The organism is Pseudomonas sp. 20-5 (assembly GCF_056782835.1).
This window is the reverse complement of the sequence record NZ_CM165584.1, coordinates 5,452,162-5,508,991: the sequence shown is the minus strand read 5'-3', so window position 1 is coordinate 5,508,991 and position 56,830 is coordinate 5,452,162. Positions and strand designations below refer to the sequence as shown.

At 68.0% G+C, this 56,830-nt stretch carries 48 protein-coding genes (2 of these 48 running past the window's edge); 21 read left to right on the top strand and 27 right to left on the bottom strand.

Translation table 11 applies throughout. From position 1 onward, the window contains the following. The 17 genes from urtB to gcbA all read right to left on the bottom strand — a co-directional run. Nucleotides 1–1,386, bottom strand: the 5' portion of a protein-coding gene (gene urtB / locus AC1RB9_RS25435) for an urea ABC transporter permease subunit UrtB (RefSeq protein WP_003105141.1). Its footprint begins 204 nt before the window's first position; 1,386 of the gene's 1,590 nt are visible here — the first part of the coding sequence; its start codon is at nt 1,384–1,386; its stop codon lies off the left edge, out of view. A gap of 146 nt (nt 1,387–1,532) precedes the next feature. Continuing rightward, nucleotides 1,533–2,798: an urea ABC transporter substrate-binding protein gene (gene urtA / locus AC1RB9_RS25430; RefSeq protein WP_003105144.1), complete on the bottom strand. Its 1,266-nt coding sequence runs from the start codon at nt 2,796–2,798 to the stop codon at nt 1,533–1,535. A 424-nt stretch (nt 2,799–3,222) separates the two neighbouring features. Next, entirely contained in the window at nt 3,223–3,816 is a 594-nt protein-coding gene (locus AC1RB9_RS25425) for a MarC family protein (protein WP_003095417.1), read from the bottom strand. A 243-nt stretch (nt 3,817–4,059) separates the two neighbouring features. Then, complete coding sequence (gene retS, locus AC1RB9_RS25420) at nt 4,060–6,888, bottom strand: hybrid sensor histidine kinase/response regulator RetS (protein ID WP_003095412.1); 2,829 nt, start codon at nt 6,886–6,888, stop codon at nt 4,060–4,062. Nucleotides 6,889–6,991: 103 nt separating this feature from the next. Continuing rightward, nucleotides 6,992–8,281: a phosphoribosylamine--glycine ligase gene (gene purD / locus AC1RB9_RS25415; RefSeq protein WP_003457374.1), complete on the bottom strand. Its 1,290-nt coding sequence runs from the start codon at nt 8,279–8,281 to the stop codon at nt 6,992–6,994. A 103-nt stretch (nt 8,282–8,384) separates the two neighbouring features. Beyond that, entirely contained in the window at nt 8,385–9,992 is a 1,608-nt protein-coding gene (gene purH, locus AC1RB9_RS25410) for a bifunctional phosphoribosylaminoimidazolecarboxamide formyltransferase/IMP cyclohydrolase (protein ID WP_003105151.1), read from the bottom strand. A 79-nt stretch (nt 9,993–10,071) separates the two neighbouring features. Beyond that, the gene (fis, locus tag AC1RB9_RS25405; RefSeq protein WP_003121116.1) at nt 10,072–10,395 is read right to left on the bottom strand and encodes a DNA-binding transcriptional regulator Fis; all 324 of its coding nucleotides are present in this window, start codon (nt 10,393–10,395) and stop codon (nt 10,072–10,074) included. Next, a complete protein-coding gene (dusB, locus tag AC1RB9_RS25400; RefSeq protein WP_003457370.1) occupies nt 10,392–11,390 on the bottom strand; it encodes a tRNA dihydrouridine synthase DusB in 999 nt (332 codons plus the stop codon). The genes fis and dusB overlap by 4 nt, the downstream gene beginning before the upstream one ends. Nucleotides 11,391–11,593: 203 nt before the next feature. Next, complete coding sequence (locus tag AC1RB9_RS25395) at nt 11,594–12,871, bottom strand: DUF3426 domain-containing protein (RefSeq protein WP_003135342.1); 1,278 nt, start codon at nt 12,869–12,871, stop codon at nt 11,594–11,596. Nucleotides 12,872–12,966: 95 nt separating this feature from the next. Beyond that, on the bottom strand, nt 12,967–13,851 hold the full coding sequence (gene prmA / locus AC1RB9_RS25390; RefSeq protein ID WP_003107506.1) for a 50S ribosomal protein L11 methyltransferase: 885 nt from the start codon (nt 13,849–13,851) through the stop codon (nt 12,967–12,969). Between the two features lie 80 nt (nt 13,852–13,931). Next, nucleotides 13,932–14,798, bottom strand: coding sequence for an EI24 domain-containing protein (locus AC1RB9_RS25385; RefSeq protein ID WP_003112326.1), 867 nt, complete (start codon nt 14,796–14,798; stop codon nt 13,932–13,934). Between the two features lie 110 nt (nt 14,799–14,908). Further along, nucleotides 14,909–16,258 (bottom strand): acetyl-CoA carboxylase biotin carboxylase subunit, encoded by a 1,350-nt coding sequence (gene accC / locus AC1RB9_RS25380; protein ID WP_003095391.1) that lies wholly within the window; start codon nt 16,256–16,258, stop codon nt 14,909–14,911. Nucleotides 16,259–16,275: 17 nt separating this feature from the next. Then, nucleotides 16,276–16,752, bottom strand: coding sequence for an acetyl-CoA carboxylase biotin carboxyl carrier protein (gene accB, locus AC1RB9_RS25375; protein ID WP_003457266.1), 477 nt, complete (start codon nt 16,750–16,752; stop codon nt 16,276–16,278). 23 nt (nt 16,753–16,775) lie between these two features. Further along, nucleotides 16,776–17,219, bottom strand: a complete 444-nt coding sequence (aroQ, locus tag AC1RB9_RS25370) for a type II 3-dehydroquinate dehydratase (RefSeq protein WP_003095385.1) — start codon at nt 17,217–17,219, stop codon at nt 16,776–16,778. Between the two features lie 143 nt (nt 17,220–17,362). Beyond that, nucleotides 17,363–19,138, bottom strand: coding sequence for a protein-disulfide reductase DsbD (locus AC1RB9_RS25365; RefSeq protein WP_003457262.1), 1,776 nt, complete (start codon nt 19,136–19,138; stop codon nt 17,363–17,365). A gap of 159 nt (nt 19,139–19,297) precedes the next feature. Beyond that, entirely contained in the window at nt 19,298–21,271 is a 1,974-nt protein-coding gene (gene ctpL / locus AC1RB9_RS25360) for a methyl-accepting chemotaxis protein CtpL (RefSeq protein WP_003457259.1), read from the bottom strand. A gap of 77 nt (nt 21,272–21,348) precedes the next feature. Next, nucleotides 21,349–22,977 carry a diguanylate cyclase GcbA gene (gene gcbA, locus AC1RB9_RS25355; RefSeq protein ID WP_003106227.1) on the bottom strand — a complete coding sequence of 543 codons (1,629 nt, stop codon included), beginning with the start codon at nt 22,975–22,977 and terminating at the stop codon, nt 21,349–21,351. Nucleotides 22,978–23,329: 352 nt separating this feature from the next. On the opposite strand from gcbA, the gene AC1RB9_RS25350 reads away from it, so the two are divergent. From AC1RB9_RS25350 to speA, 4 genes are all read left to right on the top strand, one after another. Continuing rightward, nucleotides 23,330–24,400 carry a DUF2333 family protein gene (locus AC1RB9_RS25350; RefSeq protein ID WP_003095371.1) on the top strand — a complete coding sequence of 357 codons (1,071 nt, stop codon included), beginning with the start codon at nt 23,330–23,332 and terminating at the stop codon, nt 24,398–24,400. Nucleotides 24,401–24,403: 3 nt separating this feature from the next. Then, nucleotides 24,404–24,940, top strand: a complete 537-nt coding sequence (locus tag AC1RB9_RS25345; RefSeq protein WP_003095369.1) for an NUDIX hydrolase — start codon at nt 24,404–24,406, stop codon at nt 24,938–24,940. 203 nt (nt 24,941–25,143) lie between these two features. Next, complete coding sequence (locus AC1RB9_RS25340; RefSeq protein WP_003106225.1) at nt 25,144–25,515, top strand: translation initiation factor Sui1; 372 nt, start codon at nt 25,144–25,146, stop codon at nt 25,513–25,515. Between the two features lie 250 nt (nt 25,516–25,765). Then, nucleotides 25,766–27,676: an arginine decarboxylase gene (gene speA, locus AC1RB9_RS25335; RefSeq protein WP_003095365.1), complete on the top strand. Its 1,911-nt coding sequence runs from the start codon at nt 25,766–25,768 to the stop codon at nt 27,674–27,676. 242 nt (nt 27,677–27,918) lie between these two features. Here the strand turns inward: speA and AC1RB9_RS25330 are convergent, their stop codons facing one another. Then, on the bottom strand, nt 27,919–29,073 hold the full coding sequence (locus tag AC1RB9_RS25330; RefSeq protein ID WP_003457255.1) for an acetyltransferase domain-containing protein: 1,155 nt from the start codon (nt 29,071–29,073) through the stop codon (nt 27,919–27,921). A gap of 141 nt (nt 29,074–29,214) precedes the next feature. Between AC1RB9_RS25330 and cntO the strand changes: the two genes are divergently transcribed. Genes cntO through cntI form a run of 4 tightly spaced genes read left to right on the top strand, consistent with a single transcriptional unit; the run spans nt 29,215 to nt 34,296 of the window. Further along, nucleotides 29,215–31,341 carry a pseudopaline transport outer membrane protein CntO gene (gene cntO / locus AC1RB9_RS25325; RefSeq protein WP_023084607.1) on the top strand — a complete coding sequence of 709 codons (2,127 nt, stop codon included), beginning with the start codon at nt 29,215–29,217 and terminating at the stop codon, nt 31,339–31,341. Between the two features lie 29 nt (nt 31,342–31,370). Next, entirely contained in the window at nt 31,371–32,162 is a 792-nt protein-coding gene (cntL, locus tag AC1RB9_RS25320) for a pseudopaline biosynthesis protein CntL (protein WP_003457249.1), read from the top strand. Next, entirely contained in the window at nt 32,159–33,460 is a 1,302-nt protein-coding gene (cntM, locus tag AC1RB9_RS25315) for a pseudopaline biosynthesis dehydrogenase CntM (protein WP_003457246.1), read from the top strand. The genes cntL and cntM overlap by 4 nt, the downstream gene beginning before the upstream one ends. After that, nucleotides 33,442–34,296 carry a pseudopaline transport inner membrane protein CntI gene (cntI, locus tag AC1RB9_RS25310; protein WP_003104336.1) on the top strand — a complete coding sequence of 285 codons (855 nt, stop codon included), beginning with the start codon at nt 33,442–33,444 and terminating at the stop codon, nt 34,294–34,296. Before cntM ends, cntI begins: the two co-directional genes overlap by 19 nt. A 44-nt stretch (nt 34,297–34,340) precedes the next feature. Here cntI and trhA read toward each other — a convergent pair whose 3' ends face one another. Beyond that, entirely contained in the window at nt 34,341–34,958 is a 618-nt protein-coding gene (gene trhA, locus AC1RB9_RS25305; RefSeq protein ID WP_003095352.1) for a PAQR family membrane homeostasis protein TrhA, read from the bottom strand. Nucleotides 34,959–35,188: 230 nt separating this feature from the next. On the opposite strand from trhA, the gene AC1RB9_RS25300 reads away from it, so the two are divergent. Then, nucleotides 35,189–35,986, top strand: coding sequence for an SDR family NAD(P)-dependent oxidoreductase (locus tag AC1RB9_RS25300; RefSeq protein WP_003457242.1), 798 nt, complete (start codon nt 35,189–35,191; stop codon nt 35,984–35,986). Nucleotides 35,987–35,990: 4 nt separating this feature from the next. Here the strand turns inward: AC1RB9_RS25300 and AC1RB9_RS25295 are convergent, their stop codons facing one another. Next, nucleotides 35,991–36,551, bottom strand: a complete 561-nt coding sequence (locus tag AC1RB9_RS25295; protein WP_003112334.1) for a TetR/AcrR family transcriptional regulator — start codon at nt 36,549–36,551, stop codon at nt 35,991–35,993. A 54-nt stretch (nt 36,552–36,605) separates the two neighbouring features. Further along, nucleotides 36,606–37,145, bottom strand: coding sequence for a PaaI family thioesterase (locus AC1RB9_RS25290; RefSeq protein ID WP_003095346.1), 540 nt, complete (start codon nt 37,143–37,145; stop codon nt 36,606–36,608). Nucleotides 37,146–37,317: 172 nt separating this feature from the next. Here AC1RB9_RS25290 and lpdA point away from each other — a divergent pair, with 172 nt between their 5' ends. After that, a complete protein-coding gene (gene lpdA, locus AC1RB9_RS25285) occupies nt 37,318–38,721 on the top strand; it encodes a dihydrolipoyl dehydrogenase (RefSeq protein ID WP_003095344.1) in 1,404 nt (467 codons plus the stop codon). A 4-nt stretch (nt 38,722–38,725) separates the two neighbouring features. Here the strand turns inward: lpdA and AC1RB9_RS25280 are convergent, their stop codons facing one another. Further along, nucleotides 38,726–39,181 carry a DUF2214 family protein gene (locus AC1RB9_RS25280; protein ID WP_003104329.1) on the bottom strand — a complete coding sequence of 152 codons (456 nt, stop codon included), beginning with the start codon at nt 39,179–39,181 and terminating at the stop codon, nt 38,726–38,728. A gap of 124 nt (nt 39,182–39,305) precedes the next feature. Between AC1RB9_RS25280 and AC1RB9_RS25275 the strand changes: the two genes are divergently transcribed. The 7 genes from AC1RB9_RS25275 to AC1RB9_RS25245 all read left to right on the top strand — a co-directional run bounded on the left by AC1RB9_RS25275 (nt 39,306) and on the right by AC1RB9_RS25245 (nt 46,831). Continuing rightward, the gene (locus tag AC1RB9_RS25275; RefSeq protein ID WP_003095340.1) at nt 39,306–40,145 is read left to right on the top strand and encodes an arylamine N-acetyltransferase family protein; all 840 of its coding nucleotides are present in this window, start codon (nt 39,306–39,308) and stop codon (nt 40,143–40,145) included. A 329-nt stretch (nt 40,146–40,474) separates the two neighbouring features. Beyond that, nucleotides 40,475–40,693 carry a hypothetical protein gene (locus AC1RB9_RS25270; protein ID WP_003095337.1) on the top strand — a complete coding sequence of 73 codons (219 nt, stop codon included), beginning with the start codon at nt 40,475–40,477 and terminating at the stop codon, nt 40,691–40,693. Between the two features lie 226 nt (nt 40,694–40,919). Continuing rightward, a complete protein-coding gene (gene mgtA, locus AC1RB9_RS25265; protein WP_003095335.1) occupies nt 40,920–43,631 on the top strand; it encodes a magnesium-translocating P-type ATPase in 2,712 nt (903 codons plus the stop codon). 97 nt (nt 43,632–43,728) lie between these two features. Next, on the top strand, nt 43,729–44,505 hold the full coding sequence (locus AC1RB9_RS25260) for a hypothetical protein (RefSeq protein WP_003457236.1): 777 nt from the start codon (nt 43,729–43,731) through the stop codon (nt 44,503–44,505). Between the two features lie 50 nt (nt 44,506–44,555). Beyond that, complete coding sequence (locus AC1RB9_RS25255) at nt 44,556–44,765, top strand: hypothetical protein (protein ID WP_003104324.1); 210 nt, start codon at nt 44,556–44,558, stop codon at nt 44,763–44,765. 42 nt (nt 44,766–44,807) lie between these two features. Next, complete coding sequence (locus tag AC1RB9_RS25250; protein ID WP_003104322.1) at nt 44,808–46,475, top strand: Na/Pi cotransporter family protein; 1,668 nt, start codon at nt 44,808–44,810, stop codon at nt 46,473–46,475. Further along, on the top strand, nt 46,463–46,831 hold the full coding sequence (locus AC1RB9_RS25245) for an SLOG family protein (RefSeq protein WP_003457233.1): 369 nt from the start codon (nt 46,463–46,465) through the stop codon (nt 46,829–46,831). Before AC1RB9_RS25250 ends, AC1RB9_RS25245 begins: the two co-directional genes overlap by 13 nt. Here AC1RB9_RS25245 and AC1RB9_RS25240 read toward each other — a convergent pair. Next, nucleotides 46,807–48,168: an MATE family efflux transporter gene (locus AC1RB9_RS25240; protein WP_003111808.1), complete on the bottom strand. Its 1,362-nt coding sequence runs from the start codon at nt 48,166–48,168 to the stop codon at nt 46,807–46,809. The genes AC1RB9_RS25245 and AC1RB9_RS25240 overlap by 25 nt on opposite strands. A gap of 236 nt (nt 48,169–48,404) precedes the next feature. Here AC1RB9_RS25240 and AC1RB9_RS25235 point away from each other — a divergent pair, with 236 nt between their 5' ends. Genes AC1RB9_RS25235 through AC1RB9_RS25225 form a run of 3 tightly spaced genes read left to right on the top strand, consistent with a single transcriptional unit; the run spans nt 48,405 to nt 51,171 of the window. Then, nucleotides 48,405–48,767, top strand: a complete 363-nt coding sequence (locus AC1RB9_RS25235) for a GtrA family protein (protein WP_003116095.1) — start codon at nt 48,405–48,407, stop codon at nt 48,765–48,767. Beyond that, nucleotides 48,764–49,738: a glycosyltransferase family 2 protein gene (locus tag AC1RB9_RS25230; protein WP_003116094.1), complete on the top strand. Its 975-nt coding sequence runs from the start codon at nt 48,764–48,766 to the stop codon at nt 49,736–49,738. Before AC1RB9_RS25235 ends, AC1RB9_RS25230 begins: the two co-directional genes overlap by 4 nt. Continuing rightward, nucleotides 49,735–51,171 carry an ArnT family glycosyltransferase gene (locus AC1RB9_RS25225; protein WP_003162670.1) on the top strand — a complete coding sequence of 479 codons (1,437 nt, stop codon included), beginning with the start codon at nt 49,735–49,737 and terminating at the stop codon, nt 51,169–51,171. The genes AC1RB9_RS25230 and AC1RB9_RS25225 overlap by 4 nt, the downstream gene beginning before the upstream one ends. A gap of 2 nt (nt 51,172–51,173) precedes the next feature. Here AC1RB9_RS25225 and AC1RB9_RS25220 read toward each other — a convergent pair whose 3' ends face one another. From AC1RB9_RS25220 to AC1RB9_RS25205, 4 genes are all read right to left on the bottom strand, one after another. After that, nucleotides 51,174–51,668, bottom strand: coding sequence for a YkgJ family cysteine cluster protein (locus AC1RB9_RS25220; protein ID WP_016852173.1), 495 nt, complete (start codon nt 51,666–51,668; stop codon nt 51,174–51,176). Continuing rightward, nucleotides 51,644–52,879, bottom strand: a complete 1,236-nt coding sequence (locus AC1RB9_RS25215) for a DUF1835 domain-containing protein (protein ID WP_003123520.1) — start codon at nt 52,877–52,879, stop codon at nt 51,644–51,646. Before AC1RB9_RS25215 ends, AC1RB9_RS25220 begins: the two co-directional genes overlap by 25 nt. Nucleotides 52,880–53,035: 156 nt before the next feature. Next, nucleotides 53,036–53,485 (bottom strand): DMT family transporter, encoded by a 450-nt coding sequence (locus AC1RB9_RS25210; RefSeq protein WP_003095321.1) that lies wholly within the window; start codon nt 53,483–53,485, stop codon nt 53,036–53,038. 208 nt (nt 53,486–53,693) lie between these two features. Then, entirely contained in the window at nt 53,694–55,739 is a 2,046-nt protein-coding gene (locus tag AC1RB9_RS25205; protein WP_003116092.1) for an NADPH-dependent 2,4-dienoyl-CoA reductase, read from the bottom strand. Nucleotides 55,740–56,098: 359 nt separating this feature from the next. Between AC1RB9_RS25205 and lipC the strand changes: the two genes are divergently transcribed. Then, a protein-coding gene (gene lipC, locus AC1RB9_RS25200; protein ID WP_003112346.1) for a lipase LipC crosses the window boundary here: on the top strand, nt 56,099–56,830 show its 5' portion. 198 nt of this gene lie beyond the right edge of the window; the window shows 732 of its 930 coding nt (coding positions 1–732); its start codon is at nt 56,099–56,101; its stop codon lies off the right edge, out of view.

The window sequence follows — 56,830 nt, the reverse complement described above, 5'->3', positions numbered from 1 at the left end:
GTCGATGATGTAGCCCTGGCCGAGGTCCGGGCCGACGTTGCCGACCTGCGACAGGGCTACCCCGCCGAGCCCGGCGATGCCCGAGCCGAGACCGAAGGCGAGCATGTCCACGCGCCCTGTGGGCACCCCGCAGCAGGCCGCCATGTTGCGGTTCTGGGTCACCGCGCGGACGTTCAGGCCGAGCCGCGTGCGGTTCAGCAGCAGCCAGGTGAGGAGCAGCACGAACAGGGCGAAGCCGATGATGACGATGCGGTTCCACGGCAGCACCAGGTTCGGCAGCACCTGGATGCCGCCGGACAGCCAGGCCGGGTTGGCTACCTCGACGTTCTGCGCGCCGAACAGCATCCGCACCAGTTGGATCAGCACCAGGCTGATGCCCCAGGTGGCGAGCAGGGTTTCCAGCGGCCGGCCGTAGAGATGGCGGATCACCGTGCGCTCCAGGGCCATGCCGATGGCGGCGCTGACGCAGAACGCCACCGGTAGCGCCAGCAACGGGTAGAGCGCCAGCCATTCCGGCGCCAGGCGCTGGAACAGCAGTTGCACCACGTAGGTGGAATAGGCGCCGAGCATGAGCATTTCGCCGTGGGCCATGTTGATCACCCCGAGCAGGCCGTAGGTGATCGCCAGGCCGAGCGCCGCGAGCAGCAGGATCGAGCCCAGCGACAGGCCACTGAAGGCCTGGCCGAGCAGGTCGCCGACCAGCAGCCGGCGCTTGACCTGGGCCAGGCTGGTGGCGGCGGCGATGCGCACGCCTTCCTCCGGTTCCACCGCCGGGTCGAGCAGGTTCTCCAGGCGGGTTCGCGCCAGCGGATCGCCGGACTCGCCGAGCAGGCGCACGGCGGAAAGGCGTAGCGCCGGGTCGGGATCGCCGAGTTGCAGGTTGGCCAGGGCCAGGCCGAGGGCTTCCTTCACGCCAGCGTCGCTCTCGATCCGCAGGCGCGCTTCGAGCAGCGGCCGTTGCGCGGCCTTGGCGGTTTTCTGCAACTGCTGCGCGGCGGCCTGCCGCAGCGGCACTTCGTTGGCCACCAACTGGTGGCTGGCCAGGGCGGTGTTGAGCAGGCCGCGCAGGCGATTGTTCAGGCGCAGCGGCTTCGGCTCGCCGTCCGGCAGGGCGTCGCCTTCGGCGGCCTGGAAACGCTGGTCGGCGCCGAGGATGAATGGCTGCTGGCGGCTGTCCAGCGCAATGCGGTTGTGGCGCAGCGCTTCGAGAAAGGCCAGGCGATCGGCGTCGGGCGTCGCCGCCCAGTGTTCGAGCAGGTGGGCGCGACCGCCGTTGTCGGCAGCGGCGAAGTCCTGCGCCGGTCCGGCGTAGGCCGTCACCGCGAGAAGGGCGGCCAGGACCAGGACACAGGCATGGAGCGGGCGGGTGAGGAGGGCAAGGGGCATGCTGGGGTTCCTGGGCGACGTGCGGTATGGCCGGTCCCCCGCCCTCTCCCTGAAGGACGAGGGGGCCGTTAGGCGCGCGACCGGGGCGTTCCCGTTCCGTTCAGGGGAACGCCTGGTCAGGGGGGCAGGGTTCTTCACGGCAGAACTCAGTTGCTCTTCAGCGCATGCTCCGGCTTCTTCTCGTTGCCCGGGATGAACGGGCTCCAGGGTTGCGCGCGAAGCGGCTCGGGGGTCTTCCAGACCACTTCGAACTGGCCGTCGTCCTGGATCTCGCCGATCATCACCGGCTTGTGCAGGTGGTGGTTGCTCTTGTCCATGACCAGCGTGTAGCCGGATGGCGCCTTGAAGCTTTGCCCGGCCATCGCCTCGCGAACCTTGTCGACCTCGGTGCTGCCGGCCTTTTCCACGGCCTGCGCCCACATGTGGATGCCGACGTAGGTGGCTTCCATGGGGTCGTTGGTCACCGCGGTGCCGTAGTTCGGCAGGTTCTTCGCCTTGGCGTAGGCTTTCCAGTCGGCGACGAACTTCTCGTTGACCGGATTGCTCACCGACTCGAAGTAGTTCCATGCCGCGAGGTTGCCGACCAGCGGCTTGGTGTCGATGCCGCGCAGTTCTTCCTCGCCTACGGAGAAGGCCACCACCGGCACCTCGGTGGCTTCCAGGCCCTGGTTGGCCAGTTCCTTGTAGAAGGGCACGTTGGAGTCGCCATTGACGGTGGAGACCACCGCGGTCTTGCCGCCTGCGGCGAACTTCTTGATGTCGGCGACGATGGTCTGGTAGTCGCTGTGGCCGAACGGCGTGTAGACCTCCTGGATGTCCTTGTCGTCCACGCCCTTGCTGTGCAGGAAGGCGCGCAGGATCTTGTTGGTGGTGCGCGGGTAGACATAGTCGGTGCCGAGCAGGAAGAAGCGCCTGGCGCCGCCGCCGTCCTCGCTCATCAGGTACTCCACCGCCGGGATCGCCTGCTGGTTCGGCGCCGCGCCGGTATAGAAGACGTTCGGCGAGAGTTCCTCGCCCTCGTACTGGACCGGGTAGAACAGCAATCCGTTGAGTTCCTCGAACACCGGCAACACCGATTTGCGCGACACCGAGGTCCAGCAACCGAAGACCACCGCGACCTTGTCCTGGGTCAGCAACTGGCGGGCCTTTTCCGCGAACAGCGGCCAGTTCGACGCGGGATCGACCACCACCGCCTCCAGCTTCCTGCCGTTGACCCCGCCCTTGGCGTTGATCTCGTCGATGGTCATCAGGGCCATGTCCTTCAGCGAGGTCTCGGAGATCGCCATGGTCCCGGACAGCGAGTGGAGGATGCCGACCTTGATGGTTTCGGCGGCCTGGATGGACCAGGACAGGCCCATGGAAGCGATGGACGCGGACAGCGTGAAGGCCTTGAGCAGACTGCGACGTTTCATTGGTGTTGTTCTCCATTCACCAGCGGTCGGGGCGGCAGTTTTCAGGAGGCGTCGTGCTTGTCGTCGGGCATCCGTCCGGTGGACGGCGGGGTGCGCACTGCGGCCTGGATCTCTTCGTCGAGGCTCCAGAGCAAAGGCTGTGCCTCTTCTTGGCGCTGGCCGGTATCGGTCGGCGAAAAGGCGCCGCGAGTCTCCGGGGAAGCATGCCGAGCAGGTCTGGCTATGCCGGGGAAGGCTGCGTTTTCAACGGGTTTTCGCCGGATATCGACGGAGAAGGCGCCGTGGGCTCCGGAAGGGGAGGCGTCGCGCTGACCTCCCTCCTTGCCGCCGGCGGCGCGTCCATGGGAACGCCGTCGCTCCGTCCTGGCACTACCGCGGTGCGTCAGGGCGCGGCATCCAGGGCGTCCGCCTCAGGCTGGTGCGCTCAGCCTGGGAACAGCGAACCCTTCAGGCCGGTGACGATGATCTGCGCCGCCAGTGCGCAGACGAACAGGCCCATCAGGCGACTGACGATCTGTAGTCCCTGGTCGCCAAGCAGGCGTTCGATGCGGTCGGAAAGATAGAGCGTGGTGCCGAGGGTCAGGCAGGCGAGGAAGATCGCCACCAGGGAGATCAGCTTGGCCTCCCAGCCCTGGCCGACGCCCATCACCAGCAGCGCGCCGATGGTGCCGGGGCCGACGGTGAGAGGAATGGTCAGCGGGACGATGGTCACGTCCTGCTGCACGTTGTCGCTTTGCACCGCCGCGCGACCCTGGGCCATGCCCAGCGCGGAGATGAACAGCACGCTGCCGGCGCCGATGCGGAAGGCGTCGGCGGTGATACCGAAGAGGATGAAGATGTAGCGGCCGAACAGGTACAGCGCGACGCTGGCGATCAGCGCCGCCAGGGCCACCCGCCAGGCCATGCGCTTGCGGTCGCGCGGGCCGAAGCCGCGGCTGAGGCTGATGAAGCAGGACAGCACGAAGAAGGGGCTATAGAGCACCAGCATCTTCAGGTAGACGCTGAACAGCAAATGCATGGAGGCGCTTCCGGTCCGGGTGTGGGCATGAGCATAGCGTGCGACGGGCCGGTGCGATGTCCGGCGGGTTGGCAATATGCCGGTTCGCGTGGCATGTGACAACGAGGCCGGATGTCGGCGGATAACGCCGTTGGCGTCATGCGCCCTACGGGAGCCGGGACCACCGGGGCGTAGGGCGAATAGCCGCGTGCGGTTATCCGCCGTGGCGGAGGCCGGGTGCAGCGCCGGAGCACGTCGCTGCCCTCAGGAGGGCAGGGCGTCGCCCTGGCGGCGGCGATCGCGTTCGCCGACCCAGTAGGCGATCAGCTCACGCAATTGCGACAGCTCCACCGGCTTGGCCATGTGCCCGTCCATGCCGACCAGCCGCGCGCGTTCCTTGTGTTCGCTGAGGATGTGCGCGGTGAGCGCCACCACCGGGGTATGCGGGCGCTGTTCGTGGGCTTCCCAGGCGCGGAGCTGCTCGGTGGCGGAGAAGCCGTCCAGAACCGGCATCTCGCAGTCCATCAGCACCAGGTCGTACTGGGTCGCCTTCATCGCGCTGAGCGCCTCCTGGCCGTTGCTGGCGGTGTCCGGCTGGAGGTTGAGCTTGTTCAACATGCCGCGGATGACCTTGGTGGAGATGCTGTTGTCCTCGGCGACGAGGATCCGGAAGTCGCTCGGCAGGCTCGGCGCCTGCGCTTCCTTGGCCGGTTGCAGGTAGTTGGTGACGCCGCTGACGCCGCGCTGGGCGAGTTCGTCGGCGAGGGTCGCCTTCAGCGTGTAGCCGGCCACCGGCTTGGCCAGGATGCGCTTGATCCCGGCGTTGCGGGCGATGATCTTGCTCGGCGCGTTGCTGATCCCGGTGAGCATGATCAGCAGGATGTCGTGGTTGAGGTTGGGGTCTTCCTTGATCTTCGCCGCCAGTTGCATGCCGGTCATGCCGGGCATGTCCTGGTCGAGCAGGACCACGTCGAAGTACTCGCGCAGGTGCGCCTTGGTGCGCAACTGGGCCAGCGCCTCCTTGCCGGACGACACCGCGCTGACGTTCAGGCCCCAGCCGCTGCACTGCTGCACCAGCACCTTGCGGCAGGTTTCGTTGTCGTCCACCACCAGCAGCCGGGCGCCCTGCAGCGGGCCGTCGAGGTCGGCGGTGGGGTTCTCCAGCTGCTGCGGGTCGAGCGGCAGGGTCAGCGACAGGGTGGTGCCCTGGCTGCTGCCGGACTGGATGCCGAACTCCCCGCCCATCAGCCGCACCAGTTGGCGGGCGATGATCAGGCCGAGGTGGCTGCCGAGCTTGCTGGCGGAAAGGAAGTCGCCGCTGTGCAGCTCGGCGGTGAGCAGCGCCTCGCGCTCCTTGGCGTCGAACGGGTGGCCGCTGTCCTGCACGGCGATGCGCAGGCGTGGCGTCTCGCCCTGGTCGTCGAGGGCCACCACCAGCAGGATCTCGCCTTCCTCGGTCTGCTTGAACGCGTTGTCCAGCAGGCTCAGGACCACCTGGCGCAGGCGCGTCGGATCGCCGCCGATGACCCGCGGCACCTGCGGCTGGGTGAAGCTGATCAGCTCGATGCGCTGCTGCTCGGCCTTGACCCGGAAGATATCCAGGCAGTCCTCGATCAACGCGTTGAGGTCGAACTGCACTTCGTCCAGCTCGATCTGCCCGGACTCCAGCTTGGAGATGTCGAGGATCTCGTTGATCAGCGTGAGCAGCTCGTTGCCGGCGCTGTGGATGGTCTGCACGTAGTCGCGCTGCTTCGCCGACAACGGGGTGCCGAGGAGCAGTTCGGTCATGCCCAGCACGCCGTTCATGGGCGTGCGGATCTCGTGGCTGATCTTGGCCAGGAACTCGGCCTTGGTCTGCAATTCCGCGGTGTGCGCCGCCTCGCTGGTGCGCTGTTGCAGGTTGAGCTGCTGGATCAGCCGCTGGCGTTCGGTGAGCGAGACGCTCAGGACCAGCCCGGCGAGGGTGGCGAAGCTGAACACGCCGAGCACCAGCCAGCCCGGATCGAGTTGCTTGGTGCCGAACAGTACCGGCAGGAACACCATGAAGCCGGCGTTGAACACGATCATCCCGGCAACGATCAGGCGCGCCGGCTGGTAGCCGCGATACCAGTGCCAGGCCGCGATCAGCGGGACGCTGAGCGAACTGAGGATCACCAGCAGGTAGATCAGCCAACTGAACCAGAGTTGCTGGGTGAAGGCGATGATCGCGCCGACCGCCAGGATCAACAGCGCCTCGCCTTGCAGGAGGCGGTTCAGGCGGCTTTCCGCAGTGCCGCGGAAGAAGCTGCAGGCGAACCACAGCAGGCTCACCGCGGCGCCGAGGGCGCCGAGGTCGGCGGTCAGCGACTGGTTGAACTTGAGTCCCGGCAGCCAGAACGCCACCAGCCCCAGGTTCGCCGCGGCGCAGACCGCCAGCGCCGCGTGCACCGCCGCCAGCCACAGGCTGCTGGCGCTGCGCGAGTAGGCGAAGCGGATCAGGTTGTACATCAGCAGCAGGAGCATGCCGCCGAGCAGCATGCCGAAGGCGTAGGCGGGCTTCTCCAGGCCGACCAGGCCGGCTTCGTCGATCTGGTCGAACCAGGCCATCAGCGGATGGTTGGAGGTCATCCGCACGTACAGGGTCATCGGCTTGCCGTCGACCGGCAGCGAGAACAGGTAGGAGCGCGAGGGCAGCGGGCGCTCCTGGAACGGTCGCGACTCGCCGGTGTGCTGGTCCCGCACCAGTTGGCCGTCCTGCACCAGGTAGTAGTCCAGGTACTGCACCCGCGGGGCGAAGATCCACAGCCAGCTCGGCACCTTCTGCGCGGGAAGCTGGACCTGCAGCCAGACCGCCTGGGGGCTGGCGGGGAAGATGAAGGAGCGCTTGGCCAGCGGGCGGAACTGCTCCTTGCGCTGGAGGACGTCGGCGATCCGCAGTTGCGCGCTCTCGTCGCGCAGCAGGCGCCAGTTCTGGTTGACGCTGGGGGTGGTGGCGGTGGTTTGCAGGGGAACGCTGGAAACGCCGGCGTCGTCCGCGACCGCCGGCGACATCGGACCGAGCAGAAGCAGCAGGAAGCTGACGAGTAGTCCTATGGCGATCCGAAGCCGTACCACGGCGAAGTCCCTTCGAAGGTGAATGGCCGGATTATAGCCAAGTGGCCGTGGCAACGGCATAGGCCGCGGAAGCGCCGTGCGGCGCCCGCGGCTTCGGGCCCGGTCAGGACTCGCCGCGCTCGCGGGTGATGGCACGGTAGCCGATGTCCTTGCGGTAGAAGCAGCCGTTCCAGCGGATCTTCTCGGCCAGGCGATAGGCCTGTTGCTGGGCGGCGGACACGCTCTCGCCGATGGCGGTGGCACAGAGCACGCGGCCGCCGGAGGTGACCACCTGGCCATCCTTCAGCGCGGTGCCGGCGTGGAACACCTTGCCGTCCAGCGCGGCGGCCTCGGCCAGGCCTTCGATGACCTCGCCCTTGGCGTAGTCGCCCGGATAGCCGCCGGCGGCCAGTACCACGCCCACGGTCGGACGCGGGTCCCAGGTCGCCTCGACCTTGTCCAGCGCCTTGGCCAGGGCGGCCTCGACCAGCAGGACCAGGGAGGACTCCAGGCGGACCATGATCGGCTGGGTTTCCGGATCGCCGAAGCGGCAGTTGAATTCGATGACCTTGGGCGCGCCGCTCTTGTCGATCATCAGGCCGGCATAGAGGAAGCCGGTATAGACGTTGCCTTCCTCGGCCATGCCGCGCACGGTCGGGTAGATCACTTCGTCCAGCACCCGCTGGTGGACCTCGGCGGTGACCACCGGGGCCGGCGAGTAGGCGCCCATGCCGCCGGTGTTCGGCCCGCTGTCGCCATCGCCGACGCGCTTGTGGTCCTGGCTGGTGGCCATCGGCAGCACGTTCTGGCCGTCGACCATGACGATGAAGCTGGCCTCCTCGCCATCGAGGAACTCCTCGATCACCACGCGCGAGCCGGCGTCGCCGAAGGCATTGCCGGCGAGCATGTCGCGCACGGCGGCTTCGGCTTCGTCCAGGTTCATGGCGACGATCACGCCCTTGCCCGCGGCCAGGCCATCGGCCTTGATGACGATGGGCGCGCCCTGCTCGCGCAGGTAGGCCAGGGCCGGCTCGACCTCGGTGAAGTTGCGATAGGCGGCGGTGGGGATCCGGTGGCGGGCGAGGAAGTCCTTGGTGAAGGCCTTCGAGCCTTCCAGCTGGGCGGCGCCGGCGGTCGGGCCGAAGATATCCAGGCCGCGCTCGCGGAACAGGTCGACCACGCCTGCCACCAGCGGCGCCTCGGGACCGACGATGGTCAACTGGACGTTCTTCGCGGCGAAGTCGGCCAGTTGCTCCAGGGCCAGCACGTCGATGGCGACGTTCTCGCACTTGGCTTCGGTGGCGGTGCCGGCGTTGCCCGGGGCGACGAAGACCTTCGCCACGCGCGGGTCCTGGGCGACTTTCCAGGCCAGGGCATGTTCACGACCGCCGCTGCCGATGATGAGTACGTTCATGGGGTTCTCCTGGCGCAACGGCGGGTAACGCGCCGCGTTATCCGCCCTGCGTGAAATTCGTGGGTAGGGCGGCTGACCGCATCGCGCTCAGCCGCCGTGATACTCAATGGCGGAAATGGCGCATGCCAGTGAACACCATCGCGATATCCGCCTCGTCGGCCGCCGCGATCACTTCGTTGTCGCGCATCGAGCCGCCCGGCTGGATCACCGCGGTGATGCCGGCCTTGGCCGCGTTGTCGATGCCGTCGCGGAACGGGAAGAAGGCGTCGGAAGCCATCACCGCGCCTTTCACTTCCAGGCCGGCGTGCTCGGCCTTGATCGCGGCGATCCGTGCGGAGTTGACCCGGCTCATCTGGCCGGCGCCGACGCCGACGGTCTGGCGGTTCCTGGCGTAGACGATGGCGTTGGACTTGACGAACTTGGCCACCTTCCAGGCGAAGATCAGGTCGTGGATCTCCTGCTCGGTGGGCGCGCGGCGAGTGACGATCTTCAGGTCCTCGGCCTTGATCATGCCGATGTCGCGGCTCTGTACCAGCAGGCCGCCGTTGACCCGCTTGAAGTCCCAGCCCGGGGCGCGCTCGGCTGGCCATTCGCCGCATTCGAGCAGGCGTACGTTGGCCTTGGCGGCGACCACCTCGCGGGCGGCGGCGGAAATCTTCGGCGCGATGATCACCTCGACGAACTGGCGCTCGACGATGGCCTTGGCGGTTTCGCCGTCCAGCTCGCGGTTGAAGGCGATGATGCCGCCGAACGCCGATTCGCTATCGGTGGCGTAGGCCAGGTCGTAGGCCTTGCGGATGCCGCCTTCGTCTTCCGGCACCACGGCGACGCCGCAGGGGTTGGCATGCTTGACGATCACGCAGGCCGGCTTGAGGAAGCTCTTCACGCATTCCAGGGCGGCGTCGGTGTCGGCGACGTTGTTGAACGACAGTTCCTTGCCCTGCAACTGGATGGCGGTGGAGACGCTGGCCTCGCCCTTCTTCGCCTCGACGTAGAACGCCGCGCTCTGGTGCGGGTTCTCGCCGTAGCGCATTTCCTGGGCCTTGACGAACTGACTGTTGAAGGTGCGCGGGAAGGCGCCGCGGTCGGCGGTGCCTAGGGTATCGCGGGTCTGGTCGATGGTACCCAGATAGTTGGCGATCATGCCGTCGTAGGCGGAGGTGTGCTCGAACGCCTTAAGGGCCAGGTCGAAACGCTGGGCGTAGGTCAGGCCGCCGGCCTTGAGGGATTCGATCACGGCGGCGTAGTCGCCGGCATTGACCACGATGGCGACATCCTTGTGGTTCTTCGCCGCCGAACGGACCATGGTCGGCCCGCCGATATCGATGTTCTCGATGGCGGTAGGCAGGTCGCAGTCGGGCCTGGCCACCGTGGCCTCGAAGGGATACAGGTTGACCGCCACCAGGTCGATCGGCTTGATGCCGTGCTGCTCCATGACCGCGCCGTCCAGGTCGCGGCGACCGAGGATACCGCCATGCACCTTCGGGTGCAGGGTCTTCACCCGACCGTCCATCATTTCCGGGAAGCCGGTGTAGTCGGCCACTTCCACGGCAGAGATGCCGTTGTCCCGGAGCAGCTTGTAGGTGCCGCCGGTGGAAAGGATTTCCACGCCGAGGGCGACCAGCTCACGGGCGAAGTCGACGACGCCGGTCTTGTCGGAAACGCTGATCAGCGCGCGGCGGATGGGCAGGCGGGTGGTTTGGTCGGTCATTGCAAGGGTCCTGAGGGCTGGCTTCCGGCCGCGGGTGCCGGCCGGGACGCGCGCCCTTGGCCGGAGCCCGCCGCCGCTCTTAAAGAAGGTCGTATTGCTTGAGTTTCTTGCGCAGGGTCCCGCGGTTCAGGCCGAGCAGCTCGGAGGCCTTGGTCTGGTTCCCCTTGACGTGGTTCATGACGGTTTCCAGCAGCGGCGCTTCGACTTCGCAGAGCACCATGTTGTAAACGTCCGTGACCGGCTGCCCTTCGAGGTGGGCGAAGTAGTTGTGCAATGCCTTCTCCACGCTGTCGCGCAGGGTCTGCCCTTCTTGCGTCGGCGTGGTGAGGTGCTGTTTCAGGTTGGCGTTGTCGCTCACGGGCGTTGTTCCACTCACTAAAGTCTCGGTCGTCATCGTTGTCATGCGGCCACCCCTGTTCCGTTGTTCTGGCGCTCGGCGAAGAACTGCCTGACGCTGGCGCACTGCGCATCCGTGTCCTGCAAACGATTGAACTGGGCGCGGAATTCCCTTACGCCCGGCAGAGTCGCGAGATACCACCCCACATGCTTGCGGGCGATCCGCACACCCATTTCTTCCCCATAAAAAAGGTGCAGCTCCGCGAGGTGTTCGAGCAGGATGCTCTGCACTTCGGGAAGCGGCGCCGCCGGCAGGTGCTCGCCGGTCCGCAGGTAATGGTCGATCTCGCGGAAAATCCACGGTCTTCCCTGGGCGGCCCGACCGATCAGCAGGGCATCCACCCCGGTCTGCTCGATGACTTTCCTGGCCTTCTCCGGCGAATCGATGTCGCCATTGGCGAACACCGGTATCGACACGGCCTGCTTGATCGCCGCGATGGTCTCGTACTCCGCCTCCCCGGTGTACAGGTCGGCGCGGGTCCGGCCATGCACCGCAAGAGCCTGGATCCCCGCCTGTTCGGCGAGCTTCGCGACGGTGACGCCGTTACGGTTGTCCCGGTCCCAGCCGGTCCGGATCTTCAGGGTGACCGGTACGTCGACCGCCCTGACCACGGCATCGAGGATCTCGGCGACCAGCGCCTCGTCCCGCAGCAGGGCGGACCCCGCTGCCTTGTTGCATACCTTCTTCGCCGGGCAGCCCATGTTGATGTCGATGATCTGCGCACCGAGTTCCACATTGCGCTGCGCGGCCTCGGCCAGCATGGCCGGATCGCCGCCGGCGATCTGCACCGAGCGCGGCTCGTCCTCGCCATCGTGGATCAGGCGCAGGCGCGACTTGCGGCTGTTCCACAGGCGGACGTCGCTGGTCACCATCTCCGATACCACCATCCCGGCGCCAAGGCGACGGCAAAGCTGACGGAACGGACGATCGGTCACCCCGGCCATCGGCGCGAGGATCAGTCTGTTGGGCAGTGTATATGGGCCGATGCGTACCACCGACATGGGGCTTCCCTGTCTTGCGGTGCTGCGAAAAAAGGGAGGGCATGATACCCGCTCTGGATGACCGGATAAAGGCTGTTTTGGATAAATTCTGAACAGCCGATTCCTTAGTTCTTACAGTTGGAAGACGAGCGGCACTTGCGCCTGGCGCTCCGCGCGAGCGGGTGGGCGTAGCGGCCCGGCGGCGACCGGCGAGGTCTTTCCGGTCACTCCGGGGAATGGAAGCTCAGGCTGTAGTTCACCGCCTTCGGACCCGGGTCGAGGATGTCCAGCGACACGTGGATCGGTACCTGCGGTGGCATTTCCGTTCGTCCGGCCAGCTCGCCGCCGAGGTACTCGCCGGGCTTGAAGCGGCGATTGGCGATGAGGTGGCCGTTGAGGTCGGCGAAGCGCAGTTCCAGCAGCGGGAACGGCTGCGAGAAGCTGGCGCGGTTGTAGATGATCGCGTCGACCACCAGCGCGCCGCTGAATTCGGGATGGCTGCGGACCACCAGGTTGCTGCTCCTGATCTGCTCCACGTCGACCTTGGAGGGAAGGGTGCAGCCGATTTCCGGGCAGAGCTGGGCGAACCAGGGGCGATAGGCGTCCTGGCGCGCCAGCTCGTCGAAATGGTAGGCGACGTACTGAGCGGCGAGACCACCCAGCGCCAGCAGGATCAGCAGCAGCCAACCGAGACGCCGCGGCCATTGGCGCCGGGGCTTCTCCCAGGCCAGTTGCAGCGGCTCGTCGCGCAACTGGTCGAGACTCTCGACCGGCGCCTCGTCCGGCTTGCGGGCGCTGCCCAGGGGCGCGACGGACTGTTCCTCGGCGCTTTCCTCGTCGTCTTCATCCAGGGCGCTCAGGCCGTGGCGGCGCTTGCCGAGGCTGGGCTCGTCGTCATCGTCGTCATCGAGGCTGAGGCGAAGTTCCGGCGGATCCTCGGCGCGGCGCAGCGGCACGAAGGATACCCGCTCTTCCGCCAGCGGTTCGCCGAGGCTCGGTTCCTGGCGCGGATTGCCGCGCGCCGGCTGGGCCGGTTCGGCATCGGCGATCAGCGCCTCGGCCCAGCGTTCGTCATGTGGATCGCGTTCGTCGTCGCGGCGCGCCAGCAGGCTTTCCGCCGGTCGCGGGGCCTTCTCGATGCTGGAGAATTCCTGGTTCAGCTCGAATTCGTCGAGCTTGGCCAGTTCCTCGTCGAGGTTGAGGCTGTCCAGGTCGAGGTCGTCATGGATCCACAGGGTTTCGTCGCGCGGGCGCGCTGCCGGGGGCGCGGCCGAGGTGGCGGCCGCGACGCTGGGCGCGGGTGGCGGAGCGGCGGCCGGCTTCGCTTCGGCTGCCGAAGGAGCGTTCGCGCGCGGCGCGCCACCGACCTGGTGTTGCAGGGCGTTGAAGACTTTCAGGCAGGTGCCGCAGCGGACCGCGCCATTGGCGGCGCCCAGTTGCGCGTCGTTGACGCGGAAACTGGTGCTGCAATGGGGACATTGGGTGATGACGCTTTCGCTCATGCGGCGATCCGTAGGGAAAATCCGGCGGCTAGTCTACCCCAAGCTTCTTGCACGAAGGCAGTGGGGCGGGATCAGTGGTGGCTGGCAGCGCGCCATCAATCGGCGCGGCGGCGGCCGCTGATGCGGATCCAGCCTTCGCGCTCGGCGGTCGGGTCGAGATCGAAGTGTGCGGAGTAGGCCGCGCGGACCTCCGCGGCCTGCTCGGCGAGGATGCCGGACAACGCCAGCAGGCCGCCGGGACGTACCAGGCCGGTCAGTTGCGGGGCGAGGGAAACCAGCGGGCCGGCGAGGATATTGGCGACCAGCACGTCGGCCTGTCGCTGCGGCAGGTCCGCCGGCAGGTAGACAGGGAACCGCGCGGGCTCGATACCGTTGCGCGAGGCATTGTCGCGCGAGGCTTCCAGGGCCTGTGGATCGATGTCGGTGCCGACCGCCCGTTCGGCGCCGAGCAGCAGCGCGGCGATGGCGAGGATTCCCGAGCCGCAGCCGAAATCGAGCACCTGCCGGCCGGCCAGTTCCTGGCCGTCGAGCCATTCCAGGCACAGCGCGGTGGTCGGGTGGGTGCCGGTGCCGAAGGCCAGGCCCGGATCGAGCAGCAGGTTGACCGCGTCCGGCTCGGGGGCGGCGTGCCAGCTCGGCACGATCCACAGGCGGCGGCCGAAACGCATCGGCTGGAAGTTGTCCATCCAGCTGCGTTCCCAATCCTGGTCGGCGATTTCCTCGACATGGTGCTCGGGCAGGTCGCCGCCGGTAAGCAAGGCGAGGTGGGCGAGCAGGGCGGTCTCATCGGTGTCCGCTTCGAACAGCGCCAGCAGGTGGGTGCGCGACCACAGCGGGGTGGTGCCGAGGTCCGGCTCGAAGATCGGCTGGTCTTCGGCGTCCATGAAGGTCACGGAGACGGCGCCGACTTCGAGCAGGGCGTCTTCGTAGGTTTCGGCCTGTTCCGGGGTGATGGCCAGGCGAACTTGTAACCAGGGCATGGGGCGACCTCTGTTGCGGCTGTAAACGAAACGGGCCGCCCAGGGGCGACCCGTTTTCCACCGCGCAAGCTTACTTGAGGCTAGCCGGCGCTGCCACTCTCTGCCGTGGCCTCGCCGCGCAGTTGCGCCAGGCCGCGATTGGCCAGGTGGCAGGTACCGCCGCCGAGCACCGCCGGCAGCAGCAGGTTGAGCAGCGGCACCAGCGCCAGGAGCAGTATCAGCAGGCCGAACAGCAACAGGCTGCCGCGGCGAGCACGAAGCACGGCGAGCTGCTCGCCGGCATCGGCCAGCCCGGCCAGCGTGGCGGGCAGCAGGAAGCGGATGTTCAGGTAGGCCAGCGCCAGCAGCAGGAGTACACCGTTGTAGAGCGGAACCAGCAGGCCGACCAGGATCGATCCGGAAACGCCCAGCCAGGGTGCCAGGCGGAAGCCGGCGGCACGCCACAGCGAGATCCTTTCGCCGGAGGCAGGTGCCAGTCGCGGGTAGCGTTGGCGGACCTGTTCCTTCAGTTGTCCGAGCAGGCCGATGCGCAGGCCCAGGCGGATGCCGAAGACGATGCTGGCGGCGTACAGGGCGACGAAGAACAGCGCGGCATAGCCGACGAAATAGAACGCCAGTTGCGCCAGTCCCGCCAGGCCGTTGAAGGCCGCCAGCGGATCGAAGTACGGGCCACCGCTGCCGGCCTCGATCAGCGAGCCGCTGGGGATCAGGGCGAAGTTGGCCACGCTGAATGCCGTGTACAGCGCGGCCCAGCCGCAGAGGCGGATGATCGGTTCGAAGAAATGCACGAACAGCCAGGTGCACAGCACGCTGACGAGAATGCACAGGCTCGCGGAGCGGAAGAGTGCGGCGGGTTGCAGGCTTTCCCTGAAACCCAGGGCGAAGCAGGTCGCGGCCTCGGTCGCGGCGGCCAGCGATTGGCGGTACCAGCGGCGGATGCGTTCCATGCAGGAGTCCGGTGGTGGAGGGGCGACGAGGATAGCACCGTTGGGGCGGCCGGCAGGCGGAAACGACAAGGGCCGCCCGGAGGCAGCCCTTGTGCGCAGCGACTGACGGATCAGTGCTTGTCCATACCCAGTTTCTTCTCCAGGTAATGGATGTTCACCCCGCCCTTGCAGAAGGCGGCGTCGCGCACCAGGTCCTTGTGCAGTTCGGTATTGGTCTTGATACCGTCGACGATCAACTCGTCCAGGGCATTGCGCATCCGCGCCAGCGCCTCGTCGCGGTCGGCACCGTAGGTGATGACCTTGCCGACCAGCGAGTCGTAGTTCGGCGGCACGCTGTAGCCGCTGTAGAGGTGCGAGTCGACGCGCACGCCGTTGCCGCCGGGGGCGTGGAAGTGCTTGACCTTGCCCGGGCTGGGCATGAAGGTCTTCGGGTCTTCGGCGTTGATCCGGCATTCCAGCGCATGGCCGCGGATGACCACGTCCTCCTGGCGGATCGAGAGCTTCTCGCCGGAGGCGATGCGCAGCATCTCCTTGACGATGTCGACACCGGTGACCATCTCAGATACCGGGTGCTCCACCTGCACGCGAGTGTTCATCTCGATGAAGTAGAAGCGGCCGTTCTCGTAGAGGAACTCGAAGGTGCCGGCGCCGCGGTAGCCGATCTCGATGCAGGCCTGGACGCAGCGGGCGAAGACTTCCTGACGGGCCTTCTCGTCGATGCCGGGGGCCGGCGCCTCTTCGATCACCTTCTGGTGGCGGCGCTGCAGGGAGCAGTCGCGGTCGCCGAGGTGGATGGCGTTGCCCTGGCCGTCGGAAAGCACCTGGACTTCCACGTGGCGCGGGTTGGTCAGGAACTTCTCCAGGTAGACCATCGGGTTGCCGAACGCCGCGCCGGCCTCGGTGCGGGTCAGCTTGGCCGACTTGATCAGCTCGGATTCGTCGTAGACCACGCGCATGCCGCGACCACCGCCGCCGCCGGCGGCCTTGATGATCACCGGGTAGCCGACCTCGCGGGCGATCGCCAGGGCGGTTTCTTCATCTTCCGGCAGCGGGCCGTCGGAGCCCGGCACGGTGGGGACGCCGGCGCGCTTCATGGCGTCCTTGGCCGAGACCTTGTCGCCCATCAGGCGGATCACCTCGGCGGTCGGGCCGACGAAGGTGAAGCCGGAGCGTTCGATCTGCTCGGCGAAGTCGGCGTTCTCGGCGAGGAAGCCGTAGCCGGGGTGGATCGCGGTGGCGCCGGTGACCTCGGCCGCGGCGATGATCGCCGGGATCTGCAGGTACGACTGGGTGGCCGGGGCCGGACCGATGCACACCGATTCGTCGGCGAGCGACAGGTGCATCAACTCGCGGTCGGCGGTGGAGTGTACCGCCACCGTCTTGATCCCCAGCTCCTTGCATGCGCGAAGGATGCGCAAGGCGATTTCGCCGCGGTTGGCGATCAGCACTTTTTCCAACATCGCAGGTTCCCCGCGGCTTAGACGATGGTGAACAGCGGCTGGTCGAACTCAACCGGCTGGCCGTTCTCCACCAGGATCGACTCGATGGTGCCGCTAACTTCGGCTTCGATGTGGTTCATCATCTTCATGGCTTCGACGATGCACAGGATGTCGCCTTTCTTCACGCTCTGGCCGACTTCGACGAAGTTGGCCGAGGTCGGCGAGGCGGCGCGGTAGAAGGTGCCGACCATCGGCGAGCGAACCACGTTGCCGTTCAGCTTCGGCGCGGCCGGGGCGCTTTCCGCGGCAGCGGCGGCCGGAGCGGCGGCTGCCGGCGCCGGCACCGGCGCGGCGACCGGAGCGGCGAAGGCCGGAGCCTGTGCGTACACCGGCTGGGCGGCGGTCTTGCTGTGGCGGCTGATGCGTACCGACTCTTCGCCTTCGCGGATTTCCAGCTCGTCGATACCGGACTCTTCCAGCAGCTCGATCAGTTTCTTGACTTTACGAATGTCCATTAGCGCTAGCACTCCCAGTGAGGTCAGGGGCGTTGAAGTTGTTCAAGGGCGGATTCCAGGGCCAGGCGGTAGCCTGTGGCGCCGAGACCGCAGATCACCCCTACCGCCACGTCGGAGAAGTAGGAGTGATGCCGGAAAGGTTCACGTTTGTGCACGTTCGACAGGTGCACTTCGATGAATGGGATGCTCACCGCAAGCAGCGCGTCACGTAACGCGACGCTGGTATGGGTGAATGCCGCCGGATTGATGATGATGAAGTCCACGCCTTCGTCGCGCGCGGCATGGATCCGGTCGATCAGTTCGTATTCGGCGTTGCTTTGCAGATGCAGCAGGTGGTGGCCGGCTTCGCGGGCGCGGCGCTCGAGGTCCTGGTTGATCTGCCCGAGGGTGGTCGAACCGTAGGTGCCGGGCTCGCGGGTGCCCAGCAGGTTCAGATTCGGCCCGTGCAATACGAGGAGGGTCGCCATTGTCTTGTTGATTGTCCTGTACAGGCTGCAAACGGCAAGCGGGCACTATGCCGGAATTTCCGTATGACTGTCCAGTCACTGTTAGATTGCAGTAGATCGCCGCATGTTGACCGGCAATTGCGGCAGAAGTATGTCAGCGCATGTCACTGCCGGGTAGCGGCCCGGCGCAGTCGTTCGGCGAGCCCGGCGGCGTCGATCTCTCCGATGACGCGCAAGTCGCTCCATTCGTCACCGCCCGGGGCGAAGAACAGGATCGCCGGCGGACCGAACAGGTTGTAGCGGTCCAGCAGGCCGCGCTGGGCCGGGTTGCTTTCGGTGATGTCGAAGCGCAGCAGGCGGTAGGCCGGCAGTCGTGCCTGCACCGTGGGATCGGTGAGAACCTGGCGCTCGATGACCTTGCAACTGATGCACCAGTCCGCATACCAGTCCAGCAGCACCGGCTTGCCGGCCTGACGTGCCTCGGCCAGGGCGGCGTCCAACTGCGCCGGGGTGGTCAGGTTCTGCCATTCGCCGGGCGTGCTCGGCGGCCCGGCATGGATCGACGGCACCGAGCGGCCCAGCGGATGGATCGGGTCCGACTCGCCCTGCAGGGCGCCGATCCAGGCGGCCACCGCGTAGGTCAGGAACATCAGGCCAAGCAGTTGCAGCAGGCGGCGTGCGGCGCTCTTCGGGGTGAATTCGAGGGCGCCCAGGGCCAGGCCGGCGCCGCCGGCGAGCATGCCCCAGAGCATCAGCGCCACCGGGCCGGACACCACCCGCTCCAGCAGCCACACGGCGACCGCCAGCAACAGCACGCCGAAGGCGTTGCGCACGCCATTCATCCAGGCTCCGCTCTTGGGCAGCAGGGCGCCGCCGCCGGCGCCGAACACCACCAGCGGCGTACCCATGCCCAGGCCGAGGGCGAACAGTTGCAGGCCGCCCCCCCAGGCATCGCCGCTGGCGCTGATATAGAGCAGCGAGGCGGCCAGCGGGGCGGAGACGCAGGGCGAGACCAGCAGGCTGGAAAGCACGCCGAGGGTGGCCGCGCCGAGGATCGAGCCGCCGCGCGCATCGCCGGCCAGGCGGTCGAGCGGTTCGCGGATGAAGCCGGGCAGGCGTAGCTCGAAGAAGCCGAACATGGCCACGGCGAACAGCGCGAAGAACGCCGCGAATGGCACCAGTACCCAGGGCGACTGCAATTGCGCCTGGAGATTGAGGCTGGCGCCGAACATGCCCATCAGCGCGCCGAGCAGGGCGAAGCAGAGCGCCATCGGCAGCACGTAGGCGAGCGACAGGACGAAGCCGCGACCACCGCCCGGCCGGCCGCGCAGGACCACTCCGGAGAGGATCGGCAGCATCGGCAGCACGCAGGGGGTGAAGGTCAGGGTCAGGCCGGCGAGGAAGAAGAACAGCAGGCTGCGCTTGCCCTTGTGTTCGAGCGGGTCCTTGCTGGCCGCGTCGTTCGCGGCTGGCGTCGCGGCACCGCCGTCGATGTCGAAGCGCCTGGTTTCCGGGGGGTAGCAGAGGCCCTTGTCGGCGCAGCCCTGGTAGGTCACCACCAGGGTATAGGGCTGCCGGGCCGGGTTGTTCAGGGGAATCTCCAGGTCGACGATGTTGTAGTAGACCTCGGTATCGCCGAAGTACTCGTCGTGGTGCTGCTTGCCCGCCGGCAGTTGCACCTGGCCGAGGCTGACCTGGGCTGGCTCGACCTTGAACTGGAAGCGGTGGCGGTAGAGGTAGTAGCCCTCGGCGTTGACGAAGCGCAGCAGCACGTGCTGCGCGTCGCTGCGCTCGACGCTGGGCTTGAACGCCTGGTCGACCTTGAGGAAGTCGCCGCCATCGAGGCCGCCGCCGAGGGAGGCGCCGGGACGGCTGTCGAAAAGGCCCGCGCCGGCGGGCAGGGCGACCAGCAGGAGGATCAGGGTCAGCAGGCGGCGCATGGATATCTCGTCGGATCAAAAGCCGGAATGATAGCGGAAAGCCGGGCCCGATCGAGCCCCGTGCGGCTGATCAGGTCCTGCCCCGGTTCCGCTGAGCGGTATCCGACCGGTCCGAAGCCAGACGGTTCCCCTGGCGCCTTGCGGCACGTCGCCGCAGGGTCACAGGCGGAAGGCCTGCACCGTGGTGCGCAGGTCGCCGCCCAGTTGCCGCAGTTGCTCGCCCTGTTCGCGGCTATGGCCGATCAGCCGCAGATTTTCCCCGCCCAGGGCGTGGATGCGTTCGCTGTGCGAGCGAATCTCGCCGACCGCCTGGCTCTGCTGGGTCGAGCCTTCGGCGATGCGTTCGGCCATCACGCCGATGGTATGGATCGCGGCGACCACTTCGTCCAGTGCGCCCTCCGCCGCGCCGGCCTGTTCGGCGGTGCGTTCGGCATGCTCGACCTGGCTGCGCATGGCCTCCACCGATTGCCGCGCGGCCTGTTGCAGGCGGCCGATGAGCTGCTGGATCTCCTCGGTGGCGCCGGCGGTGCGCTGGGCCAGCGAGCGGACTTCCTCGGCGACCACGGCGAAGCCACGGCCCTGGTCGCCGGCGCGGGCGGCCTCGATGGCGGCATTGAGGGCGAGCAGGTTGGTCTGTTCGGCGATCGAGCGGATCACCGTCAGCACGCTGCCGATGGTCGCCGACTCCTCGGCCAGGCGTTCGATCGACTGGGCGTTGCCCTGCACCTCGTCGACCAGCTCGCGCAGGCCGCCCAGGCTCTCGCCGATCACCCGCTGGCCATGCTCCACTGCCTGGCCTGCGCTGCGACTGGCGTCGGCGGTCTGGCTGGCGTCTCCGGCGACCTGCTGGATCGCCGCTTCCATGTCGCCGAGGGCGTCGCGGATCTGCCCGGTATCGCCGGCCTGGCGCTCGACCCCGGCGTGCAGGCCGCTGCTGACCTCGGCCAGGGTCTGGCTGCTGCCGGCGACCTGTTCGGCGCGGCGGTGGATCGCGCCGACCAGCTCGGCGAGGAAGCTGCGCAGGCGGTTCAGCGAATCCTCCAGGTTGCGCAGGTCCTCGGTGCGGGTACGCAGGGATATGGGGCGTGAGAAGTCGCCGTCGGCCCAGGCCGAGAGCGCCGGCACCAGTTGCCCGAGGACCCGTGCCAGGCGCCTTTGCAGGCTGTCGATGGCGAGGGCGATGAGCAGGATCAGGGCGATCATCCCACCCTGGATCAGGCGTACCTGGCTTTGCAGGCGCTGGCGCTCGCCGCGCACCTGCGGCTCCAGGGTGGCCAGGGCCTGGCGCACCGCGTCCAGTTTGGCGCCGGTGTCGGCGGACAGTTGCTGGCGACGCTCGATCAGGTCGCGGGTGCGGCGCAACTCGTCCGGATAGCGTTGCAGCAGGCTGGCGAGTTCGCGCCGCAGCGCCACGCCGCGGTCTTCGGCATTGCCGGCGCCAGCCTCGACGTCGCCGGCCAGCCCCATCATGGCGGCGAAGTCGTCGCTGGCCGAGCGTTGCTCGTCGAGCACGCCGAGCAGCGGCAAGGCCTCGATCCGCCCGGCCTGCTCGCGCAGGTTGGCCAGTTCGCGTTCGACGTCGCCGGCCAGGGCCGGGTTGGCGCTTTCCACCAGCTTGGCGCGGGCCAGGCTGAGGCGGGTCAGGTGCAGGCTGGCGAGCAGCAGCGGGGTGCGGTAGGCGCCGGCCAGGGGCTGCTCCGTCGCGGCATCCAGGTAGGCGGACCATTGTTCCAGGTTGCCGGCGAGGTCGCGCTCGGCCTGTAGCAGCAGGCCCTGCGGGTCGCCGGCGAGCTTGCCGGCGGCGAGCAGATCGCCGGCGCTGAATTCGCGCAACTCCGCGAGGCTTGGCGCGAGGGTCCGGGCGAGGTCCGGCGGTAGCTCCGGCAAGGCCTCGGCGAGGCTTTCCAGGGCCTGCAGCGCGGCCTGCTGGCGTACGGCGTCGCCGCTGCCGAGGTACTGGCGGACGTTGCGCGCGACCTGTTCGTCGAAGCGCTGCGACAGCTCCAGGTACTGGTCGAGCAACTGGAACGGGCGCTCCATGGCGCGTTGCGACCACCACAGGGTGATTCCCAGGGCGAGGCAGACGGTGAGCAGGAGCAGGGTGTTGAGATTGGTGAGTTGCTTGAGGCGCATGGCGGGTCTCGTCCGACTACGGAGCGGCGAGACCGCAGGTTATTTCCGTTTGGTTACCAGGTGATGACAAAGAGCCATTACCGGGCGTCGGGACGATATACCTCGATCCGGTTGCGTCCGCCGTGCTTGGCCCGGTACAGCGCTTCGTCGGCCTGCTTGGCCATGCTCTTGATATCGAGGTCCGGGGTCAGCTCGGCGATGCCGCAACTGAAGGTGCAGCGCAGGTCGGTCGGTTGCGCCGGGTAGTGGATCTCGGCGAAGCGCTGGCGAATCTCGTCGAGCACCAGGCGCGCGGCGTCCAGATCGGTGTCCGGAAGGACCACGGCGAACTCCTCGCCGCCATAGCGGCCGATGTGGTCGGTCTTGCGCAGGCGCTGCTTGAGAAACAGCGCCAGGCCCTTGATCACCCGGTCGCCCATGGGGTGGCCGAAACGGTCGTTGACCTGCTTGAAGTGGTCGATGTCGAGCATCGCGAAGCTCAGCGGACGGCCATCGCGACGCGCGCGCAGGCGGGCATCCTCGAGCAGTTGCAGGGTATGGGTGTGGTTGTACAGGCCGGTCAGGCTGTCGCGCACCATCCGCGCCTTCAGGCTGCGCGCGCGGCTGGCGCGGGTGCGCACGGTGGCGATCAGGTGGCGCGGGCGGATCGGCTTGGTGAGGAAGTCGTCGCCGCCTTCGCTCATGGCGTCCAGTTGCTTGTCCAGGTCGTCCTCGGCGGACAGGTAGATGATCGGCACGCTGACGTGGCGCTCGTGCTGGCGGATCACCTTGGCCAATTCGGTGCCCAGGCACTCGGGCATGTACATGTCGAGGATGATCAGGTCGGGCTGGAAGTCGCTCAGCTCGGCCATCACCGACAGTGGCTCGGTGAGTGCGCGGGTGATGATCCCGGCGCTGTTGAGGACCATCTCGGTGTGCAGCGCCTGGGCCCGGGAGTCGTCGACGATCAGTACCCGGTAGGGCTCGTAGAAGCTCAGGCGGCTGAGGGTCTCGATCTTTTCCAGCACGCTGGAGGCGTCCAGGGTGCCGGTGAAGAATTCCTGGCCGCCGGCGCGGGCTGCGGCCAGGCGGGTCGGGGTGTCGGTCTCGCTGTCGCTGAAGAACAGCACCGGCAGCTTGTGTTCGAGGCCGGCCTGGGCCTCGCTGGCCAGTCGCAGGCCCATGTCGGGGCCGGCGAAGTCGACTTCCATGACGATCGCCGCCGGGTAGCGTTCGCGCATGCTGGCGCGGAAGGCGTCGGCGGTCTCGCAGCTCAGCGCCTGCAGACCGAAGAACTCCAGTTGCTGGGCCAGGCGCTCGGCGCGTTCGCGGTCCTTCAGTGCCAGGTAGACCGGTTTGCGCAATGGCGGCAGGACGGTGTGCTCGAGCTGGTCGCCATGCCGCAGGCCGGTGCGCGACAGGCGCTGCATCAACTGGTTGAGTTCGCTGATCGACTCGCTGGAAAGCCGGCCGCGGTTGGCCTCGACGACGTCCAGGGTACGGTCGATGGCACCGGCCAACTGGGCATGCTCGGCTTGCTCGAAGCGTTCGGCGTAGCGCTGCAGGCGCAGGGTGGCGTCGGCCAGTTCTTCCATGCCGTCGCTGTTCCACTCCGCGCGGGTCAGGCGTTGCCAGACCTCCAGAACCTGGCGCGCCTGGTTGATCACTCGCTGGGCGAAGTGGTGCTTCAGGCGGTCCAGGGTCGGGTCATCGTGCTCGGTCATCATGACGCGCTTCTTTCGTGGTCTTCGCGGCAGAGCGTCGCTGCGAATGATGGCTCTATGCTATCACCTATCGCCATGAAAGCCAGCGGCCGTTGGGCGGCTGACGAGAGGAGCCTTTTCTTTTCCAAATGTCATCCCCACCTGTTGGTGGGTGCCTTTGTGCGACGGACTACGGCATGCTTATGCCTGTTTCGGAAAATTCTCACTGAGCATTCCGGCACAAAACCGGCTTCCACTACGCTGAAAGCCGACGATGCCGAGGTTTTCGGCGTCCTGGAAGGGTTGGCGCTTGGCACGGAACGCGTTCGCCATGGTCCAATCCCCCATCTATCGAGCTGTTTTAAGGACCCTTGCCATGCTGGACTGGAAGAAGCGTCGTGGGACCATGCGCGATCGCGTGGACAATTCCGTGGATGATGTGCGTACCTACTTCGGCGGCCCCTGGCTGGTGCGCGTGGTGGGAGGCCTGCTGGGCGTCTACCTGCTGGTGGCGATGCTGGTCGGCTGGTACTGGAGCCAGGAACCCGACCTGTTCCCCGTGCAGCAGGACGCCCAGGCCGCCGCCGAGCGCGCCGGGCGGCAGATGGTCACCGGCTACACCACGGTGGAGACCCTCAAGGAAGTGGTCGACACCCTGCTGACCAAGCCGGGCGGCTACATCTCCAACGACATCTTCCCGCCGGGCATCTGGATGGACAACATGCCCAGCTGGGAGTATGGCGTGCTGGTCCAGGTGCGTGACATCAGCCGGGCGCTGCGCAAGGACTTCGCCCGTTCGCAGTCGCAGTCCACCGAGGACGCCGACCTGGCTCGCGCCGAGCCGCGCTTCAACTTCGACAACAAGAGCTGGGCGCTGCCGGCGTCCGAGTCGGAGTACCAGGAAGGCATCAAGTCGCTGGACCGCTACCTGGCCCGCCTGTCCGACCCGAACCAGCCCAACGCGCAGTTCTATGCCCGCGCCGACAACCTGAACAACTGGCTGGGCGACGTCGCCACCCGCCTGGGCTCGCTGTCCCAGCGCCTGTCGGCGAGCGTCGGCCGGGTCAAGCTGAACACCAACATCAAGAACCCCGAAGAAGTACAGCCGGGCGAGGCGCCCAAGGTCGAGGAAGTGGTCCAGGAAACCCCCTGGCTGCAGATCGACAACGTCTTCTACGAGGCCCGGGGCCAGGCCTGGGCGCTGTCGCACCTGCTGCGCGCCATCGAGGTCGACTTCGCCGACGTGCTGGCGAAGAAGAACGCCACGGTCAGCGTGCGGCAGATCATCCGCGAACTGGAGGCCGCGCAGGAGCCGTTGTGGAGCCCGATGGTGCTGAACGGCAGCGGCTACGGCATCCTGGCCAACCACTCGCTGGTGATGGCCAACTACATTTCCCGCGCCAACGCCGCGGTGATCGACCTGCGCCAGCTGCTTTCCCAGGGCTGACCCATGGCCGCGCCGATCAGCGCCGAAGAGGTGGCCCACCGGGCCGCCTCCGACGCCGAACTCATCGCCTGGGTCGACGAGCAGGACCGCCCGCTCGGTAGCCTGCCGCGCGCGGAGCTGCGCGAGCGCGGGCTGATCGGTCGCGGCACCTTCATCCTGCTGTTCAACTCCGCCGGCGAGCTGTGCGTGCAGCGCCGGACCCTGAGCAAGGCGGTCTATCCGGGGTACTGGGACCTCGCCGCCGGCGGCATGGTCCAGGCCGGCGAGCCCTACGCCGACTCCGCCGCCCGCGAACTGGAGGAAGAGCTGGGAATTCGCGACGCGGTCCTGCGCGAACATGGCCGCTTCTTCTTCGACGAACCGGGCAACCGGCTTTGGTGCGCGGTGTTTTCCGCCGTCTCCGATGCGCCCTTGCGTCTGCAGGCGGAGGAAATCTCCGAAGCCCGCTTCATCCGTCCCGAACTGGCGCTGGAAGAGGCTCGCAGCCTGCCGTACTGCCCCGATTCCCTGCAGGCGTTGCGCCTGTACCTGGATGCCTGAGCCGCGGATGTCGCCATTTCACCGATCAATGGCGCATTTTCGCTCTTAGCATTTGCTCGCAATGCTGCTAAATTGCGCGACCTTTTCGGGCGGTCCCCATGCCGCCCCTGCGCAGCCCCTGCCTGAGTGGGGCGTCGCGGTCGGCTCCCGCCGGCCATCGTTGTTGACCTGGCCCGTCGAGGCCATTCTGGGGGAAACGCCCGGTGGTCAAAAAAGCTTCGTCCCTGTCCGCCCTCGGCGGGCTGGTGTATTCCACGGATGGCGGCCGGCATTGCCCGGACTGCCAGCAACCCAAAGACGCCTGCATCTGCGGGCAGGCCGTAGCGCCTGTCGGCGACGGGATCGCGCGCGTGCGCCGCGAGACCAAGGGCCGCGGCGGCAAGACGGTGACCACCATCAGTGGCCTGCCGCTCGCCGGCGATGCGCTCAAGGAGCTGGCCAGCGCGCTGAAGCGGCGCTGCGGCACCGGCGGCAGTCTCAAGGACGGCGTGGTGGAGATCCAGGGCGAGCATGTCGAACTGCTGATCGACGAACTCCTCAAGCGCGGTTTCAAGGCGAAGAAGTCCGGCGGCTGACCGCGTTCTCCCCTGCAGAGAGCGGGCAGGTCCGGCACCGCGAAGGCCGCACCAGCCCTTTCCCTAGATGGGAGACTGCGGATACCCGCATGAGCGGATTTCCTCGGCTTTCCTAAACTACCGCCCAGTGTGGCGGTCAACACGGCAACGTCACATCCTCCGGCTAGCCTCCACCACAGGCGTGCCGGCCCAGGGCCATCCGGAGATCCCGGCGCCCGCCCGACCCCGAACATTGAGGAGATCACCGCGCATGGCCGCTCGACGGACTCGCAAAGACGATGGCAGCAACTGGACCGTGGCCGACAGCCGCGGCGTATACGGCATCCGCCACTGGGGTGCGGGTTATTTCGCCATCAACGATGGCGGCAATGTCGAAGTGCGTCCGCAGGGCGCCGACTCGACGCCCATCGATCTCTACGAGCTGGTCGGCCAGTTGCGCGAGGCGGGCCTGAGCCTGCCGCTGCTGGTGCGCTTCCCGGATATCCTGCAGGACCGCGTGCGCAAGCTCACCGGCGCCTTCGACGCGAACATCGAGCGCCTCGAATACCAGAGCCGCTATACCGCGCTGTATCCGATCAAGGTCAACCAGCAGGAAGCGGTGGTGGAGAACATCATCGCCACCGAGAACGTCTCCATCGGCCTGGAGGCAGGCTCCAAGCCGGAACTCATGGCGGTGCTGGCGCTGGCCCCGAAGGGCGGCACCATCGTCTGCAACGGCTACAAGGACCGCGAGTTCATCAAGCTGGCGCTGATGGGACAGAAGCTCGGGCACAACGTGTTCATCGTGATCGAGAAGGAATCCGAGGTGCAGCTGGTGATCGAGGAGGCCGCCAACGTCGGCGTGCAGCCCCAGGTCGGCCTGCGCGTGCGGCTATCCTCGCTGGCTTCGTCGAAGTGGGCAGACACCGGTGGCGAGAAGGCCAAGTTCGGCCTTTCCGCCGCCCAGCTGCTGTCGGTGGTCGAGCGCTTCCGCCAGGCCGGTCTCGACCAGGGCGTGCGCCTGCTGCATTTCCACATGGGCTCGCAGATCGCCAACCTGGCCGACTACCAGCACGGCTTCAAGGAAGCCATCCGCTACTACGGCGAGCTGCGCGCGCTCGGCCTGCCGGTGGATCACATCGACGTTGGCGGCGGCCTCGGCGTCGACTACGACGGCACCCATTCGCGCAACGCCAGCTCGATCAACTACGACATCGATGACTATGCCGGCGTGGTGGTCGGCATGCTCAAGGAGTTCTGCGACGCCCAGGGCCTGCCGCATCCGCACATCTTCTCGGAGAGCGGCCGGGCGCTGACCGCGCACCATGCGGTGCTGATCACCCAGGTCACCGACGTCGAGCGGCACAACGACGACGTGCCGAAGATCGTCGATCTCGACGAGCAGCCGGAGATCGTCCGCTGGCTGGCCGAACTGCTCGGCCCGACCGATGCCGAGATGGTCACCGAGACCTACTGGCGCGCCACCCACTACATCGGCGACGCCGCCGCGCAGTATGCCGACGGCAAGATCAGCCTGGCGCAGAAAGCCCTCGCCGAGCAGTGCTACTTCGCTATCTGCCGGCGCCTGCACAACCAGCTCAAGGCCCGCCAGCGCTCCCACCGGCAGGTCCTCGACGAACTCAACGACAAGCTCGCCGACAAGTACATCTGCAACTTCTCGGTGTTCCAGAGCCTGCCGGATACCTGGGCCATCGGCCAGGTGCTGCCGATCCTGCCGCTGCACCGCCTGGGCGAGGAGCCGGATCGGCGCGCGGTACTGCAGGACCTGACCTGCGACTCCGACGGCAAGATCACCCAGTACGTCGACGAGCAGAGCATCGAGACCAGCCTGCCGGTGCACGAGGTGAAGGAGGGCGAGGACTACCTGATCGGGGTATTCCTGGTCGGCGCCTACCAGGAGATCCTCGGCGACATGCACAACCTGTTCGGCGACACCGACTCGGTGAACGTCTACCAGCGCGCAGACGGCGGCATCTATCACGCCGGCATCGAGACCCACGACACCATCGAGGACATGCTGCGCTACGTGCACCTGTCGCCGGAGGAACTGATGACCCTCTACCGCGACAAGGTCGCCGGGGCCAAGCTCACCGCCCGCGAGCGCAACCAGTACCTGGATGCGCTGCGCCTGGGGCTGACCCGCTCGGCGTACCTGTCCTGACTGGCTAGCCCGTCGGCGACGGGAAGCGAACCAGGCAATGGCCGGCGGGCGCGAGGCGCCCGCCGGCCGTTTCGTTTCCGTTGTCTGGGAGTTCCGCGCAACCCTTCATTTCTACTTCCCTGCCGGCGGTGGACGTCGGCGTGGTTGCCTGCTGTGTCCGGCGGATAACGCTTCGCAGCATTCGTCCTACCCGTGGGGGGGAAGGGCCGGACGTTTCCAGCGGCTCCTGGATGCTCCGCGCCTCAGAAGTATTTCAACCAGGCGATATCCCGCCGCCGCGCCTTGAAACCGGCGAACCAGTGCACCGCCGGGTACAGCGTCACGGCCAGCAGGATGCTGCACAGCCATAGCGCCGGCACCGAGGAGAAACCGAAGTAGTCGCCCCGGTTGGCGCCCCAGATCGCCAGCGCCAGCAGGTACAGCAGCTTCAGTAGGTAGAGATGCAGCAGGTAGAAGAACATCGGCGCTCCGCCGAACGCCACCAGGGCCTTGCCGCGACCGTTCCAGTCCAGGCGTTCGAACCAGGCCAGGAGCAGCAGGCCGATTCCCAGGGTGAGGGCGAGGAACAGCAGCGACGGCGGATACTTGGTGACGTTGAAGAAGCCCATCAGGGTGATCGCCGGCGTCTCGCCGAAGGCCCAGGGTTTCTCGCCATAGCCGTTGAGCAGGCGCAGCAGGATGAAGCCGAGCAGCAGCCCGCCACCGCCCGCCAGGAGGTAGCGTCGGCGCGTGGTCGCCGGCGTGGCGCCGCTGAACCAGTTGCCTGCGGCATAGCCCAGGGCGATCACACCGATCCACGGCAGCAGGGGGTAGGAGGTGCGCAGGCGCAGGGCGTCGCCCGCTTCGATCCAGCCGCGATCGTGGAGCACCGCCCACGGCAGGTGCCAGGCCGAGCCGGGAGTGAAATGCAGCGGATCGAGCAGGTTGTGGCCGGCCACCAGCAGCACGCCGAGCGCCGCGAGCAGAGGGCGCGGCAACCAGAACAGGGCGGCCAGGGCGAGCATGCTCAGGCCGATCGCCCAGATCACCTGGAGATAGATCACCGTCGGCGGCAACTGGAAGGTCCAGGCGAAGTTCACCAGGGTCAGTTCCAGCGCCACCAGGAACAACCCGCGCTTGAACAGGAACGCCGAGACCGCCCGGCGTCCCTGGTGCTTCTCGCCGTAGAGGAATGCCGACAGGCCGGTGAGGAAGACGAACACCGGCGCGCACAGGTGCGCCAGGGTGCGGCTGAGGAACAGCGCCGGCTCGGTGCTGGCGACGTCCATCGGGTCGCCGACCTGGCGGTGCAGGAAAAAGGTCTCGCGGACATGGTCGAGCAGCATGAACAGCATCACCAGGCCGCGCAGGGCGTCGATGCTGTGCAGGCGGGAGGAATTGGAGATGGAGTTGGGCATGGCTGGGCTGGTCGTCGGAAAAGAGGGATGAGTATCACAGCCTGGCGGCGAGACGCGAGATAGAGCCGGGCATTGTATTGCGAGGCCGGAATCGAACTGGTAGCGTTATAGTATATCATTTCTTTTCTGGTGCGATTTCCCATGAGAGTCAGTGTGTCGCTTGTCCTCGGTGTCGGCCTCGGTTGCAGCAGTCCGGCGCTCTGGGCGGAAACGGAAAGTCCCGCAGAGCTTGAGGTCCTCACTGTCACCGCCGAAGCGGAGCGCGCGGAGGGCCCGGTGCAGGGCTACCGGGCCAATCGGACGGCCAGCGCGACGCGCACCGACACCCGTATCGAGGACATCCCGCAAGCCATCAGCGTGGTGCCGCGCCAGGTGCTCGACGACCTTGACAGCGCTCGTATCGAACGGGCGCTGGACTTCGCCGGCGGGGTCTCGCGGCAGAACAACTTCGGCGGCCTGACGATGTTCGAGTACAACGTCCGTGGCTTCACCACTTCGGAGTTCTACCGCGACGGCTTCAGCGCCAACCGCGGCTATATGAACGCCCCGGACAGCGCCACCATCGAGCGCGTGGAAATCCTCAAGGGACCGGCCTCCAGCCTTTACGGGCGCGGCGATCCCGGCGGCACGGTGAACCTGGTGACCAAGAAGCCCCAGGCCGAGCGCTTCGCCCGCCTGCATGCCAGCGCCGGCAGTTGGGACCGCTACCGCTCGACCCTGGACCTGAACACGCCGCTGGACGAAGAGGGCGACCTGCTCTACCGGATGAACCTGGCGGTGGAGGACAGCAAGGGCTTCCGCGACTACGCCGACGGCCAGCGCCTGCTGGTGGCGCCATCGTTCAGCTGGCAACTGGACCCGGACACCTCGTTGCTGGTGGAAGCCGAGGTGGTGCGCAACCGCCAGGTCTTCGACCGCGGCACCGTGGCGCCGCACAACCACCTGGGCAGCCTGCCGCGCTCGCGGTTCTTCGGCGAACCGGACGACGGCAAGATCGACAACAACAACGAAACCCTCCAGGCCACCCTGCGCCATCACTTCAACGAGCAGTGGAGCCTGCGCCTGGCCAGCCACTACAAGCATGGCCACCTGGACGGCTACGCCTCGGAGAACTCCAGCCTCGCCGCCGACGGCTACAGCCTGCGCCGGGAGTACCGCTACCGCGACTTCGAGTGGCACGACAGCATCACCCAGCTCGACCTGCTCGGCGACCTCCATACCGGCTCGATCCGCCACCAGTTGCTGATGGGCCTCGAGTACGAGCGCTACCACAACGACGAACTGATCCTGCGTAGCATCCCGTCGCGCAACCCCTATGCCATCGACATCCGCCGGCCGGTCTACGGCCAGCCGAAACCACCCTTCGGACGCGACGACCGCAACCACGAGGAAGTCGACGCGATGGCCCTCAACCTGCAGGACCAGATCGAGTTCAGCGAGAAATGGCGCGGCCTGCTCGGCGTGCGCTTCGACCGCTACCGCCAGGACATGAACGCCACGCGCCTGAACAATGGCCGCTTCCGCGACACCAGCTCGCAGCAGACCCAGCGTGCCGCCACCCCGCGCATCGGCGTGCTGTACCAGGCGACCCCGGAGGTCGGCCTGTTCGCCAACGCCTCGAAATCCTTCAAGCCCAATGGCGGTACCGACATGGCCGGCAAGGCCTTCGACCCGGAGGAGGGGCGCGGCTACGAGGCGGGGGTGAAGCTCGACCTGCTCGATGGCCGGCTGGGCATGACCCTCGCCGCGTTCCACCTGAAAAAGAAGAACGTGCTCACCGCCGACCCGAGCAATCCCGGTTACCAGCAGACCGCCGGCGAGGCGCGCAGCCAGGGCTTCGACCTGCAGTTCAGCGGCCAGCTCACCGAGCAGTTGCGGCTGATCGGCGCCTACGCCTATATCGACGCCGAAGTGACCAAGGATGAGAACGTCGCTCGCGGCAGCCGCCTGCTCAACGTGCCGAAGCACAGCGGCAGCCTGATGGGCGTCTACGAGTTCCGCGAAGGCTGGCTGCACGGCGCCGATGCCGGCGCGGCGGTCAACTATGTCGGCGAGCGCGTCGGCGACAGCAGCGACAGCGGCTTCGAACTGCCGGCCTACACCACCGTCGACCTGCTCGCGCACTATCCGCTGGCGAGCAATGCCACCCTCGGGGTGAACGTCAACAACCTCTTCGATCGTCGCTACTACGAGCGTTCCTATAACAACGTCTGGGTCGCCCCCGGCGAGCCGCGCAACCTGACCATGAGCCTGACCCTGAACTACTGAGCCCTCTACCGCCGCCAGGAAGCCATGCCATGCAAGGACGCACACCGCTGCTGGAAACCCTCCGCGAACTGGAATGCGAGATTCGCCTGCTCACCGTCTATGCCCGCGAGTGTTGCGACTGCTACGAGATCCTCAGGCGCAAGCTCGACCGTCTGAGCGGACTGATCGGGGAGGATTGCAGCCGGGCGCAGTGGCAGGCCGATTCGGACGATCCTGCGTTGCAGGCGCTCGGCCTGCGCCTGCGCGACGCGGCGGTGCAGGCCCTCTGCGAACTGGAGAAGCACCTTTGCCAGGGCGTGCTGCATGAACCCGGCGAGATGGGCCGCTACCTGGGTAGCCTGCTGGAATCCATCCGCGGCGAACTCGACAGCGCCGGGATAGATGCCGATGCACGGGTCCTGTTCGTCGGCTCCGGTGCCCTGCCGACCTCGGCCCTGGTGCTGGCGCGGGAGGTCGGCGCACATTTGTGCTGCCTGGACATCGACGAGGAGGCCCTGGGCTATGCCCGCGAGATCGCCCGCTGCCAGGGGCTGGAGGCGCGCATGCAGTTTTCCTCGCTGCCGCCGGCGGAACTGGCGTTTTCCCGCGATGCCACGCATTTCCTGATCGCTTCGCTGGTGCAGCAGAAAAGCGCGGTACTGGCGCAGATCCGCCAGGTCATGCGCGCCGACGCCAAGGTCCTGCTGCGTCACGGCAGCGGTATCAAGGGACTGTTCAACTACCCGGTTGAGCCGGCCGAACTGGAGGGCTGGCGGGTTTGCGCGGAGCGGGTCAGCCAGCCGCTGTACGACACCCTGATCCTGGAGAAGGCCGGTCGATGAACGCCGCTGATGAGAGCCTGGGCAACGTCCTGCTGGTCGGTCTGGGCGCGGTGGCGATCCAGGTCGCGCTGGACCTGCGCCGCCACGGTGCCGGTCGCCTCGGCGCGCTGAACCATCCCGGCCGGCGCAGCCAGCGGATCGCCGAGGCCCTGGCGCGCGGCGCCTGCCTGCAACTGGAAGGGCAGGGGCAGCATCGCTGGCTGTCCGGCAACGCCGCGCTGGACGTCTTCCACCAGGACCCCGCTGAGCTTCGCGACGATTGGCAGACCCTGGTGCTCTGCGTGCCGGCCGACAGTTACCTGGACGTGGTCCGCGGGTTGCCCTGGGAGCGACTCGGCGGGGTGCGCACGCTGCTGCTGGTGTCCGCCTTCATCGGCGCCAACCTGCTGGTGCGCAGCGCCCTGCCGGCGGGGTGCCAGGCGACCGTGCTGAGCCTGTCCAGCTACTACGCGGCGACCAAGGTGATCGACGAGACACAACCGCTGCGGGCCCTGACCAAGGCGGTCAAGCGCAGGGTCTACCTGGGTTCCAGCCGGCCGGACTGCCCGGCGCGGGAGACCTGGCGGCGAGTCCTGGCCGGCAGCGGGGTGGAGGTGGTACCCCTGGCGACGCCGGAAGCGGCGGAGGGCCGCAACGTCACCACCTACGTGCACAGTCCGTTCTTTCTCGGCGAGTTCGCCCTCGCCCGGATACTTTCCGAGCAGGGGCCACCCGGTTTCATGTACAAGCTCTACCCGGAGGGACCTATCACCCCCGGGGCCATCGGCGCCATGCGGCGGCTGTGGTGCGAGCTGAGCGAACTGTTGCGGCGGATGGGCGCCGAGCCGTTGAACCTGCTGCGGTTCCTCAACGACGACAACTACCCGGTGCACGAGACGATGCTGCCGCGCGCGGCCATCGACGGCTTCGCCGAGGCCGGCGCCGAGCGCCAGGAATACCTGCTGTTCGTGCGCTACGCGGCGTTGCTGGTCGATCCGTTCTCTCCGGCCGACGAGCAGGGTCGCCACTTCGACTTTTCCGCCGTGCCGTTCCGCCGCGCCAGTCGCGACGAAGACGGACTCTGGCGGCTCCCGCGGGTGCCGCTGGAGGACTATCGCAAGCTGGCGCTGATCGTCGCGCTGGCCGCCCACTTCGACCTGGCCATGCCGCAGGCGCGCAGCCTGTTGGCGAGCTACGAGAACGCCGTGTCCCGATTCATCGATTGCCAAGGAGCGAGCCAGTGCCATCCAAGCCTGTATCCGATCGACAGCCGTCCGGAGGCGGACGCCATCTATCGCCAATGGTGCTCGACCTGCTGAAGAGCGGGGTGCTGCTGGCGGTGCTGGCGTCCTTCACCTTCAGCGTGATGAACGCCCTGGTCAAGGAAGCCAGCGCCACCCTGCCGGCTGCCGAGATCGTGTTCTTCCGCAGCGCCATCGGTACCCTGCTGATCTATCTGCTGATGCGCCAGGCCGGTGTCGCCCTGTCGCGCCAGGGCGTGCCGATGCTGCTGGTGCGCGGGGTGATGGGGGCGCTGTACCTGGTCTGCTATTTCTACGCCATCGCCCATATCCCGCTGGCGGACGCGAGCATCCTGGCGCACATGTCGCCGTTCTTCGTCATCCTCTTCTCCGCGCTGTTCCTCGGCGAGCGGATTCCCCGGGCGGTCTATTGGCTGTTGCTGGTGGTGGTGCTCGGCGCGCTGATGATCGTCAAGCCGTTCAGCTATTCCAGCTACTCGGTATACGCCGTTGTCGGCTTGCTCAGTGCGGTGTTCGCCGCCGGTGCCTCGGTGGCGATCCGCCAACTGAGCGCGCGGCACCATACCTACGAGATCGTCTTCTACTTCCTGGCGGTGGCCACCCTGGTGGCCATCCCGCTGATGTGGAACGACTTCGTGGTGCCGGCGACGCTGCGCGAGTGGGGGCTGCTGCTGGCCATCGGGGTCGTATCGCTACTCGGCCAGGTGTTCCTAACCCGCGCCTTCAGTCACGAGAGCGCGACCATCGTTGCGGTGACCCGCTATATCGGCATCGTCTTCAACGCCGGCTGGGGCTGGCTGTTCTGGAGCGAGGTGCCGGACGCACTGACCATCGCCGGCGGCGTGCTGATCGTGGTGGCGTGCATCGCGCTGTCGCGGACGAAGAAGGGCTGAGCCTCCGGCGCGACCAGCTCCCGCTGCTTCGCGCCGGACCGCGCCTAGAGTACGTAGCGCCAGATCGCCACGAAGTGGAGGAGGCTGCCGGCGATCACGAACAGGTGCCAGATGCCATGCCAGTGGCGGAAGCGGTGGTCATAGGCATAGAAGACGATCCCTACGGTATAGAGCACGCCGCCGGCCGCCAGCCAGGTGAAGCCGGCGCTGCCGAGGGCGGCGAGCAGCGGTTTCACCGCGATCAGCACGATCCAGCCCATCACCGCGTAGATCACCACCGACAGCACTCGCGCCTCGGAGCGTGGCTTGATCTCCTGGAGCATGCCGAGTACCGCCAGGCCCCAGACGATGCCGAACAGCGTCCAGCCCCAGGGACCGCGCAGCGTGACCAGGCAGAAAGGCGTGTAGCTGCCGGCGATCAGCAGGTAGATGGACAGGTGGTCGAGCTTGCGCATCACCACCTTCGCTCGCCCGCGCACGCTGTGGTAGGCGGTCGAGATGCTGTAGAGCAGCGTCAGGGTGACGCCGTAGACGCCGACCCCGACGATCTTCCACGGACTGCCGTTGAGGCTCGCCTGGACCGTCAGCCAGACGGCGCCGGTACAGGCGGCGACCGCACCGATCAGGTGGGTCCAGGCATTGAGTCTTTCACCGTGATACATGACGCATGATCCTCCCGCGATGGACAACGCCATGGTAGGGCATGTCGGGGTGGTGTGGGTCCTGACCTTTTATTGGCGTTTTCCGTGACGGTTGCATGAAGGTTTTCCTCATCCCTCCCTGCTCGTTGGAACGGATAAAGGCTTGACGGTTTTAATTATGGTCATAATATTAATTGTGTAATATAAACAGCCGCTGTCAGCGGTCAGGCTTTTTTCCAGCGAGAACCCACATGAACGAACAGATTGGCAATGGCGTCGCCCTGGTCACCGGCGCCTCTTCCGGAATCGGCGCGACCTACGCCGAGCACTTGGCCCGCCGTGGCCACGACCTGTTGCTGGTGGCGCGCGACCGGCAACGCCTGGAAGCCCTGGCGGATCGACTTCGCCAAGCCCACGGGGTCAGGGTGGAGATCCTGCGCGCCGACCTGTCCGAGCGCGACGATAGGTTGCGGGTCGAGCGACGGTTGCGCGACGACGCCTCGATCGCGTTGCTGGTGAACAACGCCGGCGTGGCGATGAACGGTCCGCTGACCGATGCCGACATGGACCGGGCGGAGCGGATGATCGCCCTCAACGTAGTGGCCCTGACCCGCCTGGCTGCCGGCGCGGCGGAGGGGTTCCGCCGGCGTGGCGGCGGCGCCATCGTCAACCTTGGTTCGGTGGTGGCGCTGGCGCCGGAGTTGTTCAATGCCGTCTATAGCGCGACCAAGGCCTACGTGCTGAGCCTGAGCCAGTCGCTGCAGCACGAGCTGGCCGGCAGCGGCGTTTACGTCCAGGCGGTGCTGCCCGGCGTCACCCGTACCGAGATCTGGGAGCGCAGCGGCGCCGGAATCGCCGGGATTCCCGCGGAGATGGTGATGGAGGTCGAGGATCTGGTGGAGGCAGCGCTGGTCGGTTTCGATCGGCGTGAAGCGGTGACCATCCCGTCGTTGCCGGATGCGGCCGATTGGCAGGCGCTGATGACGGCGCGGGCCAGGCTCGCGCCCAATCTGTCGCGGCAGCGGCCGGCCGAGCGCTACCTCGGCTGAGGCCCTAGCGCTCCATCTGCTCCAGCAGCTTCTTGCGCGTCGCTTCCAGTATCCGTTGCGACAGCGCCTCATCCTGCACGCTGCGCGACAGTTGCAGCGCGCCGACCAGCGAAGCGAGCAGCAGCACGGCGCGCTCGCCTGCGTCCTCGCCCTCCAGGGCCGCTTCGATCATCGCCAGGCGCTTGCGCACGATGCTGTCGGTGGTCGGGCTCGGCGTGCCGCGCTGGCCGAGTTCCGCCGACAGGGTCGGCAACGGGCAGCCGGCGCCGGGGTTATCGCGGTGACGCGGCGACAGGTACTGCTCTATCAGCAGCGCCAGCGGTCGTTCCGCCTCCGCCAGGGGCGCGGTGATTTCGTCGAGTTGCGCCGCGGCATGCCGCAACGCGGTTTCCACCAGGTCGTCCTTGGACTTGAAGTGCGCGTAGAAGCCTCCATGGGTCAGGCCCAGGGCCTTCATCAGCGGTTGCAGCCCGGTGGCGCCGACGCCGTCCTGGCGGAACAGCCGGGCAGCCTCCTCGACGATACGCCGGCGGGTCTTCTGCTTGTGGTCTTCGGGATAACGCATGGCTTCGATACCTTGGAATGCAGGTCGTCATCTTAACGCCTGGCGAAGCCGCGTTCATCCGGCCATGTGCAGGACCAGGCAGGTGGTCGAGCCGACGGCGTAGAGACGGTCGTCGACATCGTACAACCGGCCCTCGGCGACCGCCGTCGAGCGGCCGAGGTGCACCACCCGGCCTTCGGCGCGCACCGGGCCGACCTTGTCGGTCAGCGCGCGCAGGTAGCTGATCCGCAGGTCGGTGGTGGTATAGCCCTGGCCGGCCTGGAGCCGGGTATGGATCGCGCAGCCCATGCAGGAGTCCAGCAGCGACGCGGCGTAGCCGCCGTGCACGCTACCCAGCGGATTGTAGTGGCGGCGGTCCGGGGTGCCCTGGAACAGGAAGCGCCCTTCGGACCACTCGATGGGAACGAAGTCGACCAGTTCGCCGTAGGGCGGACAGGGCAGTTGGCCGCTGCCGATGCGGTCGAAGAACTCCTGCGGGGAGAGCGCGGCGACTTGCGCCAGCTCCAGGGTTCCGCTGGCGCCGAGGCGGGCGCGGGCGGCCCGCTCGGTGGCGATCCAGGCGTTCAGGCGATCTTCGCGGCCGGGCTGTTCCATGGTAGTGCTCCTGTCGTGGTGGGAAAGGGTTGCAGGAAAATTACGGTCATCATATAAGCTTTGCATGACGAGCGAAATACAATCGCTTTCGGTCCCTCTACGCGGCGTTTCCTCTATTTGCGCCGGCGTCGCCTACGCTGAGGGGGCCGTGGCGGGACAACCGAGGAGCAGGATGATGGAAAGCTATGACGTGATCGTGATCGGCGCCGGTCCGGGGGGCTACAACGCTGCCATTCGCGCCGGCCAGCTGGGCCTGAAGGTGGCCTGCGTGGAGGGTCGCGAAACCCTCGGCGGGACTTGCCTGAACGTCGGCTGCATGCCGTCCAAGGCCCTGTTGCACGCCTCGGAGCTATACGCCGCGGCGAGCGGCGGCGAGTTCGCCCGGCTCGGCATCCGGGTCAGCCCGGAACTGGACCTGGCGCAGATGATGAAGCAGAAGGACGAGAGCGTCGCCGCCCTGACCCGTGGCGTCGAATTCCTCTTCCGCAAGCACAAGGTGCAGTGGATCAAGGGCTGGGCGCGCTTGCAAGGCGAGGGCCGGGTCGGCGTGGCCCTTGCCGACGGCGGCCACGCGCAACTGGAGGCGCGCGACATCGTTATCGCCACCGGTTCGGAACCGGCGCCGCTGCCCGGCGTGCCTGTGGACAACCAGCGCATCCTCGACTCCACCGGCGCCCTGGAGTTGGTCGAAGTGCCTCGCCACCTGGTGGTGATCGGCGCCGGCGTGATCGGCCTGGAGCTTGGTTCGGTCTGGCGCCGGCTGGGCGCACAGGTCACGGTGCTGGAGTACCTCGAGCGGATCTGCCCGGGGCTGGATGGGGAAACCGCAAGGACCCTGCAGCGCGCCCTGACCCGCCAGGGCATGCGGTTTCGCCTCGGCACCCGCGTGGTCGCCGCGCGCAGTGGCGAGCAGGGCGTCGAACTCGACCTGCAACCGGCCGCCGGCGGCGCTACGGAATCGCTGCAGGCGGACTACGTGCTGGTGGCCATCGGCCGGCGCCCCTATACCGAAGGACTGGGGCTGGAGACGGTCGGCCTGGCCAGCGATCGTCGCGGCATGCTGGAGAATCAGGGACAGCGCAGCGCGGCGCCGGGCGTCTGGGTGATCGGCGACGTGACCTCGGGACCGATGCTGGCGCACAAGGCCGAGGAAGAGGCGATCGTCTGCATCGAGCGGATCGCCGGGCATGCGGCGGAGATGAACGCCGAGGTGATTCCGTCGGTCATCTACACCCAGCCGGAAGTGGCCAGCGTCGGCCTCGGCGAGGAGCAGCTGCAGGCGGCGAGGCGCGAGTACAAGGTCGGACGCTTCCCGTTCAGCGCCAACAGCCGGGCGAAGATCAACCACGAGAGCGAAGGCTTCATCAAGATCCTCTCCGATGCCCGCAGCGACCAGGTGCTCGGCGTGCACATGATCGGGCCGGGCGTCAGCGAGATGATCGGCGAAGCCTGCGTGGCCATGGAGTTCAGCGCTTCGGCGGAGGACCTCGCGCTGACCTGCCATCCGCATCCGACTCGCTCCGAGGCGCTGCGCCAGGCGGCGATGGACGTGCATGGCCGGGCCATGCAGAACTGAGGGCTCAGCCGCGCATGCCGAAGCCGCGCGCCATCAGCGTAGCCAGCAACGGAATGACCAGCAGCAGGAGCAGTTGCAGGCGCACCGCCAGGACCACCCGCCGGCCCCGGGCCGGCGTCACCGCCGGCACTTCGCCGGCCTTGAGGGCGCCGCGCCAGCCAAGGAAGGTAACGGTCGGCAACAGCGAGACCAGGGCCGCGAGGACGAATAGCCCGACCTTGGCGTGGAACAGACCATTGTGCAGGTAATAGTCGACGCCCTTGCCGTACCACAGCACCCGCGCCAGCCCGCTGGCCAGTACCGCCAGGGCGCAGAGGCCGTAGCCGCGGTCGATCGCCGCCAGGCTGCGGGCGCGCTCCAGGTCCAGCGGCAGGCGCAGCAGGCGGTGCTGCAACACCAGCAGGGCGAACAGCAGGAAGATCGACAGGTAGTGCAGGTAGGCGACGATTGCCTGGGCCATGGCGGCGCTCCTCGGGGTGGGATGGGCACAGTCAAGCAGACCCCGGGCCAATGTGCCTGACGGCGCTTCCGGTATTCCCCGAGAATGCGTCTAGAATCGAGCTGGCCATTTTCCGGAGCCCGCCATGACCCCGCTGACGCCCGAGCAGACCCATGCCTACCTGCACCATATCGGCATCGACGATCCCGGTCCGCCGAGTCTGGCGAGTCTCGACCGACTGATCGACGCGCATCTGCGCCGGGTCGCCTTCGAGAACCTCGACGTGCTGCTCGACCGTCCCATCGAGATCGACGCCGACAAGGTTTTCGCCAAGGTCGTCGAGGGCAGCCGCGGTGGTTATTGCTTCGAACTCAACTCGCTGTTCGCCCGCCTGCTGCTGGCCCTCGGCTACGAGCTGGAACTGCTGGTGGCACGGGTACGCTGGGGACTCCCGGAGGACGCGCCGCTGACCCAACAATCGCATCTGATGCTGCGTCTGTACCTGGCGGAGGGCGAGTTCCTGGTGGATGTCGGCTTCGGCTCGGCCAATCCGCCGCGAGCACTGCCTTTGCCGGGCGACGAGGCGGACGCCGGACAGGTGCATTGCGTGCGCCTGGTCGACCCGCACGCCGGTCTCTACGAAAGCGCCGTGCGCGGTCGCAGCGGCTGGCTGCCGCTGTACCGCTTCGACCTGCGCCCGCAGTTGTGGATCGATTACATCCCGCGCAACTGGTACACCTCGACCCACCCGCACAGCGTGTTCCGCCAGGGCCTGAAGGCCGCCATAACCGAGGGCGACCTGCGCCTGACCCTGGCCGACGGGCTGTTCGGCCAGCGCGCCGGCAACGGCGAGACGCTGCAGCGCCAACTGCGCGACGTCGAGGAACTGCTGGACATCCTGCAGACCCGTTTTCGCCTGCGCCTCGACCCGGCCTCCGAAGTGCCGGCGCTGGCGCGACGGCTGGCGGGACTGATCTCCGCCTGAGCGCTTTTGGCCGGTGTCTTTTCGCCGGACTCCTGCGGGAATTTTCCGATGTTCCATAGAAGCCTGAACGAAACGGCTTTTTCGGTTGACCTCGTCTGGCAAGAGGTCTATAAAACCCCCGCCCGCAGAGCCGGGCACTTTCTTTCCCCCTACGAAGAGAGCCATGGACAGTATTCCCAGTAGTCGTCGCCCGGCCCAGCAGATGCCGGCTGGTGCGATGACCCAAACCAACGCACGACGGAACCCGCAACGGGTCGGTCGGTTGAGCGGCATCCTGGGCTGACCCACTGCTTCTCACCCGTGTCCGGCACGCCGGGTACAGGTGAGTCATGAACTTCGAGAATTCGGTATCCCCCGGCGTATCCGCCTTCGTGGCGAAGATGCGCGTGCGCGCCGCGCAGTCCCCCGGCGCGATCCTTCCCGGCCACGGCCATCCTGCGAGCCTCGCCTGGCGTGTCGACCCGGCCGGCGGTCGCCTGGAGTATCGCCGCCTGGAGACGCAGGTCGAAGAGAACCCTGAGAGCGGTCGCCGCCCGATGCGCGGCTGACGCTTTCTCCTGCCCAACCCTTCGCACAAGGAGCCTGCCATGGACGAACCACCAAGTCGGCCTGCTGCGTGCCGCCTGAGCGGCCGCGCGCAGTGGGCCTCACCCGGACAAGCCGAACATTCTTCCCACCGATCGCGAACATCGCGACCCGGCACGCCTTTGCCTGTCACCTGACCGGCAACCGACTCGTGTCGCCGTCGCGCAGCTCGCGACAGGAGACCGAGTCATGAGCGTAGCGACCCAACGCAATACCCAGCTCGATACCGAGCGCCGCAACGACCGACTGTCCATGCGCGCCGCCCGCGAAGCGCAGAACAGCCTGGAAACCACCCTCACCAACGTCCGCGGTCGCCAGGATGGCCTCGACCAGGCCGAGGCCGCCGCCCGGCTGCACGCCGACGGCCCCAACGAAGTGGCCCACGACCGTCCGCCACACGTCCTGGTGCAATTGCTGCAGGCGTTCAACAACCCCTTCATCTACGTGCTGATGACGCTCTCTGCGATCAGCTTCTTCACCGACTTCTGGCTGCCCCTGCAGGACGGTGAGGAAACCGATCTCACCGGCGTCATCATCGTCCTCTGCATGGTCCTGGTCAGCGGCCTGATGCGCTTCTGGCAGGAATACCGTTCGGGCAAGGCCGCCGAGGCGCTCAAGGCCATGGTGCGGAACACCGCCACCGTGCTGCGCCGCGACGAGCGCGGGATGCGCGGCGAGCTGCGGGAAATCCCCATGGGCGAACTGGTGGTCGGCGACATCGTGCGCCTGTCCGCCGGCGACATGATCCCCGCCGACATCCGCCTGATCGAATCGCGCGACCTGTTCATCAGCCAGGCCGTACTCACCGGCGAGGCGCTGCCGGTGGAGAAATACGACACCCTCGGCGCGGTCCGCGAGAAGTCCGCCAAGCGGATCGCCGCCGACCAGCAGGACCTGCTCGAACTGCCGAACATCTGCTTCATGGGCACCAACGTGGTCAGCGGCACGGCCACCGCGGTGGTGGTTGCCACCGGTGCGCGCACCTATTTCGGTTCGCTGGCCCGTTCCATCGTCGGTTCGCGGGCGCAGACCGCCTTCGACCGTGGGGTGAACAGCGTCAGTTGGCTGCTGATCCGCTTCATGCTGGTGATGGTGCCGATCGTGCTGCTGATCAACGGTTTCACCAAGGGCGACTGGACCGAGGCGTTCATGTTCGCTCTCGCCGTGGCGGTCGGCCTGACCCCGGAAATGCTGCCGATGATCGTCAGCGCCAACCTGGCCAAGGGCGCGGTGGCGATGTCGCGGCGCAAGGTGGTGGTCAAGCGCCTCAACGCGATCCAGAACTTCGGCGCCATGGACGTGCTCTGCACCGACAAGACCGGCACCCTGACCCAGGACCGGATCATCCTCGAGCATCACGTCGACGTTGCCGGCCGGCGCTGCGACCGGGTCCTGCAAATGGCCTGGCTGAACAGCTTCCACCAGTCCGGGATGAAGAACCTGATGGACCGCGCGGTGGTCGCCTTCGTCGAACAGAACCCGCGCATCACGCCGTCGGATGCCTGGCGCAAGGTCGACGAACTGCCCTTCGATTTCGTCCGTCGGCGTCTCTCGGTGATCCTCGAGGGCAAGGACGGCGAACACCTGCTGGTGTGCAAGGGCGCGGTCGAGGAAATGCTCGAGATCGCCACCCGCGTGCACCAGGACGGTGTCGACCTGCCGCTCGACGAGGAACGCCGCCGGGCCCTGCTGGCGCTGGCCGAGCAATACAACCGCGACGGCTTCCGCGTGCTCCTGCTCGGCACCCGCAGCCTCTCGCGCACGGAGTCCCAGGCCCAGTACGGCGCCAGCGACGAGCGCGACCTGGTGATCGCCGGCCTGCTGACCTTCCTCGATCCACCGAAGGAAACCGCCGGCCCGGCCATCGCCGCGTTGCGCGAGAACGGCGTGGCGGTGAAGGTGCTCACCGGCGACAACCCGGTGGTCAGCGCGAAGATCTGCCGCGAGGTCGGCCTGGACGTCGGCGAGCCGCTGCTCGGTCGCGACATCGACCTGATGGACGATGCCACCCTGCAACGCCTGGCCGAGGAGCGCACGGTGTTCGCCAAGCTGACGCCGCTGCAGAAGTCGCGAGTGCTCAAGGCCCTGCAGGGCAACGGACACACCGTTGGCTTCCTCGGCGACGGCATCAACGACGCCCCCGCGCTGCGAGATGCCGATGTCGGCATCTCGGTGGACAGCGGCACCGACATCGCCAAGGAATCGGCCGACATCATCCTCCTGGAAAAAAGCCTGATGGTCCTGGAGGAGGGCGTTATCAAGGGCCGCGAGACCTTCGGCAACATCATGAAGTACCTGAACATGACTGCCAGCTCCAACTTCGGCAACGTGTTCTCGGTACTGGTGGCCAGCGCCTTCATCCCCTTCCTGCCGATGCTGGCGATCCACCTGCTGCTGCAGAACCTGATGTACGACATCTCCCAGCTGTCGCTGCCGTGGGACAAGATGGACAAGGAGTTCCTCGCCAAGCCGCGCAAGTGGGACTCGAAGAACATCGGTCGCTTCATGGTCTGGATCGGCCCGACCTCGTCGATCTTCGACATCACCACCTACGCGCTGATGTGGTTCGTGTTCGCCGCCAACAGCCCGGAAATGCAGTCGTTGTTCCAGTCCGGCTGGTTCATCGAGGGCCTGCTCTCGCAGACCCTGGTGGTGCACATGCTGCGTACCCAGAAGATTCCCTTCATCCAGAGCACCGCGGCGCTGCCGGTGATGCTGATGACCGGGCTGGTGATGGCGCTGGGCATCTACGTGCCGTTCTCGCCGCTGGGGGCGATGGTCGGCCTGCAGCCGCTGCCGTGGGAGTACTTCCCCTGGCTGGTGGGCACGCTGCTCTGCTACTGCGTCACCGCGCAGACCATGAAGACCCTCTACATCCGCCGCTTCGGCCAGTGGTTCTGAGCGATCGGCCGGGCTTCGTCCCGGCCTTTCCCGGCGCGTCGGCAAGCCTCGCCGCGCCGCGCAACGCACACCGGACCCACGCATGGAGAGACGCATCATGACCCTGCACGACCGGCGCCCGCGGGCGCCCCTTTTCCAACCGCTGCCGGCCGCGCTGCGACGCGCCCTGTCCTGGCGCCTGGGCTTCGTCGCCGCCGCGCTAGCCTGCGTCCTGCTGCTGGCGCTGCTGTCCGAGGCTCGCGCCGCGGGCGGCGCCTACCGGGTCGACGACAGCGAGATCGACCCCGTCGGCGAATGCAACCTGGACGCCTGGCACCAGCGCGAACGCCACCACGGCAACCGCTACCAGTCGGTGCTGTCGCCAGCCTGCACCTTCTCCGCCCTACCATCGGTGCAGCTCGGCGCGGCGCTGGTGCGCGAGGGCGACGCAGGCGATCGGCACAGCCGCCTCAGCCCCGAGCTGAAGACACCGCTGCTGGCCCGCGACGACCTCGGCCTGGCGTTGGCCTTCGCGCTCTCGGCGGATCTCTACCTGGACCGCCGGCACGCCTTCGAAGGCGCCGGCTTCAACCTGCCGCTGAGCTACCAGCCGTTCGAGGCCCTGCGCCTGAACGCCGGGGTCGGCCTGGGGCATGCCTACGCCGAGGGCGAGCGCCGGCATCGCTGGAACTGGGGCATGGGCATGGAATACCGCGTTGGCCAGCCGTTGACCCTGATCGCCGAACGCTTCGGCGAGTCGGCCGGCGACAGCGGCTGGCAGGCCGGACCGCGGCTGCACCTGGGCGAACGGCTGGACCTCGATCTGCTGGTCGGCGGCCACCTGCGCGGCGAGCGCGAGCGATGGCTGGTCTCGGGAGCGACCTTGCGTTTCTGAGCCCAAGGGCGTGCCGCGCTGCGGCGCGCTCCTCCACCGAGGAAGCAGCCATGAACGTCGTACGCAAATGCCTGGGCGCGTCTCGCCGCGCGCTCTGTGGCCTGGCAGCACGGCTGCTGGCAAAGGCCGCGCACCTGCTGATGGTGGTCAGCGTGCGCGCATACGCCAGCGGCCGCCTGAGCCAGGTCGAAGTGAAATACCTGCTGGACTGCTCGAGCGCGCTCAACCGTGCATCGCTCAGGCTGGCCATGGGTCAATGAGCCCGTTCCCTTCACGATCCATTCCGAACCGGGAGTTCCGCCATGCTGGGAACCATCCTCCTGATCAACCTGGCCGGTGCCGTGGCCCTCCTGTTGTGGGGCACGCACATGGTCTCCAGCGGCGTGCTGCGCGGTTTCGGCACTGTGCTGCGCAACTGGCTCGGCCGCCACCTGGGCAACCGCTGGCTGGCCCTGCTCGCCGGGCTCGGCATCACCGGCCTGCTGCAGAGCAGCACCGCCACCAGCCTGATGGCAGCGTCCTTCACTGCCAGTGGCACCCTGGGCCTGGCGCCGGCGCTGGCAGTGATGCTCGGCGCCAACGTCGGCACCACCCTGGTGGTGCAACTGCTCAGCTTCGACACCTCGTTGCTGGCGCCGCTGGCCCTGCTGTCCGGCCTGCTGCTGTTCCGCCTGGGCGACGGTCCACGCCTGGAGAGCCTTGGCCAGTGCCTGATCGGACTCGGCCTGATGCTCCTGGCGCTGGCGTTGCTCGGCCATTCCCTGCAGCAGATCGAGGCCTCGCCAGCCTTTGTCGCGGTGATCCACGGCCTCGAAGGCGATCCGCTGATCGCCCTGCTGCTCGCCGCGCTGCTGACCTGGGCCTGCCATTCCAGTGTCGCGGTGGTACTGCTGGTGGCGTCCCTGGCCCAGGCCGGACTGGTCTCGCTGCCCATCGCCCTGGCCCTGGTGCTCGGTGCCAACCTCGGCGGCGCCTTGCCGGCGCTAGGGGTGGCCGGTAGCCGGGTGGCGCGGCGCCTGCCGTTGGGCAACCTGCTGGTGCGCCTGCTCGGTTGCCTGCTGGTGCTGCCCTGGCTGACGGCGCTGGCGCAACCGGCCAACGCACTCGGCGGTGCGGCGGCGGTCTGGTTCCACAGTGCTTTCAACCTGGCCCTGGCACTGCTGGCGATCGGCTTCACCGGACCCCTTGCGGCGCTGCTCGCGCGCCTGTTGCCGGAAGAGGCACAGTCCGACGAGCCGGGCATGCCGCGCTACCTCGACGAAGCCGGGCTGGAGGTGGCCAACATCGGCCTGGCCAACGCTACTCGCGAAGTCCTGCGGCTGGCCGACATGGCCAGTCTGATGCTGCGCGCCACCAGCGGCCTGTTGCAGCGACCGGAGGCGAAGGTGGCGGCGGAAATCCGTCGCCAGGACCAGGCCCTCGACCAGTTGAGTGCGGCGATCCGCGCCTACCTGGCAGACCTCGGCCAGGACGGCCTCGGCGACAGCGACGCCGATCGTGCCCAGGAAATCCTCCTGTTCGCCATCAACATCGAGCACATCGGCGATCTCGTCGCCAACAGCCTGCTGCCCCTGGCGATGCGCTGGGCCGGGCGCAGCCGCGCCGGCAGCGAGTTCGAGCTGGGCCGCATGCTGCCGTTGCAGGCGGCGATCGAGGAGAGCCTGCACCTGGCGATCAGCGCGTTCCTTCGCGAAGACCTGGACGCCGCGCTGCGCCTGGTGGCGCGCAAGAAGTTGCTGCAGCGACTGGAGGCCGATGCCAGTCGCGAGCGCTTCCGTCGCCTGCGCGACGATCGTGGTGCCTGGGTGGAGTCCGGTGACGTGTTCCAGCGCATTCTCCGCGACTACCGACGCATCCACCATCATGTCACCGCCCTGGCCTATCCGCTGCTCGAACGCAGCGGCATCGATCCGATGGCGAAGCGGCCGGACGAGCCAGGGCAAGGGGAGGGATCGGCATGCGCCTCCTGATCTGCGCCGGACGCCATTTCAAGGACGCCGAACGCCTGCGCCTGGCGCTCGACCAGTGCCACGGCCTGCAACCGGTGGCGCTGCTCGGCCACCTGCTGCATGCCGGCAGCGGCCTGCCGGACGAGGCCGAGCGCTGGTGCCGCGAGCGTGGCGCGGATTCGCGCACCTACGATTATCCGGAGCGCAGTGGCAGCGACAACGCCCTGCGCGAGTATGGCGAGGCCGTCTTCGGCGATGCCGCGCCGGACCTGGTGCTGGTGTTTCCCGGTGGGCGCCTGGCCAGCGAACTGGTACAGGTCGCGCACGCTGGCGACGTCCCGCTGATGCTCGCCTATCGCCCGCTGTCGGCGCCCTGAGCGGCGAACCAGCCATCGCGGCGGGTCAGGCGCCAGCCGTAGGCGGCCAGGACCAGCCCGCGCAGCAGCATGAAGGCGAGGAACGCCAGCCATAGCCCGTGGTTGCCCAGCCCCTGCAACAGCCAGCCGAGGGGCAGGCTGGCGGCCACCGCGACGAGCATCGCGTTACGCATCTCGCGGGCGCGGGTGGCGCCGATGAACAGGCCGTCGAGCAGATAGCTCCACATCCCCAGCAGCGGCAGGCAGGCCAGGTACGGCAGATAGGCGTAGGCGACTTCGCGGACGCCGGCGATGTCGCTCTGCAGGTCGATGAACAGGTGGCCGAACAGGGCGAACAGCGCGGCGAACGCCAGGCTTGCCAGCAGCGACCAACCACCGGCCACCACCAGCGCGCGGCGCAGGGCAGTTCGGTCGCGGGCGCCGATGGCGTGGCCGCAGAGCGCCTCCACCGCGTGGGCGAGACCGTCGAGGGCGTAGGACGTCAGGAGCAGGCCGTTGAGCAGCAGGGCGTTGGCGGCTACCGTGGCGTCGCCGAGGCGGGTGCCCTGTACGGTGAGCAGGAAGAACACCAGTTGCAGGGCCAGGCTGCGGATGAAGATATCCCGGTTGACCATCAGCAGCGGCAGCCAGGACAGCCAGTGGCGCAGGCGTTGCCACTGCGCCCGCCCGGGGCGCCGGGCCAGGTCGCGGCGGGTCAGGGCCAGGCCGAGCAGGGCGCCGCTCCATTCCGCCAGCACCGAGGCGCGGGCCGCGCCTTGCACGCCCCAGTCGAGGCCGTGGACGAACCAGAGCACCAGGGCGATGTTGCTCAGGTTGGTGGTCAACAGGATCGCCAATGGCGCCCGTGCGTTCTGCGTGCCGAGGAACCAGCCGACCAGTGCGTAGCTGGCCAGGGCCGCCGGCAGGCCGAGCAGGCGGGTATGGAAGAAGGCGCGGGCCTCGCCGGTCAGTTCCGCCGACGGTTGCATCAGTTGCAGGGCCCAGCCGCTCAGGGGCAGGGCCAGCGCGCCGAGCAGCAGGGCCAGGAGCAGCGCCATGCCCAGGCCCTGGGCGAGGATCAGGCGCAGCGCGCCGCCATCGTCGCGGCCGGCGGCCTGGGCGGCGAAGCCGGTGGTGCCCATGCGCAGGAAGCCGAGCACGCCGACCATCAGGGTGTACAGGCTGCCGCCCACGGCTACCGCGCCGAGCTGGTAGGCGTGCGGCAGGTGGCCGACCACCGTGCTGTCCACCAGGTGCACCAGGGGAACGGAAACGTTCGACAGAATCATCGGCCCGGCCAGCGCCCAGACCCTGTGGTGGGTCGGGGCGTGGCGCCAGGCATCGCGCAACAGGCTCATGGGGTCCTCCGGATCGGCCGGGCAGTATAGCGACGGCGGCGAGGCCTGCGGAAAACCCGTTTTTCATATCCGGTAACAGACCTCTGCCTGCCGTGTATTCCTTGTCCGACGCGGCTTCCAGGCCTGCCGCGGGGAACCCTGCGAAAACCTGTCAGGAAGCTTGCGCAGCGCTAACCGCGGGGCTTTGCGCACCTTCCTAGAATGCCGGCGTCGGTTGTTTCCAGAGGAAGCCATGCATGCTCCTGGGGCGTTTCGTCTCGGTCGGCGCCGGTGCCACCGCCGTTCATTACCTGGTGCTGACCCTCCTGGTCGAGGGCTTCGCCGTCGGCGCCGCCGTGGCCGCCGCGACGGGAGCAGGCTGCGGGGCTCTGGCTGCCTACCTGGGGCATCGCTGGAAGACTTTCCGCCACCGTGGCCCGGTGTTCCGTTCGCTGCCGCGCTTCTTCGCCGTCAGCCTGCTTTGCGTACTCGGCAACGCCGTCCTGGTGTTGCTGCTCGGCGACCTCGCCGGACTCGACTACCGCCTGGCCCAGCTCGCCGCGACCGGCGCACTGCTGTTGGCGACCTATCACCTTCATCGACTCTGGACCTTCTCATGATGATCGAACCTTCCCTGGCGTCGAAGCTCGAGGCCCCCTGCCTGCTCAGCGTGGTAGTGCCGGTGTTCAACGAGGAGGCGGTGCTGCCGGCCTTCCACCAGCGCCTGGGCGCCGTGCTCGGCGACCTTGGCGACGATTGCGAGGTGCTCTATGTCGACGACGGCAGCACCGACCGCAGCGCGGCGATCCTCGCCCAGCTACAGGCCGCCGACCGCCGGGTGGGCGTGGCCCGCTTCACCCGCAACTTCGGCAAGGAACAGGCGATGAGCGCCGGGCTCAAGCTGTCGCGCGGCGCCGCGGTGATCGTCATCGATGCCGACCTGCAGGATCCCCCGGAACTGATCCCGCAGATGCTCGACGCCTGGATCGGCGGCGCCGAAATGGTCAACATGCGCCGCCGCAGCCGGGCCGGCGAAAGCTGGCTGAAGCGCGCCTCGGCGAGCGCCTTCTACCGGCTGATCAACCGCCTCAGCGAGGTGCCGATCCCGCGCGACGTCGGCGACTTCCGCCTGCTCGACCGGCGGGTGGTCGATGCCCTTTGCGAGCTGCCGGAAGGCAATCGCTTCATGAAGGGGCTTTTCGCCTGGGTCGGTTTCCGCCAGGTCGATATCGCCTATAGCCGCGCCGCCCGCGTCGCCGGCCACAGCAAGTGGCGCTACTGGCGGCTGTGGAACTTCGCCCTGGAAGGCATCACCGGGTTTTCCACCGCGCCGCTGAAGGTCGCCGGCTACCTCGGCCTGCTCAGCCTGTTGGCGGCCCTGGCGACCCTGCTCGCCGGGATCTTCGGCCAGCAGGAGATCCACGAACACTGGCCGGTGATCGCCGCGCTGTTCCTGATCGGCGGCCTGCAACTGCTGGCCATCGGCGTGTGCAGCGAATACCTCGGGCGGATGACCATGGAAGCGCGGCGCCGCCCGCTCTACCTGATCGACCGCTACCTGCCGGCGCAGGTCGGCGGGGCCAATCCGTGAGGGCGCTGCGCGGCTGGCCGCTGGCCTGGTTCCTGCTCGCCCTGGCCTTCGCCATCCGCCTGCTGAGCCTGGGCAGCTATCCGCTGATGGACACCACCGAGGCCCGCTATGGCGAGGTGGCGCGGAAGATGGCCGAACTGGGCGACTGGATCACGCCCTGGTACGACGTCGGCGTGCCGTTCTGGGGCAAGCCGCCGCTGGCCTTCTGGCTCAGCGCCGGCGGCCAGCTTCTGCTCGGCGCCAACGAGTTCGCCAGCCGCCTGCCGCACTGGTTGCTGGGCGTGCTGGTGCTGTGGCTGGTATGGGACTGGCAGGCTCGCGAAGATCGTCGGCAGGCGCGGATCGCCTGCGTCCTGCTGGGCAGTTCGGCGCTGTTCTTCGTCGCCTCCGGGGCGGTAATGACCGACATGGCCCTGGCCCTGGCGCTGGTCCTGGCCATGCGCGGCTTCTGGCTGGGCCTGCATGGCGCGGAGGGAATCCGGCGCCGCGAGGGCTGGCTGATGTTCCTCGGCCTCGGCCTCGGGCTGCTGGCGAAGGGGCCGCTGACGCTGATCCTCGCCGGACTGCCGATCGGCCTGTGGACCTTGCTGGAGTGGCGCTGGCGCGCGCTCTGGCGGGGCCTGCCATGGATCCGCGGAAGCCTGCTGATGCTCCTGGTGGCCGCGCCCTGGTACCTGCTGGCGGAGTTGAAGACGCCGGGCTTCCTCGAGTACTTCCTGCTCGGCGAGCATTGGCAGCGCTTCGTCACCGCCGGCTGGGACGGCGACCGTTACGGCAATGCCCACGCCTATCCCTACGGCAGCGTCTGGCTGTTCCTGCTGGCCGCCGCGTTTCCCTGGAGCCTCTGGCTGCCGCTGCTGCTCTGGCTGGGCTGGCGCCAGCGCGGGGAGGTGGTCGATGGCGTCGCCTCGCGCAGGCGCTACTGGCTGTTCTGGGGACTGGCGCCGTGCCTGTTCTTCACCTTCGCCGGCAACGTCCTCTGGACCTACGTGCTGCCCGGCCTGCCGGCCCTGGCGTTGCTCGCCGCCGACCTGCTGCGCGCGCCGCTGGCGCGCAGCGCCTGGCTGCGGCGTGGCGGGTTGGCTTGCCTGGCACTGACCCCATTGCTGTTCGCGCTGTTCCTCGGCTCCCTGCTGCTGGGCTCGCGCGCCGAGCAGAAGTCCACCGCCGCGCTGCTGGCCAGCGACGCCGGCTGGCGCGAGCGGCCGCTGGTGTTCTGGCCGAAGCGGCCGTACTCGGCAGTGTTCTACAGCGGCGGGCGGGCGCAACGGGCGGAGGACAGCGAGCTGGCCGGCTGGTTGCGTCGCGACGCCCTGCTGGCGATCCGCTCGCGTTCGTTCGGCGCCTTGCCCGACGAGGTGCGCCAGCGCTTGCGCTGCCGGCCGCCGGTGGGACAGTACCAGTTATGCCAGGGCGTGGCGCCGCCTGGCTGAGACTACCTCGGCCGGTAGGCGCAGTAGCCGGGACGCGGGCCGATGCGCGGGTGGTTGCGGCAGGTGTCCGGGCGGCGGGCATAGATGGTGCATAGGCGGGTCTTGCGGTCGAGGTACAGGCAGTCGCCGTTGGCCATGCGGGTGAGGGTGAAGATCTCGCGCTTGTGGTTGAAGTGCTCGATCACGCCATCCTTTTCCAGTCGCTTGGCGATTCGCTTGGCCGGCTCCTCGCGCTCGAACTCGTCGACCAGTCGCATGCGGATCAGGTCGTCGATGCGCACTTCCACCGGCAGCGTGCAGCAGGTCGCGTTGCACTCGCCGCACAGGCCTTCGCGGTATTTCACCCAGGTATCCAGGCGGTCGGGGTCGGCGGCGGCGAGCGGGATTTTCTTCATCGGCGGGCGGGTGCGGGGAAAACGGGCGCGCAATGATAGTGGCTGCGCGCCCGTTGCGCTCGTCCGGGCGATGAGCGTCAGTGCCGTGGGTCCTCCCGCCATACCGGCCGGTCCTGCTCGTCCAGTGCCCAGTGCGCGGTGCCGGCGCGCAGGCATACGCCGCCGACCCAGCGTTCGGGGGCGCCGAGGTCGAGGCGGTAGCGCCGCCCGGCCAGGACCTCGCGGCCCGCAGCGGTCAGGGCCAGCGGCTGGCGTTCCCAGGGCAGTTCCGGCGCCGGCGTGCGCAGCAGCGCGCCGGGCTCTTCCAGCAGCGCGCGGAGCAGGACGCGGAACATCAGGTCGCCGAGATAGGGCAGCGGCTCGCGCCGTGCGGTCAGCTCGGCGAAGACCTGGCCGGCGCTCGGCCGCTCGCCGTCGCGGACGATCTCCAGGGTCAGCCGTTCGCTCAGCGACAGGCCGTCGCGCAGGGCCGGCAGTTCATGCAGTTGCCGACGCAGCGCCGGCCCCAGCAACGGTAGCGCCGGGGTCGGCGCGGCGGCCAGTTGCGCCCAGCGCAGTGGCGCCGGATCGCGGTAGGCGTCCCAGGCCGCGCGGGCCAGCGCCAGGGCTTCGGCGTCCAGCGGGCGACGCTGGGTCCATAGCCAGGCGAGCAGCTCAGGCGCCAGTTGGCCGATGCCGACGAAGCGCTCGACGCCTGGCACGCGGTCGATCTCGATCAGTTCCAGGTGCTCCGGCGGCGTCTGCATTCCTGCCAGCACCCGGACCAGGAACAACTGGTCGTAGGCATCCGCCTCGCACCAGAGCGCCACCCGCGAGTATTCGCCGAGCCGCTCGAGCCCGGCGTATTCCTGGCGCTGGCGGGCCTGGGCGTCGGCCGGGTCGAGGTCGAAGGCGCGGCTCAGGTAGTCGCTGCGCAGGGCGAGGAACTCGGGCAACGGCAGGTTCGGCACCGGTCCCATGGTCAGCGGGTCGGCGAACATCCGGAAGTCGCCGCGAAAGCCGGCGAGCTTCAGGCCGTGGGCGATGTCGTTGCCGCAGCGCAGGTGCAGGGTCGCGGCCTCATCGCCGCCGACCAGATCGGGGTGGCGGCTGGCGAAGGCGATGGCGTCGACATGCGCCTTGAGTCGCGGCCAACTGGCGAAGCCCAGTTCGCGCGCCACCTGCCACTGGGCGTCGGCCAGGCGCGGCTCCTGCCCCGGAAGCCCTGTACGGCTGGCCGGGTCGCGGCGCCACTGGCGCAACAGCTCCTTGGCGCGCTTGCGTTGCTGTTCGAGATTGATCCGGCCGTCGCCGAGAGTGCGGGAAAAGGACATACGATCTCCTCTGCAGCCTTGTCCGCCATCAGGCCTGGAGTCGCATGCGCGATGCTTGGGGTGGATCGCCTGGGCGCTGCCCTTTCCGCGGACGGGAGGCGTGGAGAACGCCGAGGCCGACTATAGGCCGGCCGACGCGTCCGCGGCAAGACGCACTCAGCCCTTGCGGATCATCCAGATGCCGGCGCCGATCAGTGCCAACCCGCCCAGCTTCAGCGCGCTGATCGGTGCCTCGCGGAAGCCGGCCCAACCGAAGTGGTCGAGGCTCATGGCCATGCCCAGCTGGCCGGCAAGCACCAGCACCATGAACATCAGCGCGCCGATGCGCGGTGCGGCGAAGGCGGCGATGAAGATGAAGAACATGCCGAGGAAACCGCCGCACCAGTGCCACCAGCTCAGCCCGCGCAATGCCGCCAGGCCGGGAAACTCGCGCTGCGAGAGGGTCAGGGCGAGCAACCCGAGGGTGCCGACGAAGAACGAGATCAGTGCCGCGGCGAGGACGCTGGACACCTGCTTGGCCAACTGGCCGTTGATCCCCGCCTGCAGCGGCAGGCAGGCGCCGGCGAGCAGGGGCAGGACGAACAGCCACCAGGGTGGAGTGGGCATGCAAGACTCCTGGAACGATGACGGCGAGCGCGCCCCGCGCATGGCGAGGGACGGGCCGGAGTGGTACGGGGAGTCGCACAGTATGCACCAGGCGGGGGCGGAGGAGGAAAACGCGAGACCCCATCGCACGCCCTCGGATTCCGCCCGGCGGGTAACCGCGAGCGGTTGTTCGCCCTACGGCAGCCATACCGCCAGCGGCGTTATCCCCCTACAAGCGCGCCGCCAGCATGGCCCCCTCGCGAATCGCCCGCTTGGCATCCAGTTCCCCTGCCACCCGCGCCCCACCGATCAGGTGGAAGCGCAGGCTTTCCGCCGCCTGGCTGATCTGCAACTCGCGCAGCGGCTCCTGGCCGGCGCAGATCACCACGTTGTCCACCTCCAGCCAGCGTTCCTCGCCGTCGACGCGGATCAACAGGCCGCGTTCGTCGATCTTCAGGTACTCCACCCCGCCGAGCATGCGTACGGCGTTGTGCCTGAGGTGTGCGCGGTGTACCCAGCCGCTGGTCTTGCCGAGCTGCGCGCCGGGAGCGCCGGGCTTGCGCTGGAGCAGCCAGACCTGGCGCGCCGGCCGCGTCGGAGCGGGTTCGCGGAGGCCGCCGGGCTGGCTGTTGTCGAGGTCCACGCCCCATTCCGCGAGCCATTCGCCGAGCGCCCGCGGCTGGCCGTCGCTGGGCGCGGCGACGAGGAAGGCGGCGACGTCGAAGCCGATGCCGCCGGCGCCGACGATGGCGACCCGCGCGCCCACCGGCGCGCCGCGCAGCACGTCCACGTAGCTGAGTACGGTCGGTCCGCCGATGCCGTCGATCCTTGGCCGGCGTGGCTGGATGCCGGTGGCCACCACCACGTCGTCGAACTGACCGTCCAGCTCGCCCTGGCGCACCCGGTGGCCGAGGCGCAGGTCGACGCCGAGGCGTTCCAGACGCACGCGGAAGTAGCGCAGGGTTTCGCGGAACTCCTCCTTGCCGGGAATCCGCTTGGCCAGGTTGAACTGCCCGCCGATTTCCCCGCTCGCCTCGAACAGGCTGACCCGATGCCCGCGCTCGGCGGCCACGCAGGCGGCGGAGAGCCCGGCGGGGCCGGCGCCGATCACCGCGATGCGCTTCTGCGTGCGCGCCTTGCGGTAGCGCAATTCGGTCTCGAAGGCCGCCCGCGGGTTGACCAGGCAGGTGGCGCGGCGGTTGGCGAAGGCATGATCGAGGCAGGCCTGGTTGCAGGCGATGCAGGTGTTGATCTCCTCGGCCCGGCCGGCGCCGGCCTTGGCCACGAACTGCGGGTCGGCCAGCAGCGGCCGGGCCATCGACACCAGGTCGGCCTTGTCGGTGGCGAGCAGGGATTCGGCGACCTCGGGGGTGTTGATCCGGTTACTGGCGATCACCGGCACCTTCAGCTCGTGGCGCAGCCGTGCGCTGACCTCGGCGAAGGCCGCGCGCGGCACCGAGGTGACGATGGTCGGCACGCGCGACTCGTGCCAGCCGATGCCGGTGTTGAGCAGGGTGATTCCGGCTTCCTCCAGGGCCAGGGCGATGCGCCGCACCTCGTCCCAGGTATTGCCGCCCTCGACCAGGTCGAGCAGCGACAGGCGATAGCAGAGGATGAAGCGTTGGCCGACGATCCGCCGGATGCCGCGGACGATCTCCAGCGCCAGGCGCATGCGGTTTTCCAGCGGGCCGCCCCACTGGTCGTCGCGGCGATTGGTGCGCGGGCAGAGGAACTGGTTGAGCAGGTAGCCTTCGCTGCCCATCACCTCCACGCCGTCGTAGGCGGCGGCCTTGGCCAGCCGCGCGCAACGGACGAAGGCGCGGATGGTCTTGCGGATGCCGCGCTCGGAGAGCTCGCGCGGGGTGAACCAACTGATCGGCGACTTCAACGGCGAGGCGGACACCGCCATCGGGTGGTAGCCATAGCGCCCGGCGTGGAGGATCTGCAGCAGGATCTTGCCGCCCTCGGCATGCACCGCCTGGGTCAGGCGACGATGGGCGGGCACCTCCAGGGCGCTGGTGAGGCTGCTGCCGAAGGGCAGCAGCCAACCTTCGCGGCAGGGCGCGAAACCGCCGGTGACGATCAGCCCGACGCCGCCCCGGGCACGCTCGCGGTAGTAGGCAGCGAGCTTGCCGAAGTCCCACAGACGATCCTCCAGCCCGGTGTGCATCGAACCCATCACCACGCGGTTGCGCAGACGGGTGAAGCCCAGGTCCAGCGGGGCCAGCAGGTGAGGATAGGGAGCGGCGGCGAGCGGCGGGTAGGGGTTGCGCATGGCGCGGTTCCGGTAGCCAGGGACGCTTCACCATAGGAAGTTGCGCCGCCGCCGAATGCGGCCCGCTTGCCGGAACCGCCAGGCATTTCGGTCAAGCCGGCGGACTGGCTGATCGGATAGGTGCTCGCTGCGCTGCACCGCTGTGGCCCCGGGTGACAGGCGTCGAAAGCTCTCCGACAGCACTTGCGGCGCGGCGGGCGGAATGGGAACGGCGGCGCTGTTACCCGGGGTAATGGCGTGCGCCGGAAGCCCAACTTAAGCACGGCTCGACGCCTTTGGCGGCGCTGTCAGGCTGGGGTTCCGGCCCGCTCAGCACGTGCCTTGCCAACTGCCTGTCCAATCCGAACGGAGTCTCGACGATGAACAAGAACAAGACGTTCCTCGCGGCGGCGCTGGTAGCGCTGGCCGCCAGCTTTCCCGTGCACGCTGCGACCGACTACACCCGCACGCGCTATCCCATCGTGCTGTCCCACGGTCTGTTCGGCTTCAAGAGCGTCGGCCCGGTGGACTACTGGCACGCTATCGTGCCGGCCCTGGAGAAGGACGGCGCGAAGGTCTTCGCCACCTCGCAGTCGCCGGTGAACAGCAACGAGGTGCGCGGCGAACAGCTACTGGCGCAGGTGGAGGAAGTCCTGGCCCTGACCGGCGCGGAGAAAGTCAACCTGATCGGCCACAGCCAGGGCGGCATGACCGTGCGCTACGTCGCCGGGGTGGCGCCGCAACTGGTGGCCTCGGTCACCACCATGGGCACGCCGCACAAGGGCACGCCGGTAGCCGACGCGGTGACCGGCTTCAGCGAGTTCCTCGGGCCGATCGGCACCGAGGTGATCGCCTCGGCGGTGGAGGCGCTGTTCTCGGTGGTCGACATCGTCGACGGCGGCGAGTGGGTCAAGGGCGACGCGCTGGCTGCCCTGAACAGTCTCAACACTCCCGGCACCGCGCGGTTCAACCAGCGCTTCCCGCAGGCGATCCCGGCCAGCGCCTGTGGCCAGGGCGCGGAGACGGTAGCCGGGGTGCGCTACTACTCGATGAGCGGCACCGGCTCCCTGACCAATGCGCTCGACCCGAGCTCCGCCGGCCTGGCGGTGACC

Bases quoted from the DNA above. Each gene is read 5' to 3' on its own strand.
- AC1RB9_RS25270 (WP_003095337.1), top strand. From the start codon at position 40,475: ATGAACTTCGAGAATTCGGTATCCCCCGGCGTATCCGCCTTCGTGGCG.
- AC1RB9_RS25215 (WP_003123520.1), bottom strand. From the start codon at position 52,879: ATGTCCTTTTCCCGCACTCTCGGCGACGGCCGGATCAATCTCGAACAG.
- cntI (WP_003104336.1), top strand. From the start codon at position 33,442: ATGGTGCTCGACCTGCTGAAGAGCGGGGTGCTGCTGGCGGTGCTGGCG.
- prmA (WP_003107506.1), bottom strand. From the start codon at position 13,851: ATGCCCTGGTTACAAGTTCGCCTGGCCATCACCCCGGAACAGGCCGAA.
- AC1RB9_RS25260 (WP_003457236.1), top strand. From the start codon at position 43,729: ATGACCCTGCACGACCGGCGCCCGCGGGCGCCCCTTTTCCAACCGCTG.
- dusB (WP_003457370.1), bottom strand. From the start codon at position 11,390: ATGTCGGTGGTACGCATCGGCCCATATACACTGCCCAACAGACTGATC.
- AC1RB9_RS25210 (WP_003095321.1), bottom strand. From the start codon at position 53,485: ATGCCCACTCCACCCTGGTGGCTGTTCGTCCTGCCCCTGCTCGCCGGC.
- cntL (WP_003457249.1), top strand. From the start codon at position 31,371: ATGCAAGGACGCACACCGCTGCTGGAAACCCTCCGCGAACTGGAATGC.
- AC1RB9_RS25240 (WP_003111808.1), bottom strand. From the start codon at position 48,168: ATGAGCCTGTTGCGCGATGCCTGGCGCCACGCCCCGACCCACCACAGG.
- accC (WP_003095391.1), bottom strand. From the start codon at position 16,258: ATGTTGGAAAAAGTGCTGATCGCCAACCGCGGCGAAATCGCCTTGCGC.
- AC1RB9_RS25345 (WP_003095369.1), top strand. From the start codon at position 24,404: ATGGCCGCGCCGATCAGCGCCGAAGAGGTGGCCCACCGGGCCGCCTCC.
- AC1RB9_RS25255 (WP_003104324.1), top strand. From the start codon at position 44,556: ATGAACGTCGTACGCAAATGCCTGGGCGCGTCTCGCCGCGCGCTCTGT.
- trhA (WP_003095352.1), bottom strand. From the start codon at position 34,958: ATGTATCACGGTGAAAGACTCAATGCCTGGACCCACCTGATCGGTGCG.
- AC1RB9_RS25220 (WP_016852173.1), bottom strand. From the start codon at position 51,668: ATGGCGGGAGGACCCACGGCACTGACGCTCATCGCCCGGACGAGCGCA.
- AC1RB9_RS25205 (WP_003116092.1), bottom strand. From the start codon at position 55,739: ATGCGCAACCCCTACCCGCCGCTCGCCGCCGCTCCCTATCCTCACCTG.
- AC1RB9_RS25250 (WP_003104322.1), top strand. From the start codon at position 44,808: ATGCTGGGAACCATCCTCCTGATCAACCTGGCCGGTGCCGTGGCCCTC.
- AC1RB9_RS25290 (WP_003095346.1), bottom strand. From the start codon at position 37,145: ATGGAACAGCCCGGCCGCGAAGATCGCCTGAACGCCTGGATCGCCACC.
- gcbA (WP_003106227.1), bottom strand. From the start codon at position 22,977: ATGATGACCGAGCACGATGACCCGACCCTGGACCGCCTGAAGCACCAC.
- AC1RB9_RS25385 (WP_003112326.1), bottom strand. From the start codon at position 14,798: ATGGAACGCATCCGCCGCTGGTACCGCCAATCGCTGGCCGCCGCGACC.
- AC1RB9_RS25235 (WP_003116095.1), top strand. From the start codon at position 48,405: ATGCTCCTGGGGCGTTTCGTCTCGGTCGGCGCCGGTGCCACCGCCGTT.
- AC1RB9_RS25330 (WP_003457255.1), bottom strand. From the start codon at position 29,073: ATGCCCAACTCCATCTCCAATTCCTCCCGCCTGCACAGCATCGACGCC.
- fis (WP_003121116.1), bottom strand. From the start codon at position 10,395: ATGACAACGATGACGACCGAGACTTTAGTGAGTGGAACAACGCCCGTG.
- AC1RB9_RS25280 (WP_003104329.1), bottom strand. From the start codon at position 39,181: ATGGCCCAGGCAATCGTCGCCTACCTGCACTACCTGTCGATCTTCCTG.
- cntO (WP_023084607.1), top strand. From the start codon at position 29,215: ATGAGAGTCAGTGTGTCGCTTGTCCTCGGTGTCGGCCTCGGTTGCAGC.
- AC1RB9_RS25295 (WP_003112334.1), bottom strand. From the start codon at position 36,551: ATGCGTTATCCCGAAGACCACAAGCAGAAGACCCGCCGGCGTATCGTC.
- purH (WP_003105151.1), bottom strand. From the start codon at position 9,992: ATGACCGACCAAACCACCCGCCTGCCCATCCGCCGCGCGCTGATCAGC.
- purD (WP_003457374.1), bottom strand. From the start codon at position 8,281: ATGAACGTACTCATCATCGGCAGCGGCGGTCGTGAACATGCCCTGGCC.
- AC1RB9_RS25395 (WP_003135342.1), bottom strand. From the start codon at position 12,871: ATGAGCGAAAGCGTCATCACCCAATGTCCCCATTGCAGCACCAGTTTC.
- aroQ (WP_003095385.1), bottom strand. From the start codon at position 17,219: ATGGCGACCCTCCTCGTATTGCACGGGCCGAATCTGAACCTGCTGGGC.
- urtA (WP_003105144.1), bottom strand. From the start codon at position 2,798: ATGAAACGTCGCAGTCTGCTCAAGGCCTTCACGCTGTCCGCGTCCATC.
- AC1RB9_RS25275 (WP_003095340.1), top strand. From the start codon at position 39,306: ATGACCCCGCTGACGCCCGAGCAGACCCATGCCTACCTGCACCATATC.
- speA (WP_003095365.1), top strand. From the start codon at position 25,766: ATGGCCGCTCGACGGACTCGCAAAGACGATGGCAGCAACTGGACCGTG.
- AC1RB9_RS25245 (WP_003457233.1), top strand. From the start codon at position 46,463: ATGCGCCTCCTGATCTGCGCCGGACGCCATTTCAAGGACGCCGAACGC.
- AC1RB9_RS25300 (WP_003457242.1), top strand. From the start codon at position 35,189: ATGAACGAACAGATTGGCAATGGCGTCGCCCTGGTCACCGGCGCCTCT.
- lpdA (WP_003095344.1), top strand. From the start codon at position 37,318: ATGATGGAAAGCTATGACGTGATCGTGATCGGCGCCGGTCCGGGGGGC.
- AC1RB9_RS25365 (WP_003457262.1), bottom strand. From the start codon at position 19,138: ATGCGCCGCCTGCTGACCCTGATCCTCCTGCTGGTCGCCCTGCCCGCC.
- AC1RB9_RS25425 (WP_003095417.1), bottom strand. From the start codon at position 3,816: ATGCATTTGCTGTTCAGCGTCTACCTGAAGATGCTGGTGCTCTATAGC.
- ctpL (WP_003457259.1), bottom strand. From the start codon at position 21,271: ATGCGCCTCAAGCAACTCACCAATCTCAACACCCTGCTCCTGCTCACC.
- AC1RB9_RS25350 (WP_003095371.1), top strand. From the start codon at position 23,330: ATGCTGGACTGGAAGAAGCGTCGTGGGACCATGCGCGATCGCGTGGAC.
- mgtA (WP_003095335.1), top strand. From the start codon at position 40,920: ATGAGCGTAGCGACCCAACGCAATACCCAGCTCGATACCGAGCGCCGC.
- AC1RB9_RS25230 (WP_003116094.1), top strand. From the start codon at position 48,764: ATGATGATCGAACCTTCCCTGGCGTCGAAGCTCGAGGCCCCCTGCCTG.
- cntM (WP_003457246.1), top strand. From the start codon at position 32,159: ATGAACGCCGCTGATGAGAGCCTGGGCAACGTCCTGCTGGTCGGTCTG.
- accB (WP_003457266.1), bottom strand. From the start codon at position 16,752: ATGGACATTCGTAAAGTCAAGAAACTGATCGAGCTGCTGGAAGAGTCC.